Origin of the sequence: Variovorax paradoxus (genome assembly GCF_030815855.1) — a bacterium.
In the GTDB taxonomy this organism is placed as follows: domain Bacteria; phylum Pseudomonadota; class Gammaproteobacteria; order Burkholderiales; family Burkholderiaceae_C; genus Variovorax; species Variovorax paradoxus_M.
This window is the reverse complement of the sequence record NZ_JAUSXG010000001.1, coordinates 1-55,474: the sequence shown is the minus strand read 5'-3', so window position 1 is coordinate 55,474 and position 55,474 is coordinate 1. Positions and strand designations below refer to the sequence as shown.

Genomic DNA, 55,474 nt, shown 5'->3' with positions numbered 1-55,474 from the left:
CGGGGGTTTGCAGATCGCCTTCGAGGTAGAACCAGCGCTCGCCTTCCCGCACGAAGCGGCTGCGCTCGTGCAGGCGGGTGGCGGTGCCGGTGCTGCTGCGCTGGCGGGCGACGAATTCGACCTCGGCATGGTCGGCATCGAGCACCGAACGCGAGCGGATGTCGAGCCCCAGCCATTTCACGCCGGGTTCGAACTCGATCGACGCCGGCCGCTTCGACGGATGCCAGGTGGCAAGCAGGTACGGAGCCCGTTCGAGTACAAAAGCGGTATAGCGCGAACGCATCAGCGATTCGGCGTCGGGCGCGGGCGTGCCCTCGAAATCTTCGAGGTAGCGGCCGCAGCACAGGGCATAGCCGATGGGCTTGTCTCGGCGGTCCGTGCGGCCGCAGGGGCAGGGTCCGGTGGTGGGATCAGTGGCGCTCATGAAGACCTCTATTGGAACACCTCGCGGCCCTCCCTTCGATGGGGCAAGCCCGGAGCCGTCTCCGGAGATGCACTCTTGGCGCAGTGCTTGCTAGACGTTAGCCTTACTTCTGCACACCCAAAGAGCGAGACGGCCGATGTACCTGACAGGCTCCGAACAGCAGGCGCTGCGCGGCGTTTTCACGCTGCTGGCGGAAGACCGAGGCGAAAGCGACGTCCGCGAGCGCCTTGGCCGGGCGCTGCTCGACCTGCTGCGTGCGGACCAGTTCGCCTCGTTCGTGTGGAACGCCGAAACCGGCCGCTTCGATGGCCGCGTGGCGCTGAACATGGACCCCGCCAACCTCGACCGCTACGGCGAATGGCACCAGCACCACGACCCGATCACCTTCGTGCTGCAGTCGCACCGCCGCGCCACGCGCGTGACAGACGTGATGCCGCAGCGCGAACTGATGCGCACTGAATTCTTCAACGACTTTCTTTCGCGCGACGGATTGCACTGGGGCATGAACCTGCATGCCTTCGAGGGCAAACGGGCATTGGGCGACCTGCGAATCTGGCGGCGCAAGGGCCGCGGCGATTTCGGCGAGCACGAAAAGTTGCTGCTGGACCTGATCGAACCCGCGTTCATCGGTGCATTGCAGCGCGCGCAGCGTACGCCGACTGCTGTGCAAACGCCCGCCGAGGCCTCATGGAGCCTCTTGAGCGCACGCGAGCAGGAAGTCGCGCGTGCGGTGTGCGAAGGCCTGACCGACAAGGAGATCGCGCGGCGCATGGCGGTGAGCGTGCCGACAGTGCGCACCTATCTGCGGCGAATATTCGACAAGCTCCACATCGAGCGCCGTTCGGCGCTCGCCGGCCTGGCGGGGCGCTGACGCGACAGGGGCGCCCTATTTCGCGCCGGGTGCCTGCAACCGGCCAAGCACGCCTTCCACCGCAAGACCCACGGCGAGCAGTCGGCGATCGCTGCCGGCGGGGCCGTCCAGCTCCAAGCCCACAGGCAGCCCACTGGTCGCACCAAGACCCGAAGGCAGCTGCACGCCCGGAATGCCGGCGTTGCTGCCGGGATCGGTGTTCTGGATCAGCGCGCCGAAGTTCTCCGGGCTGCTGGCTTCGGGCGCAGCCACCGGCGCCACGCGCGGCACGGTCGGGAACACCAGCGCATCGAGCCGGTGCTGCGCGAAGGTGTCGCGGTAGAGCTTCTGCAATGCGGGCCGCGCAACGCGCATCGCGTTGTCGTAGGCCGGCTTCGCATCGACCGTGCCATTCGGCGCGGGCAGCTTGCGCGGGATCACGAAGGCATCGAAGGTGCCCTTCACGTCGGGGCTCGCGATGGCGGCTGTGAGTTGCGCGATGTCGATGCCGGTGCGGTACTTCGCGAGATAGGCCACCATGTCATCGTGCGCCTCGTAAAGCGCAACCGGAAAGCCGATGTCGCCGTTGAGTTCCATGAGCTTCGGCATCTCCACGTCCACCAGCGTGACGCCCGCGGCGCGCAGCTTGGCCAATGCTGCGTCGGTGGCGGCGCGCGTGTCGGCGTCGAGGTTCGCATAGAAGGCCGGCACAACGCCCAGGCGCACGCGCTTCAGTTCGACGGGCCTCAGCGGCGCACCGCCCGCAATCACGCGGTCGAGCAGCGCGACGTCGGCCATCGACCGCGCCATCGGCCCCGCGGTGTCGCGCGTGTGCGAAATCGGCGCGATGCCCTGCTGCGAGTAGCGCCCCATGGTCGGTCGCAGCGAAGCGCAGCCGTTGAACGCGCACGGAATGCGCACCGAGCCGCCGGTGTCGGTGCCCAGCGCCACAGGCGCCAAACGCGCGCCGAGCGCCGCGCCGTTGCCCGACGACGATCCGCCCGCCACGCGGCTTGCGTCGTACGCGTTGCGCACCCCTACTTCGTCGCCGGTCTGGAAAGCGGGGTTGTAGCCCGTGACGCCGAAGGCCAGCTCGTGCATGTTCGTCTTGCCGAGGATCACCGCGCCCGCCGCGCGCAGCTTCGCGACCACCGGTGCATCGGCGTTGGGCACAAAGCCCTTGAGCGCCGGCGAGCCCGCCGTGGCGGGCAGGCCCCGAACCTGGATGTTGTCCTTGACGACGACTGGCAATCCGGCCAGCGGCTTGCACGCGACGCCGCGCTTGCGTGCGGCATCGGCGGCGCGCGCGGCCTTCAGCGCGCCGGCCTCGTCGAGGGTGATGAAGGCGTTGAGGTTCGCCTTCTCCTTGGCCTTCGCAAGGTATGCCGCCACGAGCTGCTCGCTGGTCAGGGTGCCGGCGCAGAGCTGCTGCACGGCATCGCTCGCGGTCAGGGCGGCGATGTCGGTGGCGGCGGGCTGCGCCAGTGCGGACGCACCGAGGCACAGCAGGGCCGCGGCGAAGGAAACGGGTTTGAAAAAGGACATGGCAAGAACCTTCGACGAAGAGGCCGCCATGCTGCGCCGCTGGCGCCGTCCTGTCTGTCATCGAAACCGATGACACCGCATGAGGCGCTTACTGGAACATCACCCACTCGGGCCGCATGTTGAAGCGCACCGGGAGAATGCTCACGCCCAGCCCGCTGGTCACGTACATGCGCTTGTCCTTGTGCGCGATCCAGCCGTAGGCCCATTCGCGCGGTGCGCGGCCCGGCACCACCAGCGCGCCGTAGCCCGGCACGCTGATTTGCCCGCCATGCGTGTGCGAGGCCACCACCAGCCCCTGCGTCCGGGGCATGGCCGCGAAGCTGAAGGGGTCGTGCATCATGACCAGCGTGGCGGCGCCCTTCGGCACGCCGGCCAGCGCCCTGTCGGGCTCCGAATGGCCGGTCGAGTCGTCGCCGATGCCAACGACCCAGATGTCATGGCCCGGCAGGCGCGCCGAGGCGTTCTCCAGCACACGGATGCCTTGCGCGGACAGGGCCTTGGCCGTGCGTTCGCCGTCGTGCCACCAGTCGTGGTTACCGAGCACCGCATACACGCCCTGCGGCGCTTTCAAGCGTCCCAACACGGCGGCCATCTCTTCGATGGCCAAGTCTTCGTCATCGCCCGAACCCGCAAGAAAGTCACCGGGCAGCAGGATCACGTCGGGGTGCGCGGCATTGATCTGGTCGACGATGCGTGCGGCGCGCTCCGCGCTGGTGATGCGCCACGCCGAGCGCGTGGTGAGATGCCAGTCGCCCGCCATCGCCACCTTGAGGCCGGCCGGCGCTTGCCACTGCGCCGAGCCCAGCGGCTCGACGCGCGCCGCGACCCAGCGCGGTTCGATGACGACCGTCCAGGCGGCCAGCGCCAGCAGCAGCACCACCGCGACGATCCGGAACACCGGCAGCCGGCGGCGCGTTCCGGCGCTCACGCCAGCGCGCGTTGAATGAGCAGCTTCTGGATGTCCGACGTGCCTTCGTAGATCTGGCACACGCGCACGTCGCGGTAGATGCGTTCGAGCGGAAAGTCGTTCACGTAGCCGTAGCCGCCCAGCGTCTGGATCGCGGCGCTGCACACACGCTCGGCCATTTCGCTCGCGAACAGCTTGGCCATGGCCGCTTCCTTGAGGCAAGGGCGGCCGGCATCGCGCAGGCTCGCGGCGTGCCAGATCAGCTGGCGCGCGGCTTCGAGTTGCGTGGCGCATTCGGCCAGGCGAAAGCCTACGGCCTGCTGTTCGAAAATCGCTCCGCCGAACGCCTGGCGCTCCTTGGCATAGGCCAGCGCCACGTCGAAGGCGCTGCGCGCCATGCCCACGCTTTGGGCCGCAATGCCGATGCGGCCGCCCTCGAGCGCGCCCAGCGCGATCTTGTAGCCCTCGCCCTCGGCACCGATGAGGTTCTCCGCCGGAATGCGGCACCCGTCGAAGTTGATCTGCGCGGTGTCGCTGCTGTGCTGCCCGAGCTTGTCTTCGAGCCGCGCCACGCTGTAGCCGGACGCATCGGTGGGCACGATGAATGCGCTCATGCCGCGCTTGCCCGCGCCCCTGTCGGTCACCGCGATGACGATGGCGACCTGCCCGTTCTTTCCGCTGGTGATGAACTGCTTCACGCCGTCGATCACATAGGCGTCGCCGTCTCTGCGCGCGGTAGTGCGCAGGCTCGATGCGTCGCTGCCGGCCTGCGGTTCGGTCAGGCAGAAGGCGCCCAGCATCCGGCCCTGCGCCAAAGGCTCGAGCCACTGCTTCTTCTGCTGCGGGTTGCCGTAGCGCATGAGGATCGCGTTGACCGGGCAGTTGGTCACGCTGATGGCCGTGCTGGTGCCGCCGTCGCCGGCCGCGATTTCTTCGAGCACCAGCGCAAGCGTGAGGTAGTCGAGGCCGGCGCCGCCGTGCTCCTCGGGCACGCAGATGCCGTAGGCGCCCAGCGCCGCAAGGCCTTGATGCGCTTCCTTCGGAAAGCTGTGCTCGCGGTCCCACTTCGGCGCGTTGGGCCAGAGTTCGGCTTGCGAAAAATCGCGCACCGCGTCGCGGATGGCTTCCTGGTCGGCACTGAGCAGCATGGCTGTGTCTCCTATTTTTTTGTACTTACTTGCCGGCGCCCAAGTCCATGATGAGCCGCGCCGCCATGTACAGGCGCCGCGGAATGGCGCTGATGTCGACGTATTCAGCCTTGTCGCTGTGATAGCCGAAGCCCGGCAGGCCCAGGCTTTCGATCACCGGCTTGCCTGACAGCGCCGCGTAGGCCGCGTCGGTCCCGCCGCCGGTGCGTTCCTCCACGCCGAGCGTGCCGCCCGCTTCCTTGTAGAAGGCCACGGCCTTCTCGACCAGCTTCTTGCCGCCTTCGCCCGCATTGAAGGCCGGGCGGCCGCGCGTGATCACCACCTTGACGTCGGAATCGGGCAACTTCTTTTGCTGCGCCTTTTCTTCCAGCGTCTTCATGGCGGCTTCGAAGTCTTCGTTTTGCGCATAGCGCACGTCAGCGTTGAGCGTGGCGCTGGCCGGGATGATGTTCGACACGCTGCCGGCTTTGGCAATGGTCCAGTTGAAGCGCAGGTGCCTGGCCTTGTCGTCGATGCTCATGGTGCGCAGCACGAGGTCGGATGCTTCCACGAGCGCGTTCACGCCCAGATCGGGCGCGGCGCCCGCATGCGAGGCCTTGCCGGTGATGTTGACCTGCACGTAGGCAATGCCCGATGTACCCAGCGAAAGTTTTTCGTCGCCTGCGCCCGTGGGTTCGAACGAGAGCACGTAGTCGGCCTGCTTGGCCTCTTCCTGGATCAGGTCGCGCGAGCCGAAGGAGCCTTTTTCCTCGTCGGTGTTGAAGAGCACGGTGATGGTGCCGTAGTCGCGCACGCCGTAGTCCTTGAGCAGCTTCAGCGTGTGCAGGATGACGGCGTTGCCGCCCTTGTCGTCGGCGATGCCCGGCCCATAGGCCTTGTTGCCCTCGATGCGGAACGGCGCCTTGGCGAGCGTGCCCTTGAGGTACACGGTGTCCATGTGCGACATCAGCAGCAGGTTCTTGCCGCCCCGGCCCTTGAGCTTGCCGACGATGTTGTCGCCCACCACGAGGCCGGCGGATTTGCTGCGTGTGACCGTAAAGCCGAGGTTCTTGAGCTCGCCCTCGAGGTAATTGCCGGCGGCCGCAATGCCCTCGGCATCGCCCGTGCCGGTCTCGATGTTGACGAGCTGCTCCAGCGTCTTGAGCACCGCGGGCTGCGCATCGGTGGCCGCCTGGAACAGCACGTTGTCGCGTTTCTGCGCCCAGCCGGCGGCGGGCGCCAGGAAGGCACCGGCGAGCAAGGCCGCCATGACGGTACGTTGAGTGAATGGGCGCATGAAGAACCTCCTGGCGTCTGCAATATTCGTGAAGAAAAGCCGCGAAGCACCCGTGCAACGGGCGCTTGCGGCGGTCGTTTTTATCAGAGCAATTCGAGTGCCACGGCAGTGCCTTCGCCGCCGCCGATGCACAGTGTGGCCACGCCGCGCTTCTTGCCGCGTGCCTTCAGCGCATGAATGAGCGTGACCATGATGCGCGCGCCGCTGGCACCGATCGGGTGGCCCAGCGCGCAGGCGCCGCCGTTCACGTTGACGATGTCGTGCGACACGTCGAGCTCATGCATCAGCGCCATCGGCACCACGGCAAACGCTTCGTTCACTTCCCACAGATCGACATCCTTCACGGTCCAGCCGGTCTTCTTGAACAGCTTGGCGACGGCGCCGACCGGCGCGGTCGAGAACCATTCGGGCTGCTGCGCATGCGTGGCATGGCCGACGATGCGCGCGATGGGCCTGGCGCCGATCTTCCTCGCGTGCGATTCGGTCATCATCACCAGCGCCGCGGCGCCGTCGTTGATCGACGAGCTCGAGGCGGCGGTGATGGTGCCGTTCTCCTTCTTGAACGCGGGCTTGAGCGTGGCGATCTTGTCGAGCTTGACCTTGCCCGGGCCTTCGTCGATGGAGATGACGGTGTCGCCGCCGCGGCCCTTCACGGTGACGGGCGTGATCTCGTCCTTGAACGCGCCCGACTCGGTGGCTGCCTTGGCGCGCTGCACGCTGGCAATGGCGAACGCATCCTGCTGCTCGCGCGTGAACTTGTACTTGGCGGCGCAGTCTTCACCGAAGGTGCCCATCGATCGGCCCGGCTGGTAGGCGTCTTCGAGGCCGTCGAGCATCATGTGGTCATAGATCTTGTCGTGGCCCATGCGGTAGCCGCCGCGGCCCTTGAGCATGAGGTAGGGCGCGTTGGTCATGCTTTCCATGCCGCCCGCCACCATCACCTCGTGCGTGCCCGCCAGCAGCAGATCGTGCGCGAGCATCGCGGCCTTCATGGCCGAGCCGCACATCTTGCTGAGCGTGACCGCGCCCGCGCTGTCGGGCAGGCCGCCCTTGTAGGCCGCCTGGCGCGCGGGCGCCTGGCCCTGCCCGGCCATCAGGCAGTTGCCGAACAGCACTTCGCCGACGCTGTCGGGCGCAATGCCGGCGCGCTCGACGGCGGCCTTGATGGCCGCGCCGCCGAGGTCATGCGCGGAGAGGGAAGAAAAGTCGCCCTGGAAGCTCCCCATGGGGGTGCGGGCGGCGCCGACGATGACGATGGATTCGGACATGGGGATCTCCTTCGGAAAGTTGAAAGGTGTCGCGGTGGACCGGGGTTCAATCAGAAATGGGTTGCGTGTCCGTCGTGCGGAAAGCGCTGCGATTCTTCGTACGGAAACACATCGAGCATCTGCCCCGCCTGGATGCGTTCCTTGTGGTGCTGCCAGAAGGCGGCGTCGAGCAGGTCGGCGTGGTGCGCCATGAAGGCTTGGCGCACCGCGTCGTTGCCCAGCAAAAAGGGGGCGAAGGTTTCGGGAAACACGTCTTTCGGGCCGACCGAATACCAGACTTCGCCGCTCATCTCTTCTTCCTCGTTGCGCGCCGCGGGCACCTTGCGGAACTGGCAGTCGGTGATGTATTCGATCTCGTCGTAGTCGTAGAACACGACCTTGCCTCCGCGCGTGACGCCGAAGTTCTTCCACAGCATGTCGCCGGGAAAGATGTTGGCCGCCACCATGTCCTTGATGGCGTTGCCGTATTCGACCACCGCGTGCTCCAGCTGCTCCTGCGCGCGCTTGGCATGCGCCGGGCTTTCGGGGTTGGCCAGCGTGTCGAAGGCTTCCTGCAGGAAGATGTTGAGCGGGATCATGCGGCGCTCGATGTAGACGTGCTTGAGCACCAGCTCCATCTCCCCGTTGCCGTCGCGGTCGCCCATTTCGAGCTGGCTGGGTGCGAACTTCTGGATTTCCTCGATCAGTTCGGGTTCGAAGCGGTCGAGCGGAAAACCCACGTCGCTGTACTCCAGCGTGTCGGCCATGCGGCCCACGCGGTCGTGCTGCTTCACGAGCAGGTACTTGCCCTTGATCTGCTCGCGCGTGGTGTCCTTCTGCGGCGGATAGAAATCCTTGATGACCTTGAAGACGAACGGGAACGAAGGCAGGTCGAACACCAGCATGACCATGCCCTTGATGCCCGGCGCAATGCGGAAGCGGTCGCTCGAATAATTCAGATGCGAAAGAAAGTCCCGGTAGAACAGCGTCTTGCCCTGCTTTGCGAGGCCCAGCGCGTTGTAGATTTCGGCGCGCGGCTTGCGCGGCATGAGCGAGCGCAGGAACTGCACGCAGGCCGAGGGCACTTCCATGTCGACCATGAAGTAGGCGCGCGCAAAGCTGAAGAGCATCTGCAGGTCGTCTTCGCCGAAAAGCACCGCATCCACGTAGAACTTGCCATGCCTGTCGTGCAGTATCGGCAGCGAGAACGGCAGCTCGACGAAGCCGTTCATGATCTTGCCGACCACGTAGGCGCCCTTGTTCCGGTAGAACAGCCCCGAGAGCACCTGGATCTGGAAGTTGGCGCGCAGCTTCACCTGGTGAAAGCGCCCCATGATCGCGTGCGCCACGCGTTCGGCATCGCGCCGCTTGTGAGCGAAAGCACCCTGCAGCGCATAGTCGTCGAGCATCTGCTCGACCGTGTCGGCCAGCGTGTCGTGCGAGGGGTAGTAGGGCTTGTACGTGGGCGCGCCGCGTGGCTCGATGTACTCGGTGCTGATCGCCGGCCGGACGAAGATGAAGTCGTTCTGGAAGTAGGCCCGGTGCAGGATCTTCGTCGTGACCGAGTTGAAGAAACTCTCGGCCAGCTCGGGCTGGTGGTGGTCCACCAGGAGGCCGATGAAGTGCAGCTTGACCTGGTGCCACACCTCCATCGGCTGGTCGCCGGCCTTGAACTCTTTTTCGAGCCGGGCCACGGCCTCGTTCACACGCAGGTCATAGAACTCGATGCGCTCCCGCTGCGCGCGCTGCTGGCCGTGCCAGTCCGCCGTTTCGAAGCGATGCTTGGCACGGGCCGATTCGGCACGGAAAAGGCTGTAATGCCGATTGAATCCATCGATCATCGCCTTGGCGATGTCGTAAGCCAGCGGCGAATCGAGGCGCTGCGGGAACATGGCTTCAGCCGGTTTTCGTTTCGGTGCTTGCAGCGGGCTGTACAGCGTCTACGGTCGGAATGGCCGGAACGGCTTCGGCGGCGATTCCGTCGGCGCCCGCCTGGGCGGACGGCGAGATGCTCAGCGGCTTGCTCCACTTGTAGCGGATGCGTTGCACCGCGGCCTTGTACACCGCGTCGAGCGGCTTGGCGCCGTCGACGTCGAGGCCCAGGTCCTGCAGCAGGCCGTCGTGCACACCGAAGGTCCAGCCGTGGATCTTGACCTTCTGGCCGCGTCCCCAGGCATCGACCATCACCGTGCTGACAGCCACATTGACCACCTGCTCGGCCACGTTGAGTTCGCACAGCGCGTCGACGCGCACGTCTTCGGGCAGGCTGTCGAGCATCACGCTATGCCGGTCGCGCACATCCTGGATATGGCGGATCCAGTTGTCGGCGAGGCCGATGCGCTTGCCGCTGAGCGCCGCCTTGACGCCCGCGCAGCCGTAGTGGCCGACCACCATGATGTGCTCGACCTTCAGGTGCTCGACCGCGAATTGGATCGCCGAGAGCGCGTTCAGGTCGGAATGCACCACGATGTTGGCGACGTTGCGGTGCACGAACACCTCGCCGGGTTCGAGGCCGGTGATCTGGTTGGCGGGCACGCGGCTGTCGGAACAGCCGATCCACATGTAGCGCGGCGTCTGCTGCTTCACCAGGCTGGTGAAGAAGCCGGGCCGGTCGCGTTCCATTTGTGCGGACCAGGCACGGTTGTGGGCAAAGAGGTCATCAAGATTGTCGGACATGGGCGTGATTGTCGATGAGTCGTGATTCGGATGCGGTGTATCTCGGGCTGCCTTGTCAGGCCGCCTTGGCCGACCGCTGGGCCTTGGCCAGTGCCGCGCGGCCCTTTTTCTCGTGTTCGCGCACTTCCGCCAGGTTGGCCTGCAGTTCGGCCAGCTGCTCCTCGAGTTGGGCGCGGTGCGCGCCCAGCACGCCGAGAAACTTCTGCAGTTGCGCCACCGTGTCGCGCGGGCTGTCGTACATGTCGAGGATGTCCTTGGCCTCGGTCAGGCTCAGGCCCAGGCGTTTGGCGCGCAGCGTGAGCGTGAGCCGCGCCCGGTCGCGCGCGCTGTAGACGCGCTGCATGCCGTCGCGCTCCGGCGTCAGCAGCCCCATGTCTTCATAGAAGCGGATGGCGCGCGTCGTCAGGTCGAATTCCTTCGCGAGCTGGCTGATGGTGAAGGTTTGCGCGGACATGTGTCTGGAATCGGTCGAAAAAGCCGTCTGGAGGGGCGTTGCGGTGGCGACAGCAGGTTTGCCCCTGTCTCCCTACAATGGCGCCCTCAACCCATGACGTTTACGTAAACGTCAATCTTACATGAACCTCCTCGAACGCGAACTCCACTACCCCCTGGGCGACACCCTGCCCGCCCCCGGCGAAGCGCTGGAAGTCGCGCCGGGCGTGCGATGGATCCGCATGCGGCTGCCGTTCGCGCTCGACCACATCAATCTCTGGCTGCTGCGCGACAGCCTCGACGGCGTCGAGGGCTGGACCATCGTCGACTGCTGCATTGCGCACGACGAAGCACGCGCGCAGTGGGAGCAGGTGTTCGAAACGCAGCTGCAGGGCCTGCCGATCCTGCGCGTGATCGTCACGCACATGCATCCCGACCACATCGGCCTGGCCGATTGGCTGTGCAAGCGCTGGAACGCGCCGCTGTGGATCAGTTCGACCGACTACCACGTGGCCCGCGTGCTGAGCACCAACGGCGACACGCTGGCGGGCGGCGACGCGGCGGCCAGCTTCTTCGCCTCGCACGGCCTGGCCGACCCGGAGGCGGTGGCCAAGATTCGCGCGCGCTCCAACTACTACGCGAACATGGTGCCGTCCGTGCCCGACCGCTTCACGCGCATGCTGGACGGCGAGACCGTGACCATCAACGGCCACGCCTGGCGCTGCATCAGCGGCTACGGCCACGCGCCCGAGCACATCGCGCTGTACTGCGACGAACTGAAGCTGCTGCTGGGCGGCGACATGATGCTGCCGCGCATCTCGACCAACGTGAGCGTGCACGCGGGCGAGCCCGAAGCCAACTCGCTGCGGCTCTTCCTCGACAGCATCGACAAGTTCAAGGCGCTGCCGGCCGACACGCTGGGCCTGCCTTCGCATGGCAAGCCCTTCACCGGCATTCACCGCCGCGTCGACCAGCTGCAGGAGCACCACCGCGACCGGCTGGCGGAACTGCTCGAAGCGTGTACGGCGCGCCCGCTGACCGCGGCCGAGGGCCTGCCCATCCTGTTCAAGCGCGAACTCGACCTGCACCAGATGACCTTCGCCATGGGCGAGACGGTGGCGCACCTGCACCTGCTGTGGTTCGCGGGCCAGGTCAGGCGCGAATTGGGCAAGGACGGCGTCTACCGCTTCGGCGCCCGGAGCGCGGCGGCCTAGGCATTTAGACTTGCCGGATGGACACGCTGGCTGAGCTGCGCGCCGGCCGGCTGGCGGGTGCCAAACAAATCGATCTCTCGTGCGGACTCACCGAGTTCCCGCGCGAGATTTTCGACCTGGCCGACTCGCTCGAGGTTCTGAACCTGTCGGGCAATGCGCTCGATTCGCTGCCCGATGACCTAGGCCGGCTGCATCGCCTGCGTGTGCTGTTCTGCTCCGACAACCGTTTTACGCAACTGCCCGAATCGATCGGCCAGTGCCAAGGCCTGGAGATGGTCGGCTTCAAGGCCAACCGCATCCGCGGCGTGCCGGGGGCCGCGCTGCAATTACCCTCCCTGCGCTGGCTGATCCTGACGGACAACCAGATCGAGACATTGCCCGACACCATCGGCCAGTGCACGCAAATGCAGAAGCTCATGCTGGCCGGCAACCAGCTGCGTGTGCTGCCCGAATCGCTGGCGGCCTGCAGCCAGCTCGAGCTGCTGCGCCTCTCCGCCAACCGCTTCGAGGCGCTGCCCGCATGGCTGCTCGCGCTGCCGCGCCTCTCATGGCTCGCCGCCGCAGGCAATCCTTTCGATGCGCAGGCCGAAGACGCGGCCATCGCTGCGCAATCGGTGCCGCATGTCGACTGGCGCGACCTGACGCTGGGCCCGAGGCTCGGCGAAGGTGCGTCGGGCGTGATCCACCAGGCGGTGCTGGGCGCGGCGCAGCAGCCCGTGGCGGTCAAGCTGTTCAAAGGCGCCGTGACGAGCGACGGCTGGCCGCACAGCGAAATGGCCGCCAGCATCGCGGCCGGTGCACACCCGACGCTGATCGCCGCGCAGAGCCGGATCGACGGCCATCCTGAAGGCACCGAGGGCCTGGTCATGGCTCTGGTGGACCCGTCGTTTCGCACGCTCGCGGGCCCCCCGAGCCTCGCATCGTGCACGCGCGACGTCTATGCGGCCGATGCGCAATGGACTTCCGACGTGGCCTTGCGCATCGCCCGCGACATCGCTTCGGCCATGCAGCACCTGCATGCGCGCGGAATTCTCCACGGCGACCTCTATGCGCACAACATCCTGTGGAGCGCACAGGGCGGCGGGCTGCTCGGCGACTTCGGCGCGGCCTGGATGACCGGCGCGCTCGACCCGGCGCAAGCCGAGGCCTTGCAACGGCTGGAGATGCGCGCCTTCGGCTGCCTGCTGGAGGAACTGCTCGACCATTGCAGCGACGCGCCGCCGCAGGCCATGGCCGTGCTCAAAGACCGCTGCATGCAGACCGACGTGGCCGCGCGGCCCTCCTTTGCCGAGGCAGTGGCGCTGCTGAAGAACGAGCGTTCGCCATGACGCGCCCGCGCTTGCCGCTGCCCACGCGCGATGGCGTCGGCCCGAGCTGCGTCGGCCTGCCGCAAGGCCCCTGGCCGACCATCGTCGAGTTCCTGATCGAACGCTTTCCGGCAATCACGCGCGAGGCCTGGATGTCGCGCATTGAAGCCAACGACGTGGTCGACGAGCACGGCGTGCCCGTGACCGCGCAGCGCCGCTACCAGGCTCCATTGCGCGTGTACTACTACCGCACGCTCGATGCCGAGGTGCGCATTCCGTTCGACGAGCAGGTGCTGTTCCAGGACGATCAGCTTCTGGTGGTGGACAAGCCGCCGTTCCTGCCCGTGACCCCCACCGGCAAGTACCTGCAGGAAAGCCTGCTGGTGCGGCTCAAGCGCAAGCTGAAGCTCGACGACCTGGTGCCGCTGCACCGCATCGACCGCAGCACGGCGGGCCTGGTGCTGTTTTCGGTGCGCCCCGAAACGCGCGGCGCCTACCAGGCCATGTTCCCGGAACGGCGCATCGCCAAGCACTACGAGGCGGTGGTGCCGTGGCAACCCGGCGTGTCATCGGTACCCGGCGTCTACCGCAGCCGGTTGGTCGACGATGAGCACTTCATGCGCGTGAAAGAAGAAGCCGGCGAGCCCAACTCGGAAACGCACATCCTCGTCGAACAGGCGGCGGGCGGCCACGCCCTGCTGAAGCTTTCGCCGATCACCGGCCGCAAGCACCAGCTGCGCGTGCACTGCATGGCGCTGGGCATGCCGATCGTCAACGACCCGATCTACCCCACGCTGCTGCCCGAGAACACCGACGACTTCGGCAAGCCCTTGCAGCTGCTGGCCAAGTCGGTGGCGTTCCAGGACCCGGTGAGCGGCGAGCTGCGCAGTTTTTCGAGTCCCCGGAGCCTGGCGCTGCCGCCAAGGTGACGCACCGCACGCACGCGGCGCACTAAGCTCGTTTCCTGAAATCTTTCATTCAGGAGACACCCGCACCATGGACACCACCCAACTCTTCTCGCTGCAGGGCCGCAGCGCCTTGATCACCGGGGGCTCGCGCGGCATCGGCCGCATGATCGCCGAGGGCTTCCTGGCCCAGGGCGCGCGCGTGTACATCTCGGCGCGCAAGGCCGCGGCCTGCGACCAGACCGCCAAGGAACTTTCGGCCCTCGGCCATTGCGTGTCGCTGCCGGCGGATGTGTCCACGCTCGAGGGTGCGCAGGCGCTGGTCGACGCCTACGCGAAGCATGAAGATTCGCTCGACATCCTGGTCAACAACGCCGGCGCCGCTTGGGGCGCACCGTATGCCGAGTTTCCCGAGAGCGGCTGGGACAAGGTGGTGGACCTGAACCTCAAGACGCCTTTCTTCCTGACCCAGGCACTCACGCCGATGCTCAAGAAGGCCGCGACCGATCACCTGGCGAAGGTGATCAACATCGCCTCCATCGACGGCATCTCGGTGAACCCGCAGGAAACCTATTCGTACGCGGCCAGCAAGGCCGGGCTGATCCAGCTCACGCGCCGCATGGCGTTGCGCCTGGCCCAAGACCGCATCGTGGTGAGTGCCATCGCGCCGGGCGCCTTTGCCTCGGACATGAACAAGGATGCACGCGACCACGGCGACGAGGTCAAGGGCCGCATTCCCGCGGGCCGCATCGGCACGCCGGAAGACATGGCCGGCGCCGCCATCTACCTTGCCTCGCGCGCCGGCGACTACGTGATGGGTTCCACGCTGGTGGTCGACGGCGGCGTGACGCACGCGCGCTGAGCGCCCGAAGCGCCCGGCGCGGCGGCCACGGCCTCAGTGGTTGTCGCGCGGCACGCCGAAGGTGGCGTGGATCTTTTGGTACTTCACCGCAGGCTTGAGCACCATGCCCTCGGAGAGCTCGCCGACCACCGCGCGCTGGATCTCCTGCCACGGCGTCTGGCTCGGCGGGTACGGGTAGCCGCCCGCGGCTTCGAGCTTCTCGCGGCGCTTGGCCAGTTCCTCGTCGGACACCAGCATGTTGGCCGTGCGCTTCTTCAGGTCGATGCGCACGCGGTCACCCGTCTTCAAGAGCGCCAGCGCACCGCCGGTTGCGGCCTCGGGCGAAGCGTTCAGGATCGACGGCGAGCCCGACGTGCCCGACTGCCGCCCGTCGCCGATGCACGGTAGCGCCGTGACGCCCTTCTTCAGCAGGTAGGCCGGCGCGCGCATGTTCACGACCTCGGCCGCGCCGGGGTAGCCCACCGGCCCCACGCCGCGCATGAAGAGAATGCTGTACGCATCGATCTTCGTCTTCGGATCGTCGATGCGGCGGTGGTAGTCCTCGGGCCCGTCGAACACCACGGCCGTGCCTTCGAAGGCCATCGGGTCGGCCGGGTTCTCCAGGTAGCGGCTGTGGAACTCGGGCGTGATCACGCTGGTCTTCATGATCGCGGAGTCGAACAGGTTGCCGCTGAAGTCGAGGAAGCCAGCGTTCTTCATCATCGGCTTGGCGTACGGGAAGATCACCCGGCGGTCTTCGGTGAAGCGGCCTTCGCAGTTCTCGATGATGCTCTTGCCGTTGGCCGTGAGCGCGGGCTGGATCTTGCCCTTGGCGATCAGCTCGGCCACCACGGCGGGCACGCCGCCCGCGCGGTAGTAGTCCTCGCCCAGGTACTCGCCGGCCGGCTGCAGGTTGACCAGCAGCGGGATCTTGTAGCCGTGCTTCTCCCAGTCGCCGGTGGTCAGCGGCACGCCGATGTGTCGCGCGATGGCGTTCAGGTGGATCGGCGCATTGGTCGAGCCGCCGATGGCCGAGTTCACGACGATGGCGTTCTCGAAGGCTGCGCGCGTCATGATGTCCGAGGGCTTCAGGTCTTCGCGCACCATTTCGACGATGCGCCTGCCGGTCATGTAGGCCATCTCCTGGCGGTCGCGGTAGGGCGCGGGAATGGCCGCGCTGCCGGGCAGCGTCATGCCCAGCGCCTCGGTCAGCGAGTTCATCGTGGAGGCCGTCCCCATGGTGTTGCAGTGCCCGGTCGACGGTGCCGACGAAGCCACGAGCCGCAGGAAGCCCGGGTCGTCGATCTCGCCCGCGGCCAGCAGCTCGCGCGCCTTCCAGACGATGGTGCCCGAGCCCGTGCGCTCGCCCTTGTACCAGCCGTTGAGCATGGGGCCGGAGTTGAGCGCAATGGCCGGAATGTCGACCGTGGCCGCAGCCATCAGCTGCGCCGGCGTGGTCTTGTCGCAGCCGGTGGTCAGCACCACGCCATCGAGCGGATAGCCGTACAGAATTTCGACCAGCGAGAGGTACTGCAGGTTGCGGTCCAGCGAGGCGGTCGGGCGCTTGCAGGTCTCCTGGATCGGGTGGATCGGAAACTCGAAGGCGATGCCGCCTGCGTCCCGGATGCCCTCGCGCACGCGCTCGGCCAGCACCAGGTGGTGGCGGTTGCAGGGCGCGATGTCGGAGCCCGTTTGCGCAATGCCGATGATCGGGCGTCCCGACTGCAGCTCCTCGAAGCCGAGGCCGAAGTTCATCGTGCGCTCGAGGTAGAGCGCGGTCATGTCGGTATTGGCGGGGTTGTCGAACCAGGCCTGCGAACGCAGCTTCAAGGCGCCCGCGGGCTTTTTCGGGGCGCTCTTGGGGGTGGCGCTCTTCGGCGTGGTGGTTTTCTTCGTGCCCATCAGGACATTCCCTTCAGTGTTTCGGCCGCATTCGGAAGCGCGGCGCAGTCGGCGATGTATTGGCGAATGATGTCGGAAAAATTTTCGTGCGGATGCAATCCGAGCCGTGCGGCCCGCTCGGCCGTGGCGCCGCCGGGCCAGTTGGCCACGATGCCGGCGATGCGCTCGTCGCGCTCGAAGCGCACCAGCGCACGCACCTTGGGGCCGGCCACTTCTTCGAGCGCATCGAGCATGTCGCTCACGCGCACATTGAGCGCGGGCAGGTTGAGCGCGGCGCGGCCACCGAAGGCCTCGCGGCTGGCTTCGTAGACGGCGATCAGGCCCTCCACGGTGCGGGCCGGCGAGGTCATCGGGTGCGACACGTCGGGCGACACCGGGCAGACCGATTCCACGCCCGCCAGCGGCTCGCGGATGATGCCGCTGAAAAACGACGAGGCGGCGCCGTTGGGGCGCCCCGGCCGCACGGTCACGGTCATCAGCCGCGCAGCGCGGCCGTCGATGTAGCCCTTGCGTGTGTAGTCGGAAACGAGGTGCTCGCAGACCAGCTTCTGCGTGCCGTAGGAGGTTTGCGGCAACGGCAGCGTGTCGTCGGCCACGAGCTTGGGCAGCGGCACCGAAGCATCGGGGCCGAACACCGCAACCGAGCTGGAGAACACCAGCCGCGCCACCTTGCCGCCCGCACCGACGTTGGCGCGCAGGGCATCGAGCAACGCGCGCGTGCTGTCGAGGTTGGAGCGCAGGCCGAGCTCGAAGTCGGCTTCGCATTCGCCCGACACGGCCGAAGCCAGGTGGAACACGCCGTCGAAGGCCTCGGTCTTCAGCGCTTCGGTCTGCGCGAGCAGCGGGCCGGTGCGGGCCTCCACGCGCGCATCGGCCAGCAGGTCGGCGGGCGGCGGCGCGATGTCGGTCAGCACCATGCGCTCGATGCGCTGGCCCGCCAGCGTGCCGCGCGCCAGCAGTGCGCGCGCAAGACGGGCGCCGACAAAGCCGCCGCCTCCGGTGATCAACAGTTTCATGGTTTGTCCCTTTGGGTCCTCTTTGTGGTCACGGTGGTCACGGTTGTTTCGGTGGTGCGTTTCGCGCGGGTGGCGGTGGCCGGCGTGGCGGCTCGCGCCGCGGCGCGGCGGCGCTGCCCGGTGATGACGCCGCCTTCGACCAGGCGCTGCTCGCCGCGGATCAGATGCTGGGTCGCATGGCGGCGCGCCGCCACCGGGTCGCGTGCCGCAATGGCTTCCACGATGGCGCGGTGCTCGCTCTGCACCGCCTCCATGAAGTCGAGCCGCCGCGCTTCGTTGCCGCGCGTGATGCGCATGCCCTCGCGCAGGTACTGCTCCAGGAAGCCGAGCAGCAGGCGGAACTGCGGATTGCCGGTGGCCTCGCCGATCACGCGGTGAAAGGCGAGGTCTTCGGCCACGCCGTCCTGCCCGGCCGCGGCGGCTGCGTCGATGGCCTTGAGCGCGCGGCGCAGCGCCGCGATCTGGCTGCGGCTTGCGCGCTGCGCCGCCAGCGCCGCGATTTCGCCTTCGAGCACGCGCCGCACCTCGACCACATGCACGACCGACTGCACCGACTCGAGCACCGCGGGGTCGAAAGCCAGCGGACGGTTCAGCGGCGCCTGCGCCACGAAGCAGCCCAAGCCCTGCCGCGAGCTGACCAGCGCCTGCGACTTGAGCTGGTGCACGGCTTCGCGCACCACGGTGCGCGAGACCCCGTGCGAGGCCGCGAGTTGCTGTTCGGTGGGGAGCCGGTCGCCGGGGCGCAGCGCGCCGGAAGCGATCTGTGCGGCCAGCCGCGAAGCGAGCCGGTCGGACAGGCGGTCGGTGACCAGGGGAAAGGATTCTGAGAGGGCGGGGGCCTGCACGGCAGCGGAAAAGTGAAGCACGGTTATCTGGTCATCATACAAGTCAACCGGGATTTTCTCGTACCGGTTTGCCCTGATACCGGTTTCAAAAACGAGTGCCGATACTGCCCGGGCTGCGATGCGGAGGTCTCCGCGCCGCCTTCCCGCGATTTGTCAGGACTCCTTGCATGGCCAGTGTCACGATTCAGGCGGTCAAGAAGCGATTCGGCGAAGTCGCCATCCTTCACGGGGTGGACATCGACATTGCCGATGGTTCGTTCACGGTGCTGGTGGGCCCCTCGGGCTGCGGCAAGTCGACCTTGCTGCGCATGATCGCGGGGCTGGAAGAGATTCACGGCGGCGAGATCCGCATCGGCGATCGCCGCGTGAACGACCTGCCGCCCAAGGAACGCGACATCGCGATGGTGTTCCAGAACTACGCGCTCTATCCGCACATGACGGTGCGCGACAACATGGCCTTCGCCCTCGCGCTCGCGAAGATGGACAAGGCCACCATCGACGCCAAGGTGCAGCGCGCGGCCGAGATCCTGGCGCTCAAACCGCTGCTCGAACGCTATCCGCGCCAGCTCTCGGGCGGCCAGCGCCAGCGCGTGGCCATGGGCCGCGCCATCGTGCGCGACCCGCAGGTGTTTTTGTTCGACGAGCCGCTGTCGAACCTCGACGCCAAGCTGCGCGTGGCGATGCGCAGCGAGATCAAGGAACTGCACCAACGGCTCAAGACCACCTCCATCTACGTCACGCACGACCAGATCGAAGCCATGACCATGGGCGACAAGATCGTGGTGATGCGCGACGGCCGCATCGAGCAGACCGGCAGCCCGCTGGACCTGTACGACCACCCGGCCAACCAGTTCGTCGCGGGCTTCATCGGCTCGCCGGCCATGAACTTCCTCCCCGGCACGCTGCGGCGCGCGGGCGGCGCAGCGCATGTCGAGCTGCCCGACGGCACGCGGCTCGATGCGCCGATTCACGCGGGCGGCACCGATGGCCAGCCCGTGGTGTACGGCACGCGCCCCGAGCACCTGACGCTCGGCGACAGCGGCGGCATTCCGTCGCGCGTGGTCGTGATGGAGCCGACCGGCATGGACACCTTCGTCGCGTGCCGCCACGAAGGCGCCGACCTCTCGGCCGTGTTCCGCGAGCGCTACGACTTCGCGCCCGGCAGCACGATTCATCTCTTGCCCGACCTGGCGCGCGCGCACCTGTTCGATGCCGTAAGCGGCCTGCGCCTGGTTGCCTGACTTTTTTGCTTCACACCGGTCCGTTTACAACGAAGGAGACAGCTCATGAGTGATTTCAATCGCCGCAGGTTTCTCGAGAGTTCGGCCGGCGTTGCCGCCGCCGCGACCGTCGGCGCAGGCAGCGCGCTTTTCGCGCCTTTTGCACAGGCGCAGCAGACCCTGACCTTCAAGCCCGAGAAGGGCGCCAAGCTGCGCGTGCTGCGCTGGAGCCGCTTCGTGCAGGGCGACATCGATGCCTACATGGCCAACGTGAAGAAGTTCACCGAAGCCACCGGCGTGGAAGTACGCGTGGACAACGAGGGCTGGGAAGACGTGCGGCCCAAGGCGGCGGTGGCCGCCAACACGGGCGCGGGCCCCGACATCATCCTGTCGACCAACGACGACGCCAACCTCTACCCCGACAAGCTGCTCGACGTGACCGACCTGGCCGAATACCTCGGCAAGAAATACGGCGGCTGGTACCCTGCGGGCGAGGCCTTCATGCGGCCCGACGGCAAGAAGTGGCTGGGCCTGCCGCTGGGCGCCTCGGGCTCGCTCATCGTGTACCGGGACAGCATGGTCAAGGCCGCGGGCTTCGCGACCTTTCCCAAGACCACCGACGAGTTCCTGAAGCTCTACAAGGCGCTGAAGGAAAAGGGCACGCCCGGCGGCATGGCGCTGGGCAATGCGACCGGCGACAGCACCTGGTGCAACTGGCTCATCTGGTCGCACGGCGGCAAGCTGGTCGACAAGACCAACAAGGTGGTGATCGACAGCCCCGAGACGCTCAAGGCGCTGGAGTACGGCAAGGAGCTGTACGCCAACTTCATTCCGGGCACGCTCTCGTGGCTGGACCCGAACAACAACAAGGCCTTCCTCGACGGGCAGATCAGCGTCACCAACAACGGCATCTCGGTCTACTACGCCGCGAAGAATTCGGCCGACCCGAAGATCAAGGAAATGGCCGCGGACATCAACCACGCCGTGTTCCCGATCGGGCCGGTCGGCGTGCCGACGGAGTCGCACCTGTTCTTCAACCAGATGGTCATGAAGTACACGAAATTCCCGCAGGCGGCCAAGGAGTTCCTGCGCTTCATGATGGAGAAGGAACAGTTCGACCCGTGGCTGCAAGGCGGCGGCGGCTATGTGGCGCAGCCCCTGCGCTTCTACGAGAACAGCACCATCTGGACCTCGGACCCGAAGAACATGCCGTACCGCGACTCGGTGAAGAACCTGCGCCCCGGCGGCTACGACGGCAAGCTGGGCTATGCCTCGGCGGGCGCGGCGGCGGACTTCATCATCCCGAACATGGTGGCCGAAGCGGCGAGCGGATCGAAGACGCCCAAGGAAGCGGCCGAGCGCGCGCAGAAGCGCGCCGAGCGGTACTACAAGGTCTGATCCTTTCAACACCCACGCTGTCCACCCCATGACACTCCTGGCCAGGTTCCAGAACAGCCGCAACGCCCTCGGGCTGGCATTCATGCTGCCTGCGGCGGTGCTGCTGCTTCTGTTCCTGACCTACCCGCTCGGGCTGGGCACCTACCTGGGCTTCACCGATGCGAAGGTGGGCCGCTCGGGCCAATGGATTGGCCTGGAGAACTACGAATACCTGTGGGGCGATGCCGTGACACGGCTCGCCCTCTTCAACACGCTCTTCTACACGGCGGTGGCGAGCGTGCTGAAGTTCTTCCTGGGCCTGTGGCTCGCGATCCTGCTGAACCGGAACATTCGGTTCAAGACCTTCTTCCGCGCGGTGATCCTGCTGCCGTATATCGTGCCCACCGCGCTCTCGGCGATCGCGTTCTGGTGGATCTACGACTCGCAGTTCTCCATCATCAGCTGGGCGCTGGTGAAGATGGGGCTGATCGACCAGTACATCGACTTCCTCGGCTCGCCGTGGAATGCACGCATCGCGGTGATCATCGCCAACGTGTGGCGCGGCGTGCCCTTCGTGGCGATCACGCTGCTTGCGGGGCTGCAGACCATCTCGCCCTCCTACTACGAAGCCTCCGCCATCGACGGCGCAACGCCGTGGCAGCAGTTCCGCCACGTGACGATGCCGCTGCTCACGCCGATCATCGCGGTGGTCATGACCTTCTCGGTGCTGTTCACTTTCACCGACTTCCAGCTCATCTACGTGATCACCCGCGGCGGCCCGCTGAACGCCACGCACCTGATGGCCACGCTGTCGTTCCAGCGCGCGATCTCGGGCGGTGCGCTCGGCGAAGGCGCGGCCATCGCCATCGCGATGGTGCCGTTCCTGCTGGCCTGCGTGATGTTCAGCTTCTTCGGCCTGCAGCGCCGCGCGTGGCAGCAAGGCGGATCGGACAAATGAGGATCTTGAAATGAGCAACACCGGCCAGGTCGACACCGTCGGCATGAGCTACCTCGACACGGTCCCGCGCAAGCTGGTGACCGTGTACCTGCCGCTCGTGGTCTTCCTGATCGTGCTGCTGTTCCCGTTCTACTGGATGGCCATCACCTCGGTGAAGCCCGATGCCGAACTGCTCTCGCGCGAAGGCAATCCGTTCTGGGTGATCAACCCGACGCTCTCGCATTTCTACAAGCTGCTGTTCGAGACCTCGTACCCGCAGTGGCTGTGGAACACGGTGCTGGTGTCGGTGGTGTCGACCTTCGTGTCGCTCGCGGCCTCGGTGTTCGCGGCGTACGCCATCGAGCGGCTTCGCTTCAAGGGATCGAAGCATGTGGGGCTTTCGATCTTTCTCGCGTACATGGTGCCGCCGTCGATCCTGTTCATTCCGCTGGCCAACGTGGTGTTCAACCTCGGGCTCTTCGACACGCGCTGGGCGCTGATCCTCACCTACCCGACCTTTCTCATTCCCTTCTGCACGTGGCTCTTGATGGGCTACTTCCGTTCGATTCCGGCCGAGCTCGAAGAGTGCGCGCTCATCGACGGCGCGAGCCGCTGGCAGATTCTCGTGAAGATCGTGCTGCCCCTGGCGGTGCCCGGGCTCATCTCGGCGGGCATCTTCGCGTTCACGCTGTCGTGGAACGAGTTCATCTATGCGCTCACGTTCATCTCGTCGTCGGAAGTGAAGACGCTGCCGGTCGGCGTGGTGACCGAGCTGGTGCAAGGCGACGTGTACCAGTGGGGGCCGCTGATGGCGGGTGCGCTGCTCGGCTCGCTGCCGGTGGCGTTCATCTACTCGTTCTTCGTCGAGTACTACGTGTCGGGAATGACCGGCTCGGTGAAGGAATAGCGCGGCGCGCCGGCCGGCGCATCAGCCAGTCAGTCAGTTCCAGCGAGGAACGGCTTCGTCCTTCAGCTGCTGGCGCAGCAGGTCGTAGTCGGGCACCACGCTCTCGACGGTTTCCCAGAAGCGGTGCGAATGGTCCATCACGCGCAGGTGGGCCAGCTCATGCGCGACGACGTAGTCGATCACCGGCAAGCGGAAATGAATGAGCCGCCAGTTGAGGCGAATCGAACCGTCCGCGCTCGCGCTGCCCCAGCGCGTGGCCGCATTCGAGAGCGAGAGCTTCTGCCAGCGCACGCCGAGCCGCGGCGCGAAGTGGTCGAGCCGTTCGATGAACAGCTTGCGCGCCTGCCGCATCAGCCACGCCTGCGCGGCATCGCGGATCTGCGAAGGCCCGGCGTTCTGCGCCACGGCCAGCCGCAGGATGCGCGGGCCGCCCGCGGCATCGGCCTCGTCGAGCGTGCCTCCGACACTTGCGAAGCCATGCTTCGGATCGAGCCGGATCACGACCGGCTCGCCCATGAACGGAAACTCCGCGCCGTCTTTCCATTCGATGCGCGTCGCCTCGACGCGCGCGTGGCGTTGCCGTGTCTCCAGCAGCTTGCGAATGATCCAGTCGGCTTTTTCCTGAATGGCGGCATCGACATCGCGCAGCGTGACCCAGCGCGGCGCGCGCACCGACAGGCCTTCGGCGCCGACCAGGAACCCGATGGTCTTGCGCTTGCCGCGCTTGAACTCATAGGCCACGCGCGCCGAACCCAGCACCGCTTCGCGCGTGGCCTGGGGGTGCACGAAGCTTGCGAGCGCCAGCGTGTCGCGCAGCGGAACGGCGGGCAGCGCGGGACCGGCCTGGATGGGTTGCTGCGGCGCATCGGCCGCCGGAGGCGCAGGCGCGGGCGTCACCATCGGCGGCGCCTTCTTCTTGACCTTTCCTCGTTTGGGCTCGGGCGGCTTGGCCGGCGCAAACTCGTTGCCCAGCCCTTCGAACAGATCCATCGTGAACTGAAGCAGTCCCCGCATGTCGGGTTCTTTCTTTTTGTTCTTCTTCAGTGCACTTCTTGCGGAGCCTGCAGCGGCGGGCTGTCGCGGTATGCCTCGGGGTCGAGCCGGCGCATCTCGGCTTCGATCCAGGCCTCGACCTCGCGCATCAGTTCATCGGGCTTGCGGCCGGCGCTGGGAATCGCCGGGCCGATCGACACGTCGACCACGCCCGGCCGCTTGATGAACGCCTTGCGCGGCCACACCTTCGCCGAGGTGACGGCGACCGGAATGACCGGCACGCCGGTCTCGCATGCGAGCCGCGTGCCGCCGCTCTTGTAGGTGCCCTTCTGGCCGCGCGGAATGCGGGTGCCTTCGGGAAACATGATGATCCAGATGCCCTGCGCGAGCAGCTTGCGCCCCTGGTTCACGACCTTGTTGAAGGCCTGGGCGCGCTGGCTGCGGTCGATGTGGATCATGTCGAGCCGCGCCATCGCCCAGCCGAAGAAGGGCACGTAGATCAGTTCCTTCTTGAACACGAACGCCAGCGGATGCGGCATCAGCGTGGGCATCAGGAAAGTCTCGAGCGTCGACTGGTGCTTCACCAGCAAGACCGCACCGGCCAGCTTGTCGGTCGGCAGGTTTTCCATGCCGGTCACGCGGGTCTGGATGCCCAGCAGCACGCGCGCGCCGCCGATGGCCCAGCTGAGCCACTGCTCCGCCATCCAGTAGAGCGGAATGCCGCGCTTCCAGAGCGAGCTGACGCACATGATGATGCCCCAGGGCACCACGGTGACGAGCATCCACAGCGCGTGGAGAACGGAACGGAAAAACGCCATCAGACAGCCACCTGCAATGCAGCCTGCGCTTCGCGCGCAAGCAAGAAGTCTACAAAGGCGGCGAGGTTCGCATGAACCAGGGTGTTCGCCGGGTATTCGGAAGGCAGCGGATCGACGCCGATGCAGGCCGCGCCCATGCCGGTGAGCAGCAGGTGCGGCTCGCAGCCGGCGGCCGCACCGGCCTGCAGGTCGCGCAGGCTGTCGCCCGCCGTGGGCACGTCTTTCAGGTCGATGCCGTAGCGGTCGCCGATCTGGCGGAACAGGCCGGGCGCCGGCTTGCGGCATTTGCAGCCCTCATCGGGGCTGTGCGGGCAATAGAAGACCGCATCGACCCGCCCGCCCACGGCCGCGAGCATCTTGTGCATCTTGGCGTGCATGGCGTTGAGCGAGGCCATGTCGAACAGGCCGCGGCCCAGGCCCGACTGGTTGGACGCAACCACCACGTGCCAGCCGGCATGGTTGAGCTTGGCCACGGCCTCGAGCGCACCGGGCAGCGGCGTCCACTCGACGTCGCTCTTGACGAAATCTTCGCGGTGCACGTTGATCGTGCCGTTGCGGTCGAGGATGACGAGTTTCATGGGGTCCTTCCCGCTTCGATGCGGCGCCGTTCGATCCAGTCGCCGATCTGTGCCACTGGGTACTTTGCGGCATCCAGCAAGGCCGCACGCTCTTGCAAAGCGACTGCGGACACCAGATCGAGCTTCAGCAGTTCTCGCACGAAATCGGCGTCCTTCTCGCGACCCGCGACGCATTTGGACAACGCCAGATCGTGCAACTCCGGACAAACCACCGTCAAGTCGCCAACATAGTGAAGACTGGCGCGTTGCATCCAGTCGCCCGGCATCACCGCCGTTTCGGGTCCGACCCCATCGGCGTGGTATCCGAAGGTGTCGTCGAAGCTCGATAGCGCCCCGATGGCTCCGTCGATCAGGTCGGCCTTCTCCGGATGCAACGCGGGATAAAGATCGAGTTCGCGTGACATCAGCAGGCTGGGCGGCGCATCTTTCAGCAGGAACAACAACGCTTGGCTGCCGATCACGACAAAAGATTGCTCCTGCGCGATCGCTGCCGCCGCACGCAGCACATGTTCCGCTTCGCTACGCTGCATCGGCACCTTGCCGCGCCGCGCGCAGTAGCACGCCACGCTCGCGCTGCGTCATCAGCACCCCGACAGGAGATACATTGCGCAACGCAACGGCGTGGTCATCGGTGCCGCAGGTGGCCGCTTCGATGGCATCGACGCCGGCCGCGAGCATGGTGTGCCACTCGTCCCAATAGGCGTCGGAGCGTGTAGAGCCGGCTTGCGCGCGCCAACGTTCGAGCGTCGCCGTCACGTCCGCAATGCGACCGGGATCGGCGCGCAATCTCCGCACTGCAAGGCGATGCGCCTGAAGCAGGAAATCGTCGATCTGTTGCTGGCGGTTCATGGTCCGGATTATCGAGCGCAGGAACTCAAGCCGCCAGCCGCTCGAGCTGCGCCACGCGGTTCATCGCGACGTGCAACGACATCAGGAGGCCCAGCCGGTTGAGGCGAAGGTCGGCCTGCTCGGCATTGACCATCACGCCGTCGAAGAAGGCATCGACCGGTTCCCGCAGCGCGGCCAATGTCTGCAGCGAAGCGGTGTAGTCGCCGGTATCGAACTGCGCATTGGCGGCGGGCACGACCTCGGCCATCGCGGCGTGCAGTGCCTTCTCGGCGGGCTCCTGCAGCAGCAGCTCGCTCACGTGCGCGTCGGCTTCGGGCGCCTTCTTGAGGATGTTGCCGATGCGCTTGTTGGCAGCGGCCAGCGCGGCAGCCGCGGGCAAGGCGGCAAAGGCGCGCACCGCCGCCAGCAGCTTGGGTACTTCGCCCAGGCGTTGCGGGTGCGGTGCCAGCACGGCATCGACTTCCTGCGCGCTCGCGCCTTGCTCGCGCAGGCTGCCGGCAAGCCGGTCAAAAATGAAGTCTTGCAGTTCGACCGTGGCCTTGCCGCTGTCGAAACCTGCGATGTCCTTGAACTGGGCGGCGGCGTCCTGCAGCAGCGCGTCGAGCCCCAGCGGCAGGTCTTTCTCGATCAGCATGCGGATCACGCCCAGCGCATGGCGGCGCAGCGCGAACGGATCGCGGTCGCCGGTGGGCAGGTTGCCGATGCCGAACATGCCGACCAGCGTCTCGAGCTTGTCGGCCAGCGCGACCACGAGGCCGACGGTGTTGCGCGGCAGCTCGTCGCCGGCGAAGCGCGGCTTGTAGTGGTCTTCGATGGCATCGGCCACCGCGGCGCCGAGTCCGTCATGCAGTGCGTAGTAGCGGCCCATGGTGCCCTGCAGTTCGGGGAACTCGCCGACCATGTCGGTCACGAGGTCGGCCTTGGCGAGCTGCGCGGCCTGCGTGGCTTGGGCCGCGAGCGTGGTGTCGCCGAGCTTCTCGGCAATGCCGCGCGCAATGCGCATCACGCGTTCGACGCGCTCGCCCTGCGTGCCCAGCTTGTTGTGATAGACCACCTTGCCGAGCGACTCGACGCGCGAGGCCAGCGATTTCTTGCGGTCCTGGTCGAAGAAAAACTTGGCGTCGGCCAGGCGCGGGCGCACCACGCGCTCGTTGCCGCCGACTACCGCGCTCGCATCCTCGGGGCTGATGTTGCTGACCACCAGGAACTTGTTGGTGAGCTTGTCCGACGCGTCGAGCAGCGGAAAGTATTTCTGGTTGGCCTTCATCGTGAGGATGAGGCACTCCTGCGGCACTTCGAGGAATTCGCGCTCGAAGCTGCAGACCAGCACGTTGGGCCGCTCGACCAGTGCCGTGACTTCGTCGAGCAGCGCGTCGTCATGAATGGGCACGGTGCCGCCGCCGACACGCACGGCCGCGGCTGCGAGCTGGCGCGCGATCTCGGTGCGGCGGGCTTCGAAGCTTGCGATGACCGCGCCGTCGTCCTGCAGCTGCAGCGCGTAGCTGTTGGCATCGCGCAGCACCACCGGGTCGACCGCCGCCTCAAAGCGGTGGCCATGGGTTTCGCGGCCCGCATGCAGGCCCAGTGCCTCGACGGGCACCACGGCGTCGCCATGCAGCGCCACCAGGCCATGCGCTGGGCGAACGAAGCTCACGCTGCTCCAGCCCGGCAGCTCGCAGCCGCTTTCGAGCTGGTAGCTCATCACCTTGGGAATCGGCAGCTTGGCGATGGCCTCGGCCAATGCCTTCTGCAGGCCCTCGGGCAGCGTCGCGCCCTTGGCGGTGCTTTCGTAGAACAGGGCTTCGGCCTTGCCGTCCATCGCGCGTTTCAGGCCGGGCACGGCCGAGGCGTCGGCACCCAGGGCGGCCAGCCGCTTGAGCAGCGCGGGCGTGGGCTGGCCCGAGGCATCGAGCCCCACCGCCACGGGCATGAGCTTCTGCGACACGGCCTTGTCGGCGGCGCGCTCGGCCACGTGCGTGAGGTGGGCCGCCAGGCGGCGCGGCGAAGCGTAGGCGGTGAGCACGGAGGCCGGCTCGGCGAGCCCCTGCGCCACGAGCTGGTCGCGCAGGCCGTTGGCGAAGGCCTGGCCGAGTTTCTTCAACGCCTTGGGCGGCAGCTCTTCAACGAAGAGTTCGACCAACAGATTCTTTTGCACACTCGTCATCGCTCAAGCCGCCTTTTTCGTCATTTGCGCAACCCACTCGCGCGGCGCCATCGGAAAACCGAGCCGCTCGCGGCTCTCGTAATAGCTCTGCGCCACGCTGCGCGCAAGATTGCGGATGCGGCCGATGTAGGCCGCGCGCTCCGTCACGCTGATGGCGCCGCGTGCGTCCAGCAGGTTGAAACTGTGCGCGGCCTTGAGCACCTGCTCGTAGGCCGGCAGCGCCAGCTGTTCGGTCATGAGGTGCTTGGCCTGCTTTTCGTGCGCGTTGAAGGCGGTGAACAGGAACTCGGCATCGCTGTGCTCGAAGTTGTAGGTCGACTGCTCGACCTCGTTCTGCTTGTACACGTCGCCGTAGCTCAGGCCTTCGGTCCAGGTGAGGTTGTAGACGTTGTCCACGCCCTGCAGGTACATGGCGAGGCGCTCGAGGCCATAGGTGATTTCGCCGGTAATCGGCTTGCAGTCGATGCCACCCACCTGCTGGAAGTAGGTGAACTGCGTCACCTCCATGCCGTTGAGCCAGACCTCCCAGCCCAGGCCCCAGGCGCCGAGCGTGGGGTTCTCCCAGTCGTCTTCGACAAAGCGGATGTCGTTCTTCTTCAGGTCGAAGCCGAGCGCCTCGAGGCTGCCGAGGTACAACTCGAGGATGTTGCTGGGCGCCGGCTTGAGCACCACCTGGTACTGGTAGTAGTGCTGCAGGCGGTTGGGGTTCTCGCCGTAGCGGCCGTCCTTGGGGCGGCGGCTGGGCTGCACGTAGGCGGCCTTCCAGGGCTCGGGGCCGAGCGCGCGCAGGAAGGTGGCCGTGTGCGAGGTGCCCGCGCCCACTTCCATGTCGTACGGTTGCAGCAGCGCACAGCCCTTGTCGGCCCAGTACGACTGCAGTTTGAGAATGATTTGCTGGAAGGTCAACATGAAGCGGGCCGGCGTCACCGGGCGTTGGACGTAGCGCGACGAAGCATCGCGAAAGCGGACGATTTTACGGTCGGAGGGCAACTCTCCCACAGCGAGCCGGGATGCCAGCCGCCGGCGCGGCGCCTCGGCCCGTGAGACAAAGGCGGGCCGATTGCCGTGCGATCGCCCTTTCCCAGTCTTTTCCGCCCCCCGGCCCTTGGCATTGCGCTCTTTGCGGGGTGCTCCTTTCTCCCTGTTTCCACCGACATGCTGCCGCCTCGAATCGGTCCGAATTCCCCTTTGTTCATCGTGCTCAACGCCGGCTCGGGCAATGCGGACACCGCCGAAACCCGCCGAATCATCGAGGAAGGCTGCACCGTGGCCGGCCGCAAGCACCGCATCTTTCTTGTGGATGAGCGCACCACGGTGCAGGCGCTCGCACGCGAGGCGGTGGAGCGCGCCCGCGCTGTCGACGGCGTGGTGGTGGCCGCGGGGGGCGACGGCACCATCAACACGGTGGCGCAGGCCACGCTCGGCAGCGGGCTGGCTTTCGGCGTGCTGCCGCAGGGAACCTTCAACTATTTCAGCCGCGCCCACGGTATTCCGGGCGATACGGCCGAGGCGCTGGAGGTGCTGCTGACCGCGCAGCCGCAGCCGGCGCAGGTGGGGCTGGTCAACGACCGCGTGTTCCTGGTCAATGCCAGCATGGGGCTGTACGCCGAATTGCTGGAAGAGCGCGAACATTACAAGGCGCGTTATGGCCGCAGCCGCTGGATCGCGTTTTTCGCGGGGCTTTTGACGGTGATGCGCGGCCACCGGCTCTGGAATCTGCGCATGGCCTGGCGCGGGCAGGAGCGCGAGGTGCGCACGCCGACGCTTTTCGTCGGCAACAATCCGTTGCAGCTGCTGCAGGTCGGCATCGAGCACGCCGAGGCACCCGAAAACGGGCAACTGGCGGCCGTGGTGCTGAAGCCAGCAGGGATCATGGCGATGCCCGGCCTGCTGCTGCGCGGCGCCCTGGGCCGCCTCGGGAGCGCCGACGAGGTGTTGAGCTTTCCGTTCGAATCGATGACGGTGAAGACCGGCCGCCCGCATTCCCCGCGCCGCGTGAAAGTGGCCACCGACGGCGAGATCGCCTGGGCCGAGATGCCGTTGTTGTTTCGCGTGGCGCCCGAGCCGCTGTGGCTGGTGCGGCCCGATGTCGCACCCGAACTGGAGGCCGCCAAGCAATGAGCTGCCTGCTCCAGATTTCCGATCCGCATTTCGGCACCGAGCAGACCGACGTGATGGAAGCGCTCGAACGGCTCGCGCACGCCTTGTCGCCGCAGGTGGTGGTGCTCTCGGGAGACATCACCCAGCGGGCCACGCGGGCGCAGTTTGCGGCGGCGCGCGCCTTTGTCGACAGGCTGGCGGCGCCGGCGGTGGTGGCCATCCCCGGCAACCACGACATTCCGCTCTTCGATCTGCGGGCACGCCTGTTCGCGCCTTACGAGAGGTACACGGAGGCTTTCGGCAGCGACCTGGAACCGGTGTTCGAGTCCGCCGATTGGCTGGTGGTCACGGTGAACACCACGCGCTGGTACCGGCACGAAGACGGCGAGGTGTCGCCCGCGCAGGTCGACCGGGTCGCGGCCCGGCTCGCGGCCGCGCCGCCTTTGCAGCTGCGCGTGGTGGTCACGCACCAGCCGGTGATGGTCACGCGCCAGGAAGACATGCACAACCGGCTGCACGGGCGCGATGCCGCCGTGGCCCGCTGGACCGATGCGGGCGCCGACCTGATCCTGGGCGGCCACATCCACCTGCCCTTTGTGCGCTCGCTGCACGACGCCTATGCGGGCTGCCCGCGCACGACGTGGGCGGTGCAGGCCGGCACGGCCGTGTCGTCGCGCGTGCGCGCGGGGCAGCCCAATTCGGTGAACGTGCTGCGCATGGAAAACATGGGTGGTACCCGCGTTTGCCAAGTGGAGCGGTGGGACCATTCGGCGGCTCACAAGGCCTTCGTGTGCGGCAAAGTATTGCGGCTTCGGCTTGCCAGCGTCGCGGCGCTCCCTTAGGGTCCCCGCATGCCAATGGAAGCTCCAGCCCTCGTTCTTCTCGCCCGCCAGTTCGGCGAGCATGCCCTTGCCTGGTTCCTGTGTGTTTTCGCGGTGTCGGTGCTGGGCGCCGGCCTCGCCTGCCGGGTGCTTCAGCAGCGGCGCGCCAGGATTTCCTCAGGAAACGGCGAACCTGACGAGCCCCGTGTGGCAGTCGGATTGGCGCTGGGCTTCGTGCTGATTCTCGCGGCGGCGAGCCTCGTGGCTTACATCGCATCGATGCTCGGCGACGGGCGCTTGCTCGGCCTGGCCGACCAGGCGCTGGCCGATGCCATCGGCGAGCATGTGCCGTGGGCGGCCCTCGTGGTCTTCAGCTGGCTCACGCACCTGGGCGATGCCGAACTGCTGGCGCCTGTGTGCGTGGTGTTGGCCTTGGTGCTGTGGCGCCATGCGCACCGCGGGCTGGCGCTGGGCTGGGTGATGGCGCTCGGCGGCATCGTGCTGCTGAACCCCGCGCTCAAACGCATCTTCGCGCGGGCGCGGCCGCTGCACGACCATGGGCTGGCGCTGGAAACGAGCTTCAGCTTTCCGAGCGGCCACAGCGCGGGCGCCATCGTGAGCTACGGCATGCTGATGTATCTGGCGCTGCGCCTGTTGCCGGCGCGCTGGCATGTGCCGGCGGCCATGGCGACTGCGGCGTTCATCGTCACCATTGCGTGCAGCCGCGTCTTCCTGCAGGTGCATTTCGCCAGCGACGTGGTGGCCGGCCTGCTGACCGGCCTGGCCTGGCTGCTCGTGTGCGTGAGCAGCCTCGAATACGCGCGGCACCGCAGGCGGCGAGGCATCCGTCCCTGAGCGGGTATCGAGGAGGTCTTCGCCAGGAACACCGCGGAACCGGCTTTGCCGGGCCGCTGGTGTTGCCCCCTCGAGGGGGAGGCGGCTACACGAAGTGAGCCGCTTCGGGGGTGGGTCAATACTCCCAGAAGATACGCTGCAGTTCCTTGGTGTCGCTGGTTTTGGTCAAGGCGACCATCGCCAGGATGCGCGCCTTCTGCGGGCGCAGGTCGTGCGCCACCACCCAGTCGTACTTGTCGTCGGGCTGCTCGGCGTTGCGGATCACGAAGCCGTCGGGCACGCGCGAACTGCGGATTATGATGGCGCCGTCGGTGCGCGCCTTCTGCAGGTTCGGCACGATGCGGTTGGCCACCGAGCCGTTGCCCGTGCCGCCATGGACGATGGCCTTCACGCCGCTCTTGGCGAATGCGTCGATGGCGATGGACGAAACGCCCTCGTAGCCCATCGCGATCTCGACCGGCGGCAGCGTATTGATACTGTCGATGTCGAACTCCGAATTCATGGTGTGGCGCTTCACGGGCGCGCGGAACCAGTAGTTCTTGCCCTCGACCACCATGCCGAGCGGACCCCACTGGCTCGAGAACGCGCTGGTCTTGACGTTGACGTTCTTGCTCACGTCGCGGCCGCTGTCGATGTTGTCGTTCATCGTCACGAGCACGCCCTTGCCCGCAGCGTCCTTGCTGCCGGCCACGCTGACCGCGTCGTACAGGTTGAGTGCGCCGTCGGCCGACAGGGCCGTTCCGGGGCGCATCGAGCCGACCACGACGATCGGCTTGGCGGTGTGCACGGTCAGCGTGAGGAAGTAGGCGGTTTCTTCCAGCGTGTCGGTGCCGTGGGTGATGACGATGCCGTCCACGTCCGCTTGCTTCGACAGTGCGGACACGCGCTTGGCGAGCGTCAGCAGGTTGTCGTTGGTGAGGCTTTCGGAAGCGACCTGGAACACCTGCTCGCCGCGCACGTTGGCGATCTTGGCGAGCTCGGGCAGGCCGGCGATCAGCTTGTCGACGCCGACCTTGGCGGCCGCATAGGTGGCGCTGTTCACGGCCGAGGCGCCGGCACCCGCAATGGTGCCTCCGGTGGCCAGGATCACCACATTGGGCAATGCCTGCTGGGCTTGTGCGAGGGTGCTGGCCGCAAGCAAAGCGGCGCCGGCCGCAAAGGCCCTGAAACGAGGGGAAAGGTACATGAAGGAACTCCTTTGTCTTGAACGAATTTCTGGAAGCGGCGAGAAGATACATGAACCGTGCCCGCATGCCTTGGTCTTCCATGCCGGCATGGCATGCAGCCATGCGCCTGGGATTACCATCGCCGGGCGCACCGCCGCAAATCCATGCCAATGAACGCCGATCCCGCTGCCCTTCCCCCGACGACCGCCCAGGAAATGCCCGCCCCCGACGGCCCGCTGTCGAGAGCCCGCCCGGGGCGCGAACGCATCATGGCGGCCATCCGCTCGGCGGCCGTGACCGAGTTCAGCCTGCACGGCCTGAAGGGCACGTCCACCCAGGCCATTGCCGCGCGCGCCGGCCTCACCAAGCCGCAGCTGCACTACTACATCGCCGGCAAGGAAGAGCTCTACGAAGAGCTGCTGATGCAGGTGCTGCATGCCTGGAAAGTGGTGTTTTCGTTCGAAGACGCCAGCGACCCGGCCACGGTGCTCGGCGACTACATCCGCAAGAAGCTCGACCACGCCTTCGACAACCCCGAGATCTCGCGCATCTTCACGCGCGAGGTGCTCGACGGCGGCCGCAACCTCGACCGCTACTGGCCCAACGCGCGGGCCTGGACGCAGAAGAAGGTCGACGTCGTCAACGGCTGGATCGCGCGCGGGCAGATGCGCCCGCTCGACGCGCGCCTGCTGCTGATGCACATCTGGGCCATGACCCAGAGCTACGCCGACTACGCGATTCAGACGCGCGTGATGCTCGGCCTGCCGCCCGACGCGCCCATCGACCGCGAGCCGATTGCGCGCGAGCTGGTGGCGTTCGTGCTGGGCGGCTGCGGGATCAAGGCTTAGCCTTTCGCGGCCCCGGCTTCCCAAGCCCGGCCCGCCGGGTCGGCCAGCGCGAGCCGCATCATTTCGATGAAGCGGCGCAGCCGTGCCGGCTGGAAGCGCGCATGCGGGTAGGTCAGGTACACGGGCAGCGCCGCGACATGCCACTGCGGCACGAGCTGCACCAGCCGGCCGCTCGCGATGTCGTCGTTCATGAGCCAGGCAGAGCCCAAGCAGGCCCCCAGGCCCATGCGCGCCGCGCTGTGCAACGCGTAAAGGCTGTCGGTGCTCATGCGCGGGCGGATAGGCACGCGGGCCACCTCGCCGGTCGGCCGGTGCGTGAGCACCACCTCGTTGCGATAGAAGGTGCGCAGCGCGAGCCAGGGCAAGCCGGCCAGCTCGGACGCATGCGCGGGCGGCGCCCGCCCGGCCAGCACCGAGGGGGCGGCGACCACCACGCGCGGCACTTCCGAAAGCTTGATGGCCACCGCCATGGTGTCGGTCACTTCGCCGACCTGAATGGCGCAGTCGACGCCTTCGGCGATGAAATCGGGCCGGCGGTCGTTCAGCAGCCATTCGACGGCCACCCGCGGGTACGCGCGAAGGTAGTCGGCCAGCGGCCCGACCAGCATCAGCTGGCCCATCGCATGCGGCGCCACCACGCGCAGCGTGCCCTCGGGCTCGTCGCCCACCCCGCGAAGATCGGCCTCGAAAGCGTGCCAGTCGGCGATCAGCTCCCTGGCCCGCTCGTAGCAGCGCTCGCCGTCCTCGGTGAGCTTCATGGCGTGCGTGGACCGGCGCAGGAGCCGCACACCCAGCGAACGCTCCAGCGCCTGCAGCCGGCGGCTGACGGTGGGCTGCGTCGCGCCCATCTGCTGGGCGGCGGCGGAAAGGCTGCCGGCCTCGACGATGTGGACGAAGGTTTGCATCAGCTCGATGCGGTCGGCGGCGGGAGAAGGAGTCGACATGGCTTCGTCTTTATGCGTGCGGCGTATAGACATTGTGCGATCTTCAGGGCTACCAAGTCACGCCTCAGAGGCGCACATTTCAACCCTTGCTCGATATTCAAGGGTTAACACCATGTCTTCCATTCAAACAACGCATGCCATAGAGGCCGTTGCACCGACGGCACGCGATCTGCCCGCTGCGCTGGTTCTTCTGCTCGCCACCGGCGCCGGCCTGTCGGCGGCCTCGCTCTACTACGCCCAGCCGATGCTCGGCGTGCTGGGCGCCGACATCGGCGCCTCCGCGCGGTCGGTGGGCTTCATTCCCACGCTGACGCAGCTGGGCTATGCGCTCGGAATTCTTCTGCTGGCACCACTGGGCGACCGCTTCGACCGGCGCCGCATCGTGCTGGCCAAGGCCGCCGTGCTGTGCGCGGCGCTGCTGGTGGCGGGCGCCGCGCCGTCGATCGGCGTGCTGCTCGCAGCCAGCCTCGCCATCGGTCTCGCGGCCACGATGGCGCAGGACATCGTGCCCGCCGCAGCGACGCTGGCACCCGAAGCCACGCGCGGCAAGACGGTCGGCACGGTGATGACGGGGTTGCTGCTCGGCATCCTGCTGTCGCGCGTGGTGAGCGGCTTCATTGCCGAGCACTTCGGCTGGCGCGCCATGTTCATCGCGGCCGCGGCCAGCATCGCACTCATCGGCGCGGCCGCCTGGCGCGGCCTGCCGCGCTTCCGGCCCACCACGCACCTGGCCTATGGCGCGCTGCTCGGCTCGCTGGGCACGCTGTGGTCGCGCCACGGCACGCTGCGCCGCGCCGCGCTGGCCCAGGCGCTGCTGGCGGTGGGATTCAGCGCCTTCTGGTCGACGCTGGCGGTGATGCTGCACGGCGAGCCGTTCCACCTGGGCAGCGCGGCGGCAGGCGCTTTCGGCCTGGCCGGCGCGGCGGGCGCACTCGCGGCGCCGCTGGCCGGACGACTGGCCGACCGCAGCGGACCGGAACTGGTGACGCGGCTCGGCGCGGGGCTGGTGGTGGTGTCGTTCGCAGCCATGGGGTTGGCGCCGCTGTTGCTGCCGCATGCGCAGCTCTGGCTGCTGGCGCTCGCCGCCATCGGCTTCGACCTGGGCATGCAGGCGGCGCTGATCGCGCACCAGACCATCGTCTACGGCATCGAGCCCGGTGCGCGCAGCCGGCTCAATGCGGTGCTGTTCACGAGCATGTTCATCGGCATGGCGGCCGGCTCGGCACTCGGCGCGCTGGTGCTTGCCCAATGGGGCTGGGCAGGCGTGACAGGGCTGGCTACCGGCACGGCCGCTGCCGCGCTGGCCGTGCGGCTCTGGCCGCGCAAGGCAGCGTAGCCGCACACGCACACGCACACGCGCTCGGGCTCCGCCACGCGATCCGCGCAAGGCAAGAACGGAAAACGAGCGGCTGCGATGTTCTCACGAGGCCCCGACGCGGATATGGTCCGGCGGCAAGCCGAGCCGATGGCGATCCCACATCGCCGCGAAGGCAGCTTCGATCCGCCGTGCGAACAGCGGCGTATCGAACAGTGGGGTCTCGGTGCGGTTACAGCGAAGGCGGCGGCGCAAGGCGGCCAGCTTCGCAGGCGAGGTCGCCAGGGCCAGCGCCGCCGCCTCGTACGCGTCCACGCTGCGGGTCACGAGCTCGGGAAGGCCGATGGTGTTCAGCAGACTCGCAGCAACCCGGGACGCGAAGGTGCGGCCGGCAAGCGTCAGCACCGGCAGACCGGCCCACAGTGCATCGCTGCAGGTGGTGTGCGCGTTGTAGTGGAAGGTGTCCAGGAACAGGTCGGCGTGCGTGTGGCGCGCCAGGTGATCGGCGAGCGGCAGGCGTTCGGCCCACACCACGCGGCCGGATTCGACGCCGCGCGCCATGGCCTCGGCCTCGATACCGGCCACCGCCGCATCGCTGCCCCTCAACAGCCACAGGACACTGCCGGGCACCTGGCGCAACAGCCGCATCCAGACCTCGAAGACATCGGGCGTGATCTTGTAGTTGTTGTTGAAGCACGCGAAGACCACGCCCTGCGCCGGCAGGCCCATGTCCTCGCGGGTCGATGCGGCATCGGCGATCGCCCGGGTGTCATCGTTGGCCTGGTATGCCCCGGGCAGGACGACCACCTTTTCCGCGTAGTGGCCGTATTCGTCGGGTTGGATCAGCGTCGCGTCGGCAACGATGTAGTCCATGAAGTCGCAGCCCATCGAGGCGGGAAAGCCGAGATAGTTGACCTGCACCGGTGCCGCGCGGTGCGCAAAGATGCTCGGACGCGCGCCTTCGGTGAAGCCATTGAGGTCGACCGCGATGTCGACGCCTGCGGCCCGTGCCATCGACGCGATCTGCGCATCGCTTCGGTCGCCGACGTCCATGAAGCGGTCGAGCGCTGCCGCGACCCGTCCGGTCATCGGGTGCGCCGTCGCGGGGCCCAAGGCAAAGCCGAAGCACTCGAAGCGCTCGCGATCGTGGCATTCGAACAATCGCACCACCAGCTGGGATGTGGCGTGATTGCGGAAGTCGGACGAGAAATAGCCGATCCGCAGCTTCCGCCGCTCCGATGGCGGCCGCTTGAAGCCGGTGTTGCCTGCGCGGGCCGGATAGTGGTCCTGCGCGTAGGTGCGGGCGCATGCCAGCAGCGTGGCCGGACACGCGGGGGTGGCGAGCAGCGAGAACGGGACGGCCGCCTTCTCTCCGGCGCCAACGCGCGCCAGCGTGTCGGCCACCGTCCGCTCCCATCCCGACCAGCGGCACACGAGCATGTTGTTGTAGAGCCAATGGCCCCGACCGTAGGCGGTGTCGGGCGGAAGCCTTGCGATCTCCTCGTGCGCAGCCTGAGCCTCGGCATGCCGACCGAGGCGCGCGAGGATCATGGCGCGGTTCATGAGCGCGGCGCCGTCGTCCGGCGCCAGCGCCAGGGCCTGTTCGCAGCTTCGCAGCGCCTCCGGTCCGCGTCCGAGTTCGGCCAGCGCAAGCCCGCGTTCGACCCAGGCCCGCACCAGTTCGGGATCTGACGCCAGTGCCTGGTCGCAGTGCCGAAGCGCCTCATCGAAGCGGTGCAGCTCGGCCAGGGTCCGCGCGAAGTTGGCGTGCAACTCGGGCGAGTTCGCATCGATGTCGAGTGCGCGCCCAAAGGCTTCCAGGGCCCGCTCGTGCTCGCCGAGCGCGCTGTGGGCGACCCCCGTCTCGTGCCAGGCCTCGAAGAAATCGCCGCCCCGTGCAACCGCACGCTGGAACGACCGCAGGGCGGCGCGCGCCTGCCCGCGCCGCAACTGGACCCTTCCGAGATAGAAGAGCGCCTCTGCCGAGCACCCCGGCAAGCTCGACGCCTTGAGCAGGAGCTCTTCGCACGCATCCAGCTGATCGCGGTTGCCGCAGATATAGGCCAGCAACTCGTACGCTTTCGAAATCGCCTTGTTGCGTCCGATGACCTGACGCAGCAGATCCTCGGAACGCTCGATCTGTCCGGCACGGAAGTGGCGGTCGGCCAAGACGATTTTCTGGTGCGTGGATTGCGGCATCGAAGTGTTGTGGACGTAGAGCTCACCCCGTCCCGGCACAGCGGCCACGCGGGCGCGTGTTGCCGAACATCGAGCCCGACACGCCATCCAGGATACAAACTGTTTCTGCCAGCCATATTACTGGACGCTGGCAGCCCCCCTGCGGACCGGCACAGCCCGCATCCCCACTCCAGTGCATCCAGACTGGCACGTCGCTTGCATAACCTGACCACTTGCTCTGATTAACCGGTCAACACCATGCGCGTGCTCGTCGTCTACTGCCATCCGGTCGAAACCAGCTTCCATGCCGCCCTGCACCAGGAGGTGCTGAAGAACCTGCGCGCGGCCGGGCACGAGGTGGACGACTGCGACCTGTATGCCGAAGGCTTCGACCCGGTGCTCTCGCGCGAGGAGCGGCTGGGCTACCACGAGGTGCCAGGCAACCAGCTGCCGCTCAAGCCCTATGTGGAGCGTCTGCAGTGGGCCGAGGGCATCGTGTTCTGTTTTCCGACCTGGTGCTTCGGCCTGCCCGCGATGCTGAAGGGCTACTTCGACCGGCTCTTCATGCCCGGCGTGGCCTTCGACATCAGCGACCCGGCCCACGTGAAGCCGATGCTCACGCACATCAAGCGCATCAGCGCCGTGGTCACCTATGGGCGGCCGCGCTGGATGGCCTGGTACATGGGCGATCCGCCGCGCAAGATCGTCACGCGCTACATGAAGCGGCTCACCGGCCAGAGGGCCAAGGTGGACTTCCACGCCCACTATCACATGAACGTGGCGACCGAGCCCCAACTCAGGCGCTTCATGGCGCGGGTGGGCGCCGCCATGGCGCGCTTCGCATGACGGCGCCCGCTTTGCTCGACAACGCGCGCCTGCCGCGCTGGCTGCTCCCTTCCGATTGGCCGTTGCGCGACGGCGTGCCGGTGCTGGCGCGCATCGCGCTCGAAGCGGGGCGTGTGCAGTCGGTGCGCCCCGCGTCCGATGGCACCGCGCCGTCCCCGCAGGGTTGGGACCTTGCCGGCACGCTGGTGCTTCCCGGCTTCGTCGATGCGCACACGCACCTCGACAAGGCCTTCACGCTGCCGCGCATGACACAGGTTCAGCCGGGCCTGCTCGGCGCGATCGACGCAATGCTGGCCGACCGCGTGCACTGGAGCGCCGGCGACGTGCGCGAGCGCGCGTCGCGCGGCCTGCAGTGGGCCTGGGAATGCGGCACCACGCATGTGCGCACGCATGTCGATTGGTGGGAGCCCGATGCGACGCCGATGGCCTGGCCCGTGATGGCCGAACTGGCGCAAGAATGGGCGGGCCGGGTGCGGCTAGAACAGGTCAGCCTCATCAAGCTGCCGCTGTTCGAAGAGGCCGCGCAGGCGCTGCGGCTCGCCAGGCAGGTGAAGGCCACGGGCCCGCATGCGCTGCTCGGCGGGTTCGTGCATTCCACCAACTGGAGCAAGAACGCGCTGCGCAACTTGTTGGTGGCGGCGCACGCCTGCGACCTGGACGTCGATCTGCACGTCGATGAAGAACTGAATCCGGCGGCGGTCGGCTTGCAGACCACCGCCCGCATCCTGCGCGAGATCGGCTTCGACGGCCGCGTGGTCTGCGGCCATATCTGCGCGCTGGCCGCGCAACCCGAGGCCCAGGCCTTTGCCACGCTCGACGCGGTGGCGCGCGCGCCCATCACTGTGGTGTCGCTGCCCGCCACCAACCTGCTGCTACAGGACGCGGTGACGGGCCGCACCCCGCGCCTTCGCGGCATCACGCTGGTGAAGGAAGCGCGCGACCGCGGCATTCCGCTGCTGTTCGCGAGCGACAACGTGCAAGACCCGTTCTGCCGCCTAGGCAGCTTCGACCCGGTCGAGGCGCTGGGCACCGCCGCGCTGGTGGCGCAACTGGACGAGCCTTTCGACAACTGGTCGCAGGCGCTGTGCCGCGGCGACTGGCTTCGGCGCGGGCCCGCCACGGCGGCGCCCACGCTCGTCGGCGTCAAGGCCGACCTGGTGCTGTTCACCCACGCCGACCGCCACGGCTGGCCCTCGCGCAGCGCCACCCGCGTGGTGCTGCGCGACGGCTGCGTGACGCACGGCGACGCCACGCCCTTTCATTCCCGCTAAAGAACCAAGGACCTGCCATGCTCCACGGCTACATACCGCCCCACCGCTTCCTGCCCTACCTGAGCTGGACGGAAATCGCCGCCCTGCCCGATCGCGAGAACACGGTCATCGTGCTGCCGTGCGGCGCCATCGAGCAGCACGGCCCGCACCTGCCCTGCTCGGTCGACAGCGTGATCGCCTCGGGCGTGATGGGCAAGGCGCTCGAAAAGCTGCCGCCCGAAGTGCGGGCCTTTGCGCTGCCCACCATCACCTATGGCAAATCGGAAGAGCACCTGCACTTTCCCGGCACCATGACGCTCACCGGCACCACGCTCTTGTCGACGGTGACCGAGATCGGCGAATCGGTCTACCGCGCGGGCTTTCGCAAACTGCTGTTTGCCAACGGCCACGGCGGCCAGCCGCAGGTGCTGGAAATGGCGGCGCGTGAACTGCGCCTGCGGCACGGCGACTTCGTGGTGGTGCCGCACGGCGTTTCGCGCCTGCCGAACGCCTCGAGCAAGCAGATCGGCGAGCAGGAAAAGCGCTTGTCGATGCACGCCGGCCATTCCGAGACGGCGTTGATGCTCGCGCTGTCGCCCGACACCGTGCACATGGAGCGCGCAGCCGCCAACTTTCCGCCGCCGTTCCCGATCAAGCTGCTGTCGGCCGACGGCCGCCCGGCCTGCGCATGGACCGCGCGTGACTTCGGCCCGAGCGGCGTGATCGGCGATCCCACCAGCGCCACGCGCGAACAGGGCGAAGAAATTCTCGACACGCTCTCGGACAGCTGGGCGCAGGCGCTGACGGAGCTCCATGCCCTGCGCTGGGTGGTGCGCGAAGAGGCGACCTGGGAGCGCGGCCACCAGCAGGGCTTTGTCCAGCAGTCGTTCGAGCCCGCCTGAGGCGCGCTCCTTGCATCGGTTCGCTGGCTTCCTTCTTCTTCAACCGTTCTTCCACCCACCTCGAGAGGTTCCCACCATGCGTTCTTCTTTTTCTCTTTCCATGGCCGGCGCCGCCGCGCTCGCACTGTTCGCCGCCGCCGTACCGGCCCAGGCGCAGGACAAGTTCACCTACATGACCAACTGGTACGCGCAAGCCGAGCATGGCGGCTTCTACCAGGCGGTGGCGCAGGGCATCTACAAGAAGCACGGACTCGACGTGACCATCAAGATGGGCGGCCCCCAGGTCAACATCACGCAGATGATGGCCGCGGGCCAGGCCGACTGCATCATGGGTTCGAGCGACATCCAGATGATGCAGGTACGCGAAGGCGGCGTGCCGGTGGTCAATGTGGCCGCCTTCTTCCAGAAGGATCCGCAGGTCCTGATCGCGCACGACGACGTCAAGAAGTTCGAGGACCTCAAGGGCAAGACGCTGCTGATCGGCGCGCAGGCCAACCGCGGCTACTGGCCGTGGCTCAAGGCGAAGTTCGGCTTCACCGACGAACAGACGCGTCCCTACACCTTCAACATCCAGCCCTTCGTGGCCGACAAGAACACCGCGCAGCAGGGCTACCTGACCTCGGAGCCCTACGCGATCCAGAAAGCCGGCGTGAAGAGCACGGTGCTGATGTTCAGCGACCACGGCTTTCCGGCGTATGCCACCACGGTGTCGTGCATGGAAAAGACCGTGAAGGATCGCAGCAAGCAAGTGGCGGCCTTCGTGAAGGCTTCGGCCGAAGGCTGGAAGAGCTACCTCGCCGACCCGGCGCCCGCCAACGCGCTGATCAAGAAGGACAACCCCAACATGACCGACGACCAACTGGCCTACAGCGTCGCCAAGCTGAAGGAAATGGGCATGGTCACCGGCGGCGACGCGGCCACACTCGGCATCGGCGTGATGACCGACGCGCGTTCCAAGGCGAGCTACGACTTTCTCGTGAGCGCCAAGCTGCTCGACCCGGCGAAGGTGGAGCTCGCGAAGACCTACACGACCGAGTTCGTCAAGGACGCCAAGGTTCTGCCCTGAGCCTTCCTTTCATGAATCGCATCGAACCTCACACCCTTGCGCCGCCCGCGGTGCCTGCCGTGCCCGCGGTGGAAGTGCTCTCGGCCGAAAAGACTTACCCGAACGGCACACAGGCGCTGCTGCCGGTGGACCTGTCGATCGCCGAAGGCGAATTCGTCACGCTGCTGGGCCCTTCGGGCTGCGGCAAGAGCACGCTGCTCAAGATGGTGGCGGGCATGCTCGAGCCCAGCGACGGGCGGCTGCTTGTGTGGCGCAAGCCGGTGGCGGAAATCCACAGCTGCCCGCACAAGCTGTCGTTCGTGTTCCAGTCGGCCACGTTGATGCCATGGGCCAGCGTGCGCACCAACGTGCGGCTGCCGCTCGACCTGGCCGGCGTGCCGCGCAAGGAGGCCGATGCACGGGTGATGGAATCGCTTGCACTGGTGGGGCTCGATAAGTTTGCCGATGCGTTGCCGCGCGCGCTCTCGGGTGGCATGCAGATGCGCGTGTCGATCGCGCGCGGGCTGGTCACCCAGCCCGACCTGCTGCTGATGGACGAGCCCTTCGGCGCACTCGACGAGATCACGCGCCACAAGCTCGACGCCGATCTGCTCGACCTCTGGCGCAAGAAGAAGCTCACGGTGATTTTCGTGACGCACTCGATTCACGAGGCGGTGTTCCTCTCGACCCGCGTGGTGATGATGGCCGCGCGGCCGGGTCGCGTGGTGGAACAGTTCCACATCGACGAGCCCTATCCGCGCACACCCGATTTCATGGTCACGCCGGAATTTGCGCGCCATGCCAAGCGCCTGCAGGACAGCCTGCTGCGCGCGAGCCAAGGCGACGAGGAGCATGCGCAATGAAAAAGAGCACGCCCCTTCTAAGCCAGCCGCGCGTGCAGCGCGTGCTTTACCCGGTGCTCATCGGCGTGGTGCTGGTCGCCCTCTGGCAGTGGGTGGTGGTCGCAATGGAACTGCCGCCCTACCTGGTGCCCTCGCCGTTCCTGATGGTGCAGACACTCGTCACCGACTGGGTGCCGCTCGGCAATGCGCTGCTGGTCACGCTCAAGATCACGCTGCTGTCGTTTGCGCTGGCCACCGTGGCGGGCGTGCTGATTTCGTTTCTTTTCGTGCAGAGCAAACGCATCGAAACCGCACTCTTTCCGTATGCGGTGCTGCTGCAGGTGACGCCCATCGTGGCGGTCGCGCCGCTCATCATCATCTGGGTGAAAAACCCGGTGGCCGCAATGACGGTGTGCGCCGCGCTGGTGGCGCTGTTCCCGATCATCAGCAACACCACGCTGGGCCTGCGCAGCATCGACCCGGACCTGCAGAGCTATTTCAAGCTCAACCGCGCGACACGCTGGCAGCAGCTGGTGCGGCTGCGCATTCCGAGCGCGCTGCCGTACTTCTTCGGCGGGCTGCGCATCTCGAGCGGCCTCGCGCTGATCGGTGCAGTGGTGGCCGAGTTCGTGGCCGGCACGGGTGGCTCGGGCGCGGGGCTGGCGTACCAGATTCTGCAGGCCGGCTTTCAGCTGAACATTCCGCGCATGTTCGCGGCCTTGCTGCTCATTTCGCTGACCGGCGTCGCGCTCTTCGTGCTGATGGCCTGGCTCACCAAGCTGGCGCTGGGCTCGTGGCACGCGAGCGAACTTTCCCAGGATTGAACCCTTGACCATGAACGCCTCCATTTCCGCCATCGAACAGCTGTTGCTCGAGCTGCCCGAACTCGACTGGATCACCGACGAAAGCCGCGTGGCCCGTCTGTCGCAAGACTTCTCCTGGTTCAGCCCGGTGCTGAACCGCCAATTGAAGGACAAGCGCGCCGACGTGGTCGTGCGTCCGCGCACCGAGGACGAAATCCGAGCAGTGGTCGGCGCCTGCGCGCGACGCAACGTGCCCATCACCCTTCGCGGCAGCGGCACCGGCAACTATGGACAGACCACGCCGCTGGCGGGCGGGGTGGTGCTCGACATGACGGGCTACAACGCCTTCCTGTGGGCAAAGCCCGGCGTGGCGCGCGCGCAGGCCGGCATTCGCCTGGGCGAGCTCGAGAAGCAGACCAAGCCCTCCGGCCAGGAGATGCGCTGCGTGCCCTCGACCTACCGCAGCGCCACGCTGGGGGGCCTGTTCGGCGGCGGTTTCGGCGGCGTGGGTTCGATCAACTACGGCCCGCTCGGCGCGCCCGGCAACGTGCTCGGCATCCGCGCCATGACCATCGAGGCCGAGCCTCGGATGGTCGAGCTGCGCGGTGCCGAGGCCATGCGCATGCACCACCTCTGGGGCACCAACGGGCTCGTGCTGGAACTGGAGATCGCACTCGCGCCGGCGCACCCTTGGCTCGAAACACTGGTGACCTTCGACAAGTTCGAAGACGCACTGCACTTCGCCGACAAGCTCGCGAACGCGCCCGGCATCGTGAAGCGGGAGGTCGCCTTCTTCGCCGCGCCCACTTCCGATCACCTGGCACAGCTAGCGGCGCATTTGCCCGAGGGCTGCCACACGGTGCTGTCGCTTGTGGCCGAGTCTTGCGAGCCGGCAATGCTGCTGCTGGCCGAGGCGCATGGCGGCACCGTCGGCTACCGCAAGACGGCGGCCGAAGTGCAGAAGAGCAACCGCACGCTGATGGAGTTCACCTGGAACCACACCACGCTGCATGCGCTGAAAGTCGACCCGACGCTGACCTATCTGCAAAGCGGCTTCGTGCCGGGCCGGCATGTCGAGCAGGTCATCGAGATGGAAAAACTGCTCGGCGGCGAGGTGATGATGCACATCGAGTTCATCCGCAACGTGGCGGGGCTCATGACCTGCAGCGGGCTTCAGCTGGTTCGCTTCACCACCGAAGAGAGGCTCGCGGAGATCATCGACATTCACCGTGCGCACAACGTGCACATCAACAACCCGCACGTCAACATCGTGGAGGACGGTAAGGCGGGTGGGCCGCTGCCGCCCGAAGTCATCGAGATGAAGAAACGCTTCGATCCGATGGGGCTGCTGAACCCGGGCAAGCTGCGCGACTGGCCTGTGAAGGCCGCTCCGGCAACGGCCTGACGTTGGCGCTCTGCTTCAGGCCTTGCGGCGGCGCAGTAGGAAAGCGATGACGACGACGGCGATCGCAGCAATCCACAGCGGCCAGAGGCCGAACGGCGCCACCCAGCGCGCATAGGGCGTGAGCCCTGTGCGGCCTTCGACCGACGCTTCGAGCACGCCGCGCGTGAGCCGCGGCAACCGGTGCGTGACGCGGCCTTCGGCATCGATGACCACGGTCGCGCCGGTGTTGGTGGCCCGCACCATCGGGCGCGCGAATTCGAGCGAGCGCATGCGCGAGATGGCCAGGTGCTGGTCGATGGCGACCGAGTTGCCGAACCATGCGATGTTGCTCACGTTGAGCAGGATGGTCGGCGCCGTGGCCTCGTCCTTGAAGTTGGCGCCGATCTCGTCGCCGAACAGGTCTTCGTAGCAGATGTTCGGCGCGATACGCTGGCCCTGCCACGCGAAAGGCGCCTGCGCCAGGCCGCCGCGCGCGAAGTCGCCGAGCGGAATGTTCATCATGCGGATGAACCAGCGAAAGCCCGGTGGAATGAATTCGCCGAACGGCACCAGATGGTGCTTGCTGTAGCTGTAGGGCTCTGCGGCGCCGGGCTGGAAGCCGAGCACCGCGTTGCGGTAGGTGCCCTGGCCACCCATCGGAAGGCCGACGATGGCGGCTTGCGCGCCTTGGCTGTAGCGCGCCTGGATGGCCTCGAGGTAGCCGGCGGGCAGTTGCTGCGGCAGCAGCGGCAGCGCGGTTTCGGGCGTGACCACGAGCGAGGCCTTGGCGTCGCGCAGCTGTTCGCCATACCAGCGCAGCGCCAGGTCGATGCCGCCGCCGGGAATGAATTTCTCGTCTTGCGGGATGTTGCCTTGGAGCAGTGCCATCTGCAGCTTGCCGCTGGAACCCTTTTCGCCTCGTGCGTCGGCGGGCAGCGGATCGATCAAGTGCGGCGCCGCGAACACGGCGGCGATCACGACCAGCGACTGCGCGAGCGCCGCGGTGCGCGCAGGCCGTGTGAGCGCGACCAGCGCGGCCGCGATGGCTGCGAATGCGCCGATGCCGTACACACCGATCCACGGTGCCCAGGCTGCCAGTGGCCCCTCGACATGCGCGTAGCCGCCGGCACCCCAAGGGAATCCGGTGAACCAGCTGCCGCGCACGAGCTCGGCCAGCGTCCACAGCGCGGCGAACACCAAGGCGCCGGCCACGGCCCCTCTCGGTCCTCGGGTGACGAACCAGGCACAGGCGGCGGCGTAATAGAGCCCGAGCGCCGCCGCAAGCGCGAGCACCGCAATGGCCGCGAGCGGTGCCGGAAGCCCGCCGTAGGTGTGCATCGAGATGAAGAGCCACCAGAAGCTGCCGGTGAGCCAGGCCGCCGAGAAGACCCAGCCATGCAGGCCGGCGCGACGCCAGCCGGCGCCCTCGGCGCGCAGCCGGTCCAGCAGGCCGACGAGCGCCGCCAGCGAGATCAGCTGCAGCCACCACAGCGGCTGGCCGTTCGCGGGCCAGGCAATGGCGGCGGCCTGCGCAAGACCCGCGAAAGCAAAGCCGAGAAGGCGCAGCAGGCCGACAGCGGAAAAGGTGCGCGAGGTGCGGAGCGTGGCCGCTGCGGGCAACGGCATCAGTCGGCCGCGTCGCTGCCGCGGGCCGGGGACACCTTGAACCAGCGCACGGCGCCGCCCTTGGTGTGCAGCACCACGAAGTCGAAGCCGCCGATGGCGTGGTGTTCGCCTCGCTTGGGCACGTGGCCCATCTCGTGCGCGATGAGGCCGCCGATGGTGTCGAAGTCTTCGCTCAGCTGTTCTTCGTCGAAGGTGATGCCGAAGGCCTCGGCCACGCGCTCGATGGGCGTGTCGCCCGAGACGCGGTAGGTGTGGTCGGCCAGGCCGAAGATGTCGCCCTCGTCTTCGGCAATGTCGAACTCGTCTTCGATTTCGCCGACGATCTGCTCGAGCACGTCCTCGATGGTGATGAGGCCGGCCACACGGCCGAACTCGTCGATGACGATGGCCAGGTGGTTGCGGTTGCCGCGGAACTCGCGCAGCAGGTCGTTCAGGCCCTTGCTTTCGGGCACGAAGGTGGCCGGGCGCAGCAGCGCGCGGATGTTGAGCCCCGGCGCGCGTTGCAGCTTGAGCAGGTCTTTCGCGAGCAGGATGCCGATGATGTTTTCTTTTTCGCCCTCGTACACCGGAAAGCGCGAGTGCGCGGTGTCGATGACCAGATGCAGCAACGCGTCGAACGGCGCGTCGATGTTCACCAGGTCCATGCGCGGGGCGGCCACCATCACGTCGCCGGCCGTCATGTCGGCCATGCGCAGCACGCCTTCGAGCATCACGCGCGATTCGGCGCCGATCACCTCGTTGTCCTCGGCGTCGGCCAAGGTTTCGATCAACTCGTCGCGCGAGTCGGGACCGGGGTGGATGAATTCGGCCAGTTTCTGGAGAAAGCCGCGCTTGTCTTCCCGTTCGACGGGTGCGCGTTCAGGGTGAGGTTCGGCCACTGCGGGAGGCGTAGTTGAAGAGATACAAGGATACCGGATTGCGTGTGACAGGCTCTACCCCCGGCAATTCCGCCACGGAAAGAAACAAATCCAGCCGCCGCCGAAACCGCCCGGAGAGCTGCGCCTGCAACGGCCAGCGGCGCCCCTATGGGGCCGACTTGCTGCGCGCGTCCCTCATGCCGCTGCGCACTTCCTGCAGGCTCGCGAGAAAGGCCCAGAACTGCTTGGCGCGGGTCTTGAGGTGGTAGTCGACCGCCGCGTAGTGCTCGAGCGCAATTTCGCTCATGCGGCTGTCGAAGGTGGCGCTCGGCAGCTGCAGATGCGCCTCGGACTCCGAGCCGCTGCGCACCACGGTGGCGCCGGCGTTGCGGGCGATCTTCAGCATGGCGGCGTTTTCGCTCAGCGCATGGATGAAGAGCATGCCCACGCCTTCGTTGCGCGCCACGACCACGGCACGCTCGAACAGGCGGGCTCCGTAGCCGCGGCCGCGCGCATGCGCCGCCACGGACACGCCGAACTCGGCGCAGTCGCTGTGCTGGTCGTCCGGCGCGAACGCCAGGTGCGCCATGGCAATCAGGTCGAGGCGGCGGTTGTAGATGCCGAAGAGCTCGTCGCGGTCGAAGTCGAGGCCGTCGACGTAGCGCTGCACCTGCTCGTCCGACGCGGCGTAGCCGAAGCGCAAGTAGCGGTCATGAGGGGTCAGCGCCAGAAGATGGCGGGCGATGCGGTCGCGTTCGCGCGGGCCGATCGAGCGGATCGGCACCATGACGGGCTGGGGCGCGCGGGTCGCGCGCGGTTGCGCCTCAACCATCGGCGCCTTCAGGAAAGAGCCGAGGCCGAGAGACGCTTGAATCAGGGTCTTGGCGGAGAGCATGGTTCAAATATAAGGGTTTTCCCTTAATCAACAAGTCCGAACGGGTACTTCCGGTTGTCATTTGTGAACCAATACCAAATCGCGTGTGATTCGAGCAACGAACCCGTTGCTAAACCGGTACAGCCGTTGTGGCCTTGACACGGTCGAGCACGAAGCTGGTCTTGCAGTCTTCGACGCTGGGGTGCTTGAGCAGGGTGTCCATGATGAAGCGGCTGTAGTGGCCCATGTCGGCCACCACCACGCGCAAGAGATAGTCCATCTCCCCGGTCAACGCCGCGCATTCGACCACCTCGGGCCAGGTCTGGACGCTGGCCCGGAACAGGTCCATGGGGTTGCGCTTGTGGCTTTCGGTGTGCTTTTCGAGCCGCACATTCAAGTAGGCGGTGAGGCCAAGGCCGATGACCTCCGGGCGAACGAGCGCCACGTAGCGGTCGATCACACCGCTTTCTTCCAGCCGTTTGACCCGCCTGAGCACGGCGCTGGGGGAAAGGCTGACCTGCTCCGCGATCTGGTCGTAGGTGGCACGCCCGTCTGCTTGCAGCGTGCGCAATATGAGCCGATCAATCTTGTCGAGTGCTTCCATGTCTGTATTTTTGCAGTTTTACTGCGTCATGACCACCCGCAGCGCCCAACAACGCTGAAAACATGAGTGGCATCCGCCCTACATTGCTGCAAAGGCCGCTTTCGCGTGCTTTTTCGTTTTCCGACCGCAATTTCTTGCCACTCGAACCCACTTCTGGAGACCCACCCATGAGCCATACCGACGCCCCCGCCTTCACGCCCTGGGACAACCCGATGGGGACCGACGGCTTCGAATTCATCGAATACGCGGCGCCGGATCCGGTCGCCATGGGCCAGGTGTTCGAGCGCATGGGCTTCACAGCGGTGGCCAAGCACCGCCACAAGAACGTGCTGCTGTACCGCCAAGGCACGATCAACTTCATCGTGAATGCCGAGCCTGACTCGTTCGCGCAGCGCTTCGCACGCGAGCACGGCCCGAGCGTCTGCGCCATCGCTTTCCGCGTGCAGGATGCCAAGCAGGCCTACGAGCGCGCGATTTCGCTGGGTGCCTGGGGCTTTGCCGACAAGGCCGGGCCCGGCGAGCTGAATATTCCCGCCATCAAGGGCATCGGCGACAGCCTGATCTACCTGGTCGACCGCTGGCCCGGCAAGAACGGCGCGAAGCCGGGCGACATCGGGAACATCGGCTTCTACGACGTCGACTTCGAGCCGCTGCCGGACGTTGCCTCTCAGGATGCGCTCGCGCCCAAGGGCAACGGCCTCACCTACATCGACCACCTCACGCACAACGTGTACCGGGGCCGGATGAATGTGTGGGCCGGCTTCTACGAGAAGCTCTTCAACTTCCGCGAGATCAAGTACTTCGACATCGAAGGCCAGGTGACGGGCGTGAAGAGCAAGGCCATGACCAGCCCCTGCGGCAAGATCCGCATCCCGATCAACGAAGAGGGGAAGGAGCAGGCGGGCCAGATCCAGGAGTACCTGGACATGTACCGCGGCGAAGGCATCCAGCACATCGCGATGGGCTCGGACAACCTGTACGAGACCGTCGATGCGCTGCGCGCCAAGGGCGTGACATTGCTCGACACCATCGACACGTATTACGAACTGGTCGACAAGCGCATTCCCGGCCATGGCGAAAGCGTGTCCGAGCTGCAGAAGCGCAAGATCCTGATCGACGGCAAGAAGGACGCGCTGCTGCTGCAGATCTTCAGCGAGAACCAGCTCGGTCCGATCTTCTTCGAGTTCATTCAGCGCAAGGGCGACGACGGCTTCGGCAACGGCAACTTCAAGGCGCTGTTCGAGAGCATCGAGCTCGACCAGATGCGGCGTGGCGTGCTGACGGCCCCAAAATAAGCGCCTCTTTTTTTCATTGCCCAGGAGCCTCCATGCACAGCACGTTTTCGATCGGCCTGACCCTCACCGCGGCCGCGGCCGTTCTTTCCGGTTGCGCGATGGCGCCGCCCGCCCCTGCGGCCGTGTCGCACCTGGACACTGTGCAGAAGGCCGCCGTGCTGCGCATCTGCACACCGGGCGACTACAAGCCTTTCAGCTTTCAGAAAGCCGACGGGACGTTCGAAGGCATCGACGTCGATCTCATGACAGGTTTCAGCACCAGCCTCGGAGCCAAGCCCGAGTGGGTCAAGACCACGTGGGCGAACCTGCTGCCCGACCTCACGGCCGGCAAGTGCGACGTGGCGGTCGGCGGCGTTTCGGTGACCACCGACCGGCAGAAGCGCGCCTTCTTCAGCGCGCCTTACATGGTGAACGGCAAGGCACCGATTGCACGCTGCGCCGACGTGGCCAAGTACCAGAGCGTGGCCGACATCGACAAGCCTTCGACCCGGGTCATCTTCAATCCGGGCGGCAGCAACGAGCGCTTCGCACGCGCGAACTTCAAGCAGGCCAAGCTCACGCTGCACGGCGAGAACGTGACGATCTTCGACGAGATCCTTGCCGACCGCGCCGATGTCTTCGTGACCGAGTCCGCGGAAGCCATCACGCAGCAAAAGCTCAAGCCCGGGCTCTGCGCCATCAATCCCGAGAAGCCATTGCAGTACGGCGAAATGGCGTGGATGCTGCCGCGCGACGACGTGACCTTCAAGGCTTATGTCGACCAATGGCTGCATCTGCAGCAAGCCGGCGGCGACTTTCAGCGCGTGATGAACCACTGGCTCAAATAACCAGAGAGCACTTTCCATGGACACCCTTGCCGCCGCCACTGCTGCTGTCAAACCTGCCGTTTACGGCGCTTCGGATCGCCCGCCGCGCGGCGACTACTCCCGCGGCGGCGCGGTGCATGCCGACTACACCTGCCCGCAGGACTGGGCCAGCTACACGCCGGCCGACCATGACACCTACAAGCGGCTCTACGAGCGGCAGGCGGCGCAGTTGCCGGGGCTGGCTTGCGATGCGTTCATCAAGGCCCTGCCGTCGCTGGGCGTGAAGGACCACATTCCTCGCTTCGAGGAAATCAACGAACGGCTGCATCGCGCCACCGGTTGGGAAATCGTCGCGGTGCCGGGGCTGATTCCCGAGCTACCGTTCTTCACCTTGCTGGCGAACCGCAAGTTTCCGGTGACCGACTGGATCCGCAAGCCCGAGGAGTTCAACTACATCGTCGAGCCCGATGTGTTCCACGACCTGTTCGGCCATGTGCCGATGCTGTTCGACCCGACCTTTGCGGACTACGTGCAGCGCTATGGCGAAGGCGGCATCAAGGCGCACGAACTGGGTGCGGGCGAGAAGCTCGCGCGCCTGTATTGGTACACGGTGGAGTTCGGGCTGATCCGGCAAGCCGACGGCCTGCGCGCCTACGGCGCCGGCATCCTGAGTTCCGTCGGCGAATTGCAGCACGCGGTGCGCAGCAACGAACCGCACCGGCTGCCGCTCGACCTGCTGCGGACCATGCGCACGCGCTACAAGATCGACACGTACCAAAGCAACTACTTCGTGATCGAGAGTTTTGCGCAGTTGTTCGAGCTCACGGCGCCGGACTTCACGCCTCTCTACCGCGCGCTCGAGGTGGCGCCTGACATTCCGGCCGGGGTGCTGCTGCCGGGCGAGTCCGGCAAGGCCTGAGAATGCTCCTCGCGGGCTGCGCGCTATCGCGTGCGCGACAGCGCCTGCTCCGCTCCTAGGACAAGCCCGCTGGCGGCGGGATGCATCTGGCTCCCACAATCCGCGCAAAAGGAGCTTGCATGCAGACATCCGCGCGACCCCCCAACTATCCGGCCGACGTGCCGCACGAGATCCATCCCGAGCAGTACGGGTCTCTGAGCCATATGTTCGACGAAGCCTTCGGCCGCTACGCCGAACGGCCCTTCTCGGTGTGCATGGAGCGCTGGATGTCGTACGGGGAGCTCGACACTTTGTCGAAGGCGCTGGGCGCGTGGCTCCAGTCGCTCGGCCTCGAGCCAGGCGCGCGGGTCGCCATCATGCTGCCCAACGTGCCCCAGTTCGCGGTCACGATGTGCGGCGTGCTTCGGGCGGGCTATACCTGCGTCAACGTCAATCCGCTCTACACGGCGCGCGAGCTCGAGCATCAGCTGAAGGATTCCGGCGCCACGGCCATCGTCATCCTCGAGAACTTCGCCGCGACTTTGGAGCAGGTGATCGAGCGCACGCCGGTCAAGCATGTGGTCGTCACGTCGATGGGCGATCTGTTGGGGGGGTTCTATGGAGCCTGGATCACGATCGCGGTTCGCCACCTGGCGAAGATGGTTCCGCCCTACAAGCTGCCGCTGAGCGATGGCCGCACGGTCACGCCGTTCTCCAAGGTGATCGCCGAGGGACGCGGACGGACCTTGGGACCAGATCAGAGCACGCTCGATTCCATCGCCTTCCTGCAGTACACCGGCGGCACGACGGGTCTGTCCAAGGGCGCGGTGCTGACCCACCGCAACATCGTCGCGGCGACCCTGCAGGCGGAGGCCTGGTTCACGCCTGCGCTATCGCGGGCGGGCGATCTGTCGAAGGTCAACAGCATCGCGGCATTGCCGCTGTATCACATCTTCGCGCTGACGCTCTGCCTGCTTGTCATCCGCCAAGGCTCGCACATGACGCTGATTCCCAATCCGCGCGACTTCAGCAAGTTCATCGCGGTGCTCAAGAAGCGGCCGTTCCACATGCTGCCGGCAGTGAACACGCTGTTCAATGCGCTGTTGATGCACCCCGAGTTCAAGTCGATCGATTTTTCAACGTTGTTCGTGTCGCAGGCAGGCGGAATGGCCGCGTCGGAGGGCACCGCACAGCGGTGGTTCGAGGCCACCGGCTGTCCGATGATCGAAGGCTGGGGGATGAGCGAAACCTGTGCGATCGGTACGAACAATCCGGTGTCGAACACAAAGTTCACGGGCACCATCGGCTTGCCGCTGCCGAGCATCGAGATTGCGATCAAGGACGACGAAGGAAACTCCCTGCCCATCGGCACAGCAGGCGAGCTTTGCATCAAGGGCCCGAACGTGATGACCGGCTACTACAACCAGCCGGCCGAAACGGCGGCCGCCTTCACGGCAGACGGATTCATGCGCACCGGCGACATCGCCCTCATGCAGGAAGACGGCTACAGCCGCATCGTCGACCGCAAGAAGGACATGATCCTGGTGAGTGGCTTCAATGTCTTTCCAAACGAACTGGAGAATGTGATTTCGCTGTGCCCCGGCGTCGTCGAATGCGCCGCTGTCGGCGTGCCCGACGAAAAGCAGGGCGAGGCCATCAAGGTGTTTGTCGTGCGACGGGACGCGGCGCTGACCGAAGAAGCCGTGCTGCAGTACTGCAACGGGCAGCTCACGGGCTACAAGCGGCCCAAGCACATCGAGTTCCGGGATTCCTTGCCGAAGACAAACGTTGGGAAGATCCTGCGGCGCGAGCTGCGCACCACCGCGAGCGCATGACATGAGCGGGCCCGCCGCGTCCGGGCTGCCGGCGAATCTCATCGTCTTCGAGCGCGGCTGGCTTTCCTCGAACAACATCCTGTTCATCGGGACCGATGAGGCCTCGCTGGTCGACACCGGGTATGCCACGCATGCCGATCAGACCTTGGCACTCGTCGAATCGGCCCTGGGAGGCCGCCCGCTCGACCGGATCCTGAATACGCATCTGCACAGCGACCACTGTGGCGGCAATGCGGCCCTGCAGCGGCGTTATCCGGATGTTCGGACCGAGATTCCACCGGGGGAGGCGGCGCTGGTCGAACGCTGGGACGAACGTGGTTTGAGCTTTCTTGCGACAGGGCAGATCTGTCCGAAGTTCGGATTCACCAGCTTGCTGCGGCCAGGCACGGAGTGCGTGCTTGGCGACCGGTCATGGCAAGTGCATGGGGCCCCGGGTCACGACCCTCATTCGATCATCCTGTTCGAACCCGTTTCGCGCACGCTCATCTCGGCAGACGCCTTGTGGGAGAACGGGTTTGGTGTTGCCTTTCCCGAACTCGCGGGCGAGCCGTCTTTCGGGGATGTGGCTGCAACTCTGGATCGGATCGAAACGCTGGCACCGCAGCAGGTAATTCCAGGGCACGGCCGTGTCTTCAATGAAGTCGAGAAAGCCTTGGGCACTGCGCGTCGCCGGCTCGATGGTCTTCAGCGCGATCCCGCAAAGCACGCACGGCATGCCATCAAGGTACTGATGAAATTCAAGCTGCTGGAGGTGCAGTCGATCACTCTGGACGAGTGGTCAGCCTGGCTTCTGGACGCGTCATATCTCGAAATCATTCGCTCGCGCTTCTTCGCCGAGACGGAGCCGGGTCGGCTGGCCGAAGACATCTTGGCGGAATTGATCGCCGCAGGAGCGGCCGAGATGGACTCGTCTTTCATCCGCAACATCTGACCTTGCTCTTCTGAAATAAAAAAGCGCACCATCGAAAGACGGTGCGCTTTTTTAAAGCTCCAAAAGAAAAA

52 protein-coding genes (1 of these 52 cut by a window edge) are annotated in these 55,474 nt (G+C 66.6%); 26 read left to right on the top strand and 26 right to left on the bottom strand.

Going from position 1 to position 55,474, the window contains the following annotated elements; translation table 11 throughout:
* Positions 1–424, bottom strand: partial view of a YchJ family protein gene (locus QFZ42_RS00260; protein ID WP_307699025.1) — the 5' portion only. The gene continues 5 nt to the left of window position 1, outside the view; 424 of the gene's 429 nt are visible here — the first part of the coding sequence; its start codon is at positions 422–424; its stop codon lies beyond the left edge, outside the window.
* A 136-nt stretch (positions 425–560) separates the two neighbouring features.
* Here QFZ42_RS00260 and QFZ42_RS00255 point away from each other — a divergent pair, with 136 nt between their 5' ends.
* Positions 561–1,295 (top strand): helix-turn-helix transcriptional regulator, encoded by a 735-nt coding sequence (locus QFZ42_RS00255; protein ID WP_307699024.1) that lies wholly within the window; start codon positions 561–563, stop codon positions 1,293–1,295.
* 15 nt (positions 1,296–1,310) lie between these two features.
* Here the strand turns inward: QFZ42_RS00255 and iaaH are convergent, their stop codons facing one another.
* The 8 genes from iaaH to QFZ42_RS00215 form a co-directional block, all read right to left on the bottom strand.
* Positions 1,311–2,819 carry an indoleacetamide hydrolase gene (gene iaaH, locus QFZ42_RS00250; RefSeq protein WP_307699023.1) on the bottom strand — a complete coding sequence of 503 codons (1,509 nt, stop codon included), beginning with the start codon at positions 2,817–2,819 and terminating at the stop codon, positions 1,311–1,313.
* Positions 2,820–2,907: 88 nt separating this feature from the next.
* On the bottom strand, positions 2,908–3,747 hold the full coding sequence (locus QFZ42_RS00245; RefSeq protein ID WP_307699022.1) for a metallophosphoesterase: 840 nt from the start codon (positions 3,745–3,747) through the stop codon (positions 2,908–2,910).
* The gene (locus QFZ42_RS00240) at positions 3,744–4,874 is read right to left on the bottom strand and encodes an acyl-CoA dehydrogenase family protein (RefSeq protein ID WP_307699021.1); all 1,131 of its coding nucleotides are present in this window, start codon (positions 4,872–4,874) and stop codon (positions 3,744–3,746) included. Before QFZ42_RS00240 ends, QFZ42_RS00245 begins: the two co-directional genes overlap by 4 nt.
* A 25-nt stretch (positions 4,875–4,899) precedes the next feature.
* Complete coding sequence (locus QFZ42_RS00235; protein WP_307699020.1) at positions 4,900–6,150, bottom strand: glutamate carboxypeptidase; 1,251 nt, start codon at positions 6,148–6,150, stop codon at positions 4,900–4,902.
* A gap of 83 nt (positions 6,151–6,233) precedes the next feature.
* The gene (locus tag QFZ42_RS00230; RefSeq protein WP_307699019.1) at positions 6,234–7,418 is read right to left on the bottom strand and encodes an acetyl-CoA C-acyltransferase; all 1,185 of its coding nucleotides are present in this window, start codon (positions 7,416–7,418) and stop codon (positions 6,234–6,236) included.
* Between the two features lie 50 nt (positions 7,419–7,468).
* The gene (aceK, locus tag QFZ42_RS00225) at positions 7,469–9,289 is read right to left on the bottom strand and encodes a bifunctional isocitrate dehydrogenase kinase/phosphatase (protein WP_307699018.1); all 1,821 of its coding nucleotides are present in this window, start codon (positions 9,287–9,289) and stop codon (positions 7,469–7,471) included.
* A gap of 4 nt (positions 9,290–9,293) precedes the next feature.
* The gene (gene can, locus QFZ42_RS00220; RefSeq protein ID WP_307699017.1) at positions 9,294–10,073 is read right to left on the bottom strand and encodes a carbonate dehydratase; all 780 of its coding nucleotides are present in this window, start codon (positions 10,071–10,073) and stop codon (positions 9,294–9,296) included.
* A gap of 55 nt (positions 10,074–10,128) precedes the next feature.
* Complete coding sequence (locus QFZ42_RS00215; RefSeq protein ID WP_307699016.1) at positions 10,129–10,527, bottom strand: MerR family transcriptional regulator; 399 nt, start codon at positions 10,525–10,527, stop codon at positions 10,129–10,131.
* Between the two features lie 121 nt (positions 10,528–10,648).
* Between QFZ42_RS00215 and QFZ42_RS00210 the strand changes: the two genes are divergently transcribed.
* The 4 genes from QFZ42_RS00210 (at position 10,649) to QFZ42_RS00195 (ending at position 14,793) form a co-directional block, all read left to right on the top strand.
* Positions 10,649–11,719 carry an MBL fold metallo-hydrolase gene (locus QFZ42_RS00210; RefSeq protein WP_307699015.1) on the top strand — a complete coding sequence of 357 codons (1,071 nt, stop codon included), beginning with the start codon at positions 10,649–10,651 and terminating at the stop codon, positions 11,717–11,719.
* 17 nt (positions 11,720–11,736) lie between these two features.
* Positions 11,737–13,047: a leucine-rich repeat-containing protein kinase family protein gene (locus QFZ42_RS00205; RefSeq protein ID WP_307699014.1), complete on the top strand. Its 1,311-nt coding sequence runs from the start codon at positions 11,737–11,739 to the stop codon at positions 13,045–13,047.
* On the top strand, positions 13,044–13,955 hold the full coding sequence (locus QFZ42_RS00200) for a pseudouridine synthase (RefSeq protein ID WP_307699013.1): 912 nt from the start codon (positions 13,044–13,046) through the stop codon (positions 13,953–13,955). Before QFZ42_RS00205 ends, QFZ42_RS00200 begins: the two co-directional genes overlap by 4 nt.
* Before the next feature lie 67 nt (positions 13,956–14,022).
* The gene (locus QFZ42_RS00195) at positions 14,023–14,793 is read left to right on the top strand and encodes an SDR family oxidoreductase (RefSeq protein ID WP_307699012.1); all 771 of its coding nucleotides are present in this window, start codon (positions 14,023–14,025) and stop codon (positions 14,791–14,793) included.
* Positions 14,794–14,826: 33 nt separating this feature from the next.
* On the opposite strand, the gene QFZ42_RS00190 is transcribed toward QFZ42_RS00195, so the two are convergent.
* The 3 genes from QFZ42_RS00190 to QFZ42_RS00180 are packed head-to-tail and all read right to left on the bottom strand — an operon-like array spanning position 14,827 to position 18,535.
* Positions 14,827–16,674: an IlvD/Edd family dehydratase gene (locus tag QFZ42_RS00190; protein ID WP_307699011.1), complete on the bottom strand. Its 1,848-nt coding sequence runs from the start codon at positions 16,672–16,674 to the stop codon at positions 14,827–14,829.
* Positions 16,674–17,690, bottom strand: a complete 1,017-nt coding sequence (gene denD / locus QFZ42_RS00185) for a D-erythronate dehydrogenase (protein WP_307699010.1) — start codon at positions 17,688–17,690, stop codon at positions 16,674–16,676. Before denD ends, QFZ42_RS00190 begins: the two co-directional genes overlap by 1 nt.
* Positions 17,687–18,535 (bottom strand): FadR/GntR family transcriptional regulator, encoded by an 849-nt coding sequence (locus QFZ42_RS00180; RefSeq protein WP_307699009.1) that lies wholly within the window; start codon positions 18,533–18,535, stop codon positions 17,687–17,689. Before QFZ42_RS00180 ends, denD begins: the two co-directional genes overlap by 4 nt.
* A gap of 167 nt (positions 18,536–18,702) precedes the next feature.
* On the opposite strand from QFZ42_RS00180, the gene QFZ42_RS00175 reads away from it, so the two are divergent.
* The 4 genes from QFZ42_RS00175 to QFZ42_RS00160 are packed head-to-tail and all read left to right on the top strand — an operon-like array spanning position 18,703 to position 22,976.
* Positions 18,703–19,776, top strand: a complete 1,074-nt coding sequence (locus QFZ42_RS00175; protein WP_307699008.1) for an ABC transporter ATP-binding protein — start codon at positions 18,703–18,705, stop codon at positions 19,774–19,776.
* A gap of 45 nt (positions 19,777–19,821) precedes the next feature.
* The gene (locus QFZ42_RS00170; protein WP_307699007.1) at positions 19,822–21,153 is read left to right on the top strand and encodes an ABC transporter substrate-binding protein; all 1,332 of its coding nucleotides are present in this window, start codon (positions 19,822–19,824) and stop codon (positions 21,151–21,153) included.
* 28 nt (positions 21,154–21,181) lie between these two features.
* Complete coding sequence (locus QFZ42_RS00165; protein ID WP_307699006.1) at positions 21,182–22,090, top strand: carbohydrate ABC transporter permease; 909 nt, start codon at positions 21,182–21,184, stop codon at positions 22,088–22,090.
* A 10-nt stretch (positions 22,091–22,100) separates the two neighbouring features.
* Positions 22,101–22,976 (top strand): carbohydrate ABC transporter permease, encoded by an 876-nt coding sequence (locus QFZ42_RS00160; RefSeq protein WP_307699005.1) that lies wholly within the window; start codon positions 22,101–22,103, stop codon positions 22,974–22,976.
* A gap of 33 nt (positions 22,977–23,009) precedes the next feature.
* On the opposite strand, the gene QFZ42_RS00155 is transcribed toward QFZ42_RS00160, so the two are convergent.
* From QFZ42_RS00155 to glyQ, 7 genes are read right to left on the bottom strand one after another with little or no spacing between them, the layout of a single operon-like run.
* Positions 23,010–23,966, bottom strand: coding sequence for a M48 family metallopeptidase (locus QFZ42_RS00155; protein ID WP_307704134.1), 957 nt, complete (start codon positions 23,964–23,966; stop codon positions 23,010–23,012).
* Between the two features lie 50 nt (positions 23,967–24,016).
* On the bottom strand, positions 24,017–24,787 hold the full coding sequence (locus tag QFZ42_RS00150) for a lysophospholipid acyltransferase family protein (protein WP_307699004.1): 771 nt from the start codon (positions 24,785–24,787) through the stop codon (positions 24,017–24,019).
* Entirely contained in the window at positions 24,787–25,365 is a 579-nt protein-coding gene (gene gmhB / locus QFZ42_RS00145) for a D-glycero-beta-D-manno-heptose 1,7-bisphosphate 7-phosphatase (RefSeq protein WP_307699003.1), read from the bottom strand. The genes QFZ42_RS00150 and gmhB overlap by 1 nt, the downstream gene beginning before the upstream one ends.
* The gene (locus tag QFZ42_RS00140) at positions 25,362–25,895 is read right to left on the bottom strand and encodes a DUF6036 family nucleotidyltransferase (RefSeq protein ID WP_307699002.1); all 534 of its coding nucleotides are present in this window, start codon (positions 25,893–25,895) and stop codon (positions 25,362–25,364) included. Before QFZ42_RS00140 ends, gmhB begins: the two co-directional genes overlap by 4 nt.
* Positions 25,885–26,214 carry a hypothetical protein gene (locus tag QFZ42_RS00135; RefSeq protein WP_307699001.1) on the bottom strand — a complete coding sequence of 110 codons (330 nt, stop codon included), beginning with the start codon at positions 26,212–26,214 and terminating at the stop codon, positions 25,885–25,887. Before QFZ42_RS00135 ends, QFZ42_RS00140 begins: the two co-directional genes overlap by 11 nt.
* Positions 26,215–26,239: 25 nt before the next feature.
* A complete protein-coding gene (gene glyS / locus QFZ42_RS00130) occupies positions 26,240–28,378 on the bottom strand; it encodes a glycine--tRNA ligase subunit beta (protein WP_307699000.1) in 2,139 nt (712 codons plus the stop codon).
* 3 nt (positions 28,379–28,381) lie between these two features.
* A complete protein-coding gene (gene glyQ, locus QFZ42_RS00125) occupies positions 28,382–29,287 on the bottom strand; it encodes a glycine--tRNA ligase subunit alpha (protein ID WP_307698999.1) in 906 nt (301 codons plus the stop codon).
* 246 nt (positions 29,288–29,533) lie between these two features.
* Here glyQ and QFZ42_RS00120 point away from each other — a divergent pair, with 246 nt between their 5' ends.
* The 3 genes from QFZ42_RS00120 to QFZ42_RS00110 are packed head-to-tail and all read left to right on the top strand — an operon-like array spanning position 29,534 to position 32,154.
* Positions 29,534–30,499, top strand: coding sequence for a diacylglycerol/lipid kinase family protein (locus QFZ42_RS00120; RefSeq protein ID WP_307698998.1), 966 nt, complete (start codon positions 29,534–29,536; stop codon positions 30,497–30,499).
* Positions 30,496–31,320, top strand: coding sequence for a metallophosphoesterase family protein (locus QFZ42_RS00115; RefSeq protein WP_307698997.1), 825 nt, complete (start codon positions 30,496–30,498; stop codon positions 31,318–31,320). The genes QFZ42_RS00120 and QFZ42_RS00115 overlap by 4 nt, the downstream gene beginning before the upstream one ends.
* 9 nt (positions 31,321–31,329) lie before the next feature.
* Entirely contained in the window at positions 31,330–32,154 is an 825-nt protein-coding gene (locus QFZ42_RS00110) for a phosphatase PAP2 family protein (RefSeq protein WP_307698996.1), read from the top strand.
* Positions 32,155–32,269: 115 nt separating this feature from the next.
* On the opposite strand, the gene QFZ42_RS00105 is transcribed toward QFZ42_RS00110, so the two are convergent.
* Complete coding sequence (locus QFZ42_RS00105) at positions 32,270–33,340, bottom strand: asparaginase (protein WP_307698995.1); 1,071 nt, start codon at positions 33,338–33,340, stop codon at positions 32,270–32,272.
* 150 nt (positions 33,341–33,490) lie between these two features.
* Between QFZ42_RS00105 and QFZ42_RS00100 the strand changes: the two genes are divergently transcribed.
* Positions 33,491–34,168, top strand: a complete 678-nt coding sequence (locus QFZ42_RS00100; RefSeq protein WP_307698994.1) for a TetR family transcriptional regulator C-terminal domain-containing protein — start codon at positions 33,491–33,493, stop codon at positions 34,166–34,168.
* Here the strand turns inward: QFZ42_RS00100 and QFZ42_RS00095 are convergent.
* On the bottom strand, positions 34,165–35,112 hold the full coding sequence (locus QFZ42_RS00095) for a LysR family transcriptional regulator (protein WP_307698993.1): 948 nt from the start codon (positions 35,110–35,112) through the stop codon (positions 34,165–34,167). The two genes, QFZ42_RS00100 and QFZ42_RS00095, sit on opposite strands and share 4 nt — an antisense overlap.
* Positions 35,113–35,224: 112 nt before the next feature.
* On the opposite strand from QFZ42_RS00095, the gene QFZ42_RS00090 reads away from it, so the two are divergent.
* A complete protein-coding gene (locus tag QFZ42_RS00090; protein WP_307698992.1) occupies positions 35,225–36,448 on the top strand; it encodes an MFS transporter in 1,224 nt (407 codons plus the stop codon).
* An 84-nt stretch (positions 36,449–36,532) separates the two neighbouring features.
* On the opposite strand, the gene QFZ42_RS00085 is transcribed toward QFZ42_RS00090, so the two are convergent.
* On the bottom strand, positions 36,533–38,626 hold the full coding sequence (locus QFZ42_RS00085; protein ID WP_307698991.1) for an O-linked N-acetylglucosamine transferase, SPINDLY family protein: 2,094 nt from the start codon (positions 38,624–38,626) through the stop codon (positions 36,533–36,535).
* Between the two features lie 237 nt (positions 38,627–38,863).
* Here QFZ42_RS00085 and QFZ42_RS00080 point away from each other — a divergent pair, with 237 nt between their 5' ends.
* The 7 genes from QFZ42_RS00080 (at position 38,864) to QFZ42_RS00050 (ending at position 45,698) form a co-directional block, all read left to right on the top strand.
* Positions 38,864–39,451: an NAD(P)H-dependent oxidoreductase gene (locus tag QFZ42_RS00080; RefSeq protein ID WP_307698990.1), complete on the top strand. Its 588-nt coding sequence runs from the start codon at positions 38,864–38,866 to the stop codon at positions 39,449–39,451.
* Positions 39,448–40,722 (top strand): amidohydrolase family protein, encoded by a 1,275-nt coding sequence (locus tag QFZ42_RS00075; RefSeq protein ID WP_307698989.1) that lies wholly within the window; start codon positions 39,448–39,450, stop codon positions 40,720–40,722. The genes QFZ42_RS00080 and QFZ42_RS00075 overlap by 4 nt, the downstream gene beginning before the upstream one ends.
* A 17-nt stretch (positions 40,723–40,739) precedes the next feature.
* Entirely contained in the window at positions 40,740–41,603 is an 864-nt protein-coding gene (locus QFZ42_RS00070) for a creatininase family protein (RefSeq protein ID WP_307698988.1), read from the top strand.
* Positions 41,604–41,679: 76 nt separating this feature from the next.
* Entirely contained in the window at positions 41,680–42,669 is a 990-nt protein-coding gene (locus QFZ42_RS00065; RefSeq protein ID WP_307698987.1) for an ABC transporter substrate-binding protein, read from the top strand.
* Between the two features lie 11 nt (positions 42,670–42,680).
* Positions 42,681–43,511: an ABC transporter ATP-binding protein gene (locus tag QFZ42_RS00060; RefSeq protein WP_307698986.1), complete on the top strand. Its 831-nt coding sequence runs from the start codon at positions 42,681–42,683 to the stop codon at positions 43,509–43,511.
* Positions 43,508–44,314 carry an ABC transporter permease gene (locus QFZ42_RS00055; protein WP_307698985.1) on the top strand — a complete coding sequence of 269 codons (807 nt, stop codon included), beginning with the start codon at positions 43,508–43,510 and terminating at the stop codon, positions 44,312–44,314. Before QFZ42_RS00060 ends, QFZ42_RS00055 begins: the two co-directional genes overlap by 4 nt.
* 10 nt (positions 44,315–44,324) lie before the next feature.
* The gene (locus QFZ42_RS00050; RefSeq protein ID WP_307698984.1) at positions 44,325–45,698 is read left to right on the top strand and encodes an FAD-binding oxidoreductase; all 1,374 of its coding nucleotides are present in this window, start codon (positions 44,325–44,327) and stop codon (positions 45,696–45,698) included.
* A gap of 15 nt (positions 45,699–45,713) precedes the next feature.
* On the opposite strand, the gene lnt is transcribed toward QFZ42_RS00050, so the two are convergent.
* The 4 genes from lnt to QFZ42_RS00030 form a co-directional block, all read right to left on the bottom strand.
* The gene (gene lnt / locus QFZ42_RS00045; RefSeq protein ID WP_307698983.1) at positions 45,714–47,303 is read right to left on the bottom strand and encodes an apolipoprotein N-acyltransferase; all 1,590 of its coding nucleotides are present in this window, start codon (positions 47,301–47,303) and stop codon (positions 45,714–45,716) included.
* Positions 47,303–48,181: an HlyC/CorC family transporter gene (locus tag QFZ42_RS00040; RefSeq protein ID WP_307698982.1), complete on the bottom strand. Its 879-nt coding sequence runs from the start codon at positions 48,179–48,181 to the stop codon at positions 47,303–47,305. The genes lnt and QFZ42_RS00040 overlap by 1 nt, the downstream gene beginning before the upstream one ends.
* A 145-nt stretch (positions 48,182–48,326) precedes the next feature.
* Positions 48,327–49,055 (bottom strand): GNAT family N-acetyltransferase, encoded by a 729-nt coding sequence (locus QFZ42_RS00035; RefSeq protein ID WP_307698981.1) that lies wholly within the window; start codon positions 49,053–49,055, stop codon positions 48,327–48,329.
* Between the two features lie 109 nt (positions 49,056–49,164).
* A complete protein-coding gene (locus QFZ42_RS00030) occupies positions 49,165–49,638 on the bottom strand; it encodes an Lrp/AsnC family transcriptional regulator (protein WP_157616096.1) in 474 nt (157 codons plus the stop codon).
* A 167-nt stretch (positions 49,639–49,805) separates the two neighbouring features.
* Between QFZ42_RS00030 and hppD the strand changes: the two genes are divergently transcribed.
* From hppD to QFZ42_RS00005, 5 genes are all read left to right on the top strand, one after another.
* Complete coding sequence (gene hppD, locus QFZ42_RS00025) at positions 49,806–50,933, top strand: 4-hydroxyphenylpyruvate dioxygenase (RefSeq protein ID WP_307698980.1); 1,128 nt, start codon at positions 49,806–49,808, stop codon at positions 50,931–50,933.
* A gap of 32 nt (positions 50,934–50,965) precedes the next feature.
* Positions 50,966–51,760 (top strand): transporter substrate-binding domain-containing protein, encoded by a 795-nt coding sequence (locus QFZ42_RS00020; protein WP_307698979.1) that lies wholly within the window; start codon positions 50,966–50,968, stop codon positions 51,758–51,760.
* Between the two features lie 16 nt (positions 51,761–51,776).
* The gene (gene phhA, locus QFZ42_RS00015) at positions 51,777–52,658 is read left to right on the top strand and encodes a phenylalanine 4-monooxygenase (RefSeq protein WP_307698978.1); all 882 of its coding nucleotides are present in this window, start codon (positions 51,777–51,779) and stop codon (positions 52,656–52,658) included.
* A gap of 119 nt (positions 52,659–52,777) precedes the next feature.
* On the top strand, positions 52,778–54,472 hold the full coding sequence (locus tag QFZ42_RS00010) for an AMP-binding protein (RefSeq protein ID WP_307698977.1): 1,695 nt from the start codon (positions 52,778–52,780) through the stop codon (positions 54,470–54,472).
* A gap of 1 nt (position 54,473) precedes the next feature.
* On the top strand, positions 54,474–55,403 hold the full coding sequence (locus QFZ42_RS00005; protein ID WP_307698976.1) for an MBL fold metallo-hydrolase: 930 nt from the start codon (positions 54,474–54,476) through the stop codon (positions 55,401–55,403).
* The last annotated feature ends 71 nt before the right edge of the window (positions 55,404–55,474 follow it).

Coding starts and splice junctions, on each gene's coding strand:
- denD (WP_307699010.1), bottom strand. CDS start 17,690: ATGAAACTGTTGATCACCGGAGGCGGCGGCTTTGTCGGCGCCCGTCTT.
- QFZ42_RS00255 (WP_307699024.1), top strand. CDS start 561: ATGTACCTGACAGGCTCCGAACAGCAGGCGCTGCGCGGCGTTTTCACG.
- QFZ42_RS00055 (WP_307698985.1), top strand. CDS start 43,508: ATGAAAAAGAGCACGCCCCTTCTAAGCCAGCCGCGCGTGCAGCGCGTG.
- QFZ42_RS00175 (WP_307699008.1), top strand. CDS start 18,703: ATGGCCAGTGTCACGATTCAGGCGGTCAAGAAGCGATTCGGCGAAGTC.
- glyQ (WP_307698999.1), bottom strand. CDS start 29,287: ATGTTGACCTTCCAGCAAATCATTCTCAAACTGCAGTCGTACTGGGCC.
- QFZ42_RS00050 (WP_307698984.1), top strand. CDS start 44,325: ATGAACGCCTCCATTTCCGCCATCGAACAGCTGTTGCTCGAGCTGCCC.
- QFZ42_RS00070 (WP_307698988.1), top strand. CDS start 40,740: ATGCTCCACGGCTACATACCGCCCCACCGCTTCCTGCCCTACCTGAGC.
- QFZ42_RS00160 (WP_307699005.1), top strand. CDS start 22,101: ATGAGCAACACCGGCCAGGTCGACACCGTCGGCATGAGCTACCTCGAC.
- QFZ42_RS00085 (WP_307698991.1), bottom strand. CDS start 38,626: ATGCCGCAATCCACGCACCAGAAAATCGTCTTGGCCGACCGCCACTTC.
- QFZ42_RS00075 (WP_307698989.1), top strand. CDS start 39,448: ATGACGGCGCCCGCTTTGCTCGACAACGCGCGCCTGCCGCGCTGGCTG.
- QFZ42_RS00230 (WP_307699019.1), bottom strand. CDS start 7,418: ATGTCCGAATCCATCGTCATCGTCGGCGCCGCCCGCACCCCCATGGGG.
- QFZ42_RS00120 (WP_307698998.1), top strand. CDS start 29,534: ATGCTGCCGCCTCGAATCGGTCCGAATTCCCCTTTGTTCATCGTGCTC.
- QFZ42_RS00065 (WP_307698987.1), top strand. CDS start 41,680: ATGCGTTCTTCTTTTTCTCTTTCCATGGCCGGCGCCGCCGCGCTCGCA.
- QFZ42_RS00200 (WP_307699013.1), top strand. CDS start 13,044: ATGACGCGCCCGCGCTTGCCGCTGCCCACGCGCGATGGCGTCGGCCCG.
- lnt (WP_307698983.1), bottom strand. CDS start 47,303: ATGCCGTTGCCCGCAGCGGCCACGCTCCGCACCTCGCGCACCTTTTCC.
- QFZ42_RS00035 (WP_307698981.1), bottom strand. CDS start 49,055: ATGCTCTCCGCCAAGACCCTGATTCAAGCGTCTCTCGGCCTCGGCTCT.
- QFZ42_RS00005 (WP_307698976.1), top strand. CDS start 54,474: ATGAGCGGGCCCGCCGCGTCCGGGCTGCCGGCGAATCTCATCGTCTTC.
- QFZ42_RS00165 (WP_307699006.1), top strand. CDS start 21,182: ATGACACTCCTGGCCAGGTTCCAGAACAGCCGCAACGCCCTCGGGCTG.
- glyS (WP_307699000.1), bottom strand. CDS start 28,378: ATGACGAGTGTGCAAAAGAATCTGTTGGTCGAACTCTTCGTTGAAGAG.
- hppD (WP_307698980.1), top strand. CDS start 49,806: ATGAGCCATACCGACGCCCCCGCCTTCACGCCCTGGGACAACCCGATG.
- QFZ42_RS00095 (WP_307698993.1), bottom strand. CDS start 35,112: ATGTCGACTCCTTCTCCCGCCGCCGACCGCATCGAGCTGATGCAAACC.
- QFZ42_RS00205 (WP_307699014.1), top strand. CDS start 11,737: ATGGACACGCTGGCTGAGCTGCGCGCCGGCCGGCTGGCGGGTGCCAAA.
- QFZ42_RS00060 (WP_307698986.1), top strand. CDS start 42,681: ATGAATCGCATCGAACCTCACACCCTTGCGCCGCCCGCGGTGCCTGCC.
- QFZ42_RS00240 (WP_307699021.1), bottom strand. CDS start 4,874: ATGCTGCTCAGTGCCGACCAGGAAGCCATCCGCGACGCGGTGCGCGAT.
- can (WP_307699017.1), bottom strand. CDS start 10,073: ATGTCCGACAATCTTGATGACCTCTTTGCCCACAACCGTGCCTGGTCC.
- QFZ42_RS00135 (WP_307699001.1), bottom strand. CDS start 26,214: ATGAACCGCCAGCAACAGATCGACGATTTCCTGCTTCAGGCGCATCGC.
- QFZ42_RS00155 (WP_307704134.1), bottom strand. CDS start 23,966: ATGGATCTGTTCGAAGGGCTGGGCAACGAGTTTGCGCCGGCCAAGCCG.
- QFZ42_RS00100 (WP_307698994.1), top strand. CDS start 33,491: ATGAACGCCGATCCCGCTGCCCTTCCCCCGACGACCGCCCAGGAAATG.
- QFZ42_RS00115 (WP_307698997.1), top strand. CDS start 30,496: ATGAGCTGCCTGCTCCAGATTTCCGATCCGCATTTCGGCACCGAGCAG.
- QFZ42_RS00140 (WP_307699002.1), bottom strand. CDS start 25,895: ATGCAGCGTAGCGAAGCGGAACATGTGCTGCGTGCGGCGGCAGCGATC.
- QFZ42_RS00030 (WP_157616096.1), bottom strand. CDS start 49,638: ATGGAAGCACTCGACAAGATTGATCGGCTCATATTGCGCACGCTGCAA.
- QFZ42_RS00150 (WP_307699004.1), bottom strand. CDS start 24,787: ATGGCGTTTTTCCGTTCCGTTCTCCACGCGCTGTGGATGCTCGTCACC.
- phhA (WP_307698978.1), top strand. CDS start 51,777: ATGGACACCCTTGCCGCCGCCACTGCTGCTGTCAAACCTGCCGTTTAC.
- QFZ42_RS00090 (WP_307698992.1), top strand. CDS start 35,225: ATGTCTTCCATTCAAACAACGCATGCCATAGAGGCCGTTGCACCGACG.
- QFZ42_RS00215 (WP_307699016.1), bottom strand. CDS start 10,527: ATGTCCGCGCAAACCTTCACCATCAGCCAGCTCGCGAAGGAATTCGAC.
- iaaH (WP_307699023.1), bottom strand. CDS start 2,819: ATGTCCTTTTTCAAACCCGTTTCCTTCGCCGCGGCCCTGCTGTGCCTC.
- QFZ42_RS00080 (WP_307698990.1), top strand. CDS start 38,864: ATGCGCGTGCTCGTCGTCTACTGCCATCCGGTCGAAACCAGCTTCCAT.
- QFZ42_RS00105 (WP_307698995.1), bottom strand. CDS start 33,340: ATGTACCTTTCCCCTCGTTTCAGGGCCTTTGCGGCCGGCGCCGCTTTG.
- QFZ42_RS00235 (WP_307699020.1), bottom strand. CDS start 6,150: ATGCGCCCATTCACTCAACGTACCGTCATGGCGGCCTTGCTCGCCGGT.
- aceK (WP_307699018.1), bottom strand. CDS start 9,289: ATGTTCCCGCAGCGCCTCGATTCGCCGCTGGCTTACGACATCGCCAAG.
- QFZ42_RS00190 (WP_307699011.1), bottom strand. CDS start 16,674: ATGGGCACGAAGAAAACCACCACGCCGAAGAGCGCCACCCCCAAGAGC.
- QFZ42_RS00020 (WP_307698979.1), top strand. CDS start 50,966: ATGCACAGCACGTTTTCGATCGGCCTGACCCTCACCGCGGCCGCGGCC.
- QFZ42_RS00010 (WP_307698977.1), top strand. CDS start 52,778: ATGCAGACATCCGCGCGACCCCCCAACTATCCGGCCGACGTGCCGCAC.
- QFZ42_RS00110 (WP_307698996.1), top strand. CDS start 31,330: ATGCCAATGGAAGCTCCAGCCCTCGTTCTTCTCGCCCGCCAGTTCGGC.
- QFZ42_RS00170 (WP_307699007.1), top strand. CDS start 19,822: ATGAGTGATTTCAATCGCCGCAGGTTTCTCGAGAGTTCGGCCGGCGTT.
- gmhB (WP_307699003.1), bottom strand. CDS start 25,365: ATGAAACTCGTCATCCTCGACCGCAACGGCACGATCAACGTGCACCGC.
- QFZ42_RS00195 (WP_307699012.1), top strand. CDS start 14,023: ATGGACACCACCCAACTCTTCTCGCTGCAGGGCCGCAGCGCCTTGATC.
- QFZ42_RS00210 (WP_307699015.1), top strand. CDS start 10,649: ATGAACCTCCTCGAACGCGAACTCCACTACCCCCTGGGCGACACCCTG.